Below are 57,671 nucleotides of genomic sequence, written 5' to 3'. Positions count from 1 at the left end.
GGCAATCGTTTGCACGTCTTCGTGGCCCATTCCTGCCATCGGTTCATCAAGCAGCAATACTTTCGGATCAAGTGCCAAAGTGGTGGCGATTTCAAGCGCGCGCTTACGGCCATAAGGCAGATCGGCGGCCAGTGCATGACGGGCATCGACCAGACCCACGCGTTCGATTAGCTCGATCGCCTTGGAATTGAGCTGATCGAGTACGGATAAGGACCGCCAGAACTGCGTTGCCAGACCGCTTGGGCGTTGAAGCGCGACCTTCACATTTTCTAGCACCGTCAGATGCGGGAATGTGGCGGAAATCTGGAACGAGCGCACCAGTCCCATCCGCGCTACCTTTGCGGGATTAGCTTTGGTGATGGTCTCTCCCAGAAGCGTAATTTCGCCGCTTGTCGGCTGAAGGAACTTGGTGAGCAGGTTAAAAACAGTGGTCTTGCCTGCACCGTTAGGCCCTATCAGCGCATGAACGCGGGCATGTTCCACATCGAGGTCGACATTCTTGACCGCATGGAAGCCACCAAAGGACTTGCCCAGCCCGCGTGTCGAAAGTGCGCTGCTGGAAGATGCCTGTTCCGGGGCGGTATATGTGCTCATTGCCTCTCTCGCCGGTTCTGGGTGTGAACAGGCACTCCCAGTGGTTCATCAAAAATGGCGCCGCGTACACCAGATGAGGTCACGGCGCTTTATCGCTGGAATATTTTTATTTGACCAGCGGGCATCCGCCCTGATCGAGAGAGCGGAAGACCGTTTCGCCCGGCATGGTCTTCACGATCTTATAGTAGTCATAGGGGCTGCTGGACTCTTTGGGCTTCTTGACCTGTACGAGCAGCATGTCGTGCAAGACCCGTCCGTCTTCGCGAAGTAAAGTTTTGCCGAACAGGGGATCCTCGAAGGTTTCCCGCTGGCGTATGGCGCGCACAAGAGCTGCACCATCCTCCGGTGACCCTACCTTTGCTACCGCATCCAGATAAGCAAGCGTTGCCGAATACGCGCCAGCCTGGTTCATGGTCGGTTTACGGCCACGGTTCAGGGCCGCAAAGCGCTCGGCGAAGGCGCGTGTCTGGTCGTTGCGGTCCCAGTAAAAGCCGGTGGTCAGCAACAGTCCCTGTGCTGTTTCAAGACCTGTGGAATGGATGTCCGACAGGAACATCAGCATTCCGGCGAAGGTCTGGCCTCCGCTCATCATACCAAATTCTCTGGCCTGTTTCAGCGCGTTGATGGCGTCTCCGCCGGTGTTAGCCAGCGCAATCACGTCCGCTCCACTCGCCTGTGCCTGAAGCAGATAGGAAGAAAAGTCCACCGCATCCGTCGGGTGACGTACAGAACCCATAACCTTGCCGCCGCTCGCCTTTACAACGTTCGACGCATCGCGTTCGAGGGAATGGCCAAGTGCGAAGTCGACGGTAAGGAAATACCAGTTCTTCTTCCCTTCCTGTGTCAGCGCGTCAGCGGTGCCGTGAGCGAGCGCCCATGTGTCATAGGTCCAGTGAACAGAATTTGGTGTGCAGGCCGGGCCTGTCAGATCGGATGTGCCCGAAGCGGTCAGCAGGGCAACCTTGTTCTTTTCGTGCGTGAGAGGAGCCAGAGCGAGTGAAATGGCGCTCGTCGGCATGTCCACCAGCGCATGCACGCCTTCCGTATCGAACCATTTGCGTGCAATTGCCGAGGAGATGTCAGATTTGTTCTGCGCGTCAGCCGAAATAACCTCGACATTGAACCCCTGTGCCTCGGGCTTCTTCATGAAGTCTTCGACCGCCATGCGGGTGGCAATGACGGACCCTTCGCCCCCAATGTCGGAGAAGATGCCGCTCATATCGGCCAGCACCCCCAGTTTCACGTCAGTCTTTTGCTGTGCCATGGCAATATTCTGCAAGCTGGCCGCAGCCGCAAGTGCACAAAGTCCGATCACGATCCCCTTCATGAGCTCCTCCCAAAGCTTGTTATGCTGGCCGTTTGAAAAGGCTTGTACGAGCGAAGCCAGCTATCATTAATCCATATATAAGAATTTTTAATCCTTGTATATGGATAATTTACGGCAGCATAAAGTCTGTTTCAGAGGTGTGCGTGGGGGGGCAGGGGCCCCTGAGGAGCGGTTCGACGCCGCATGTGGCTGAACTGGCTCGGCTGACGAATGGCACATCATTAGTAAGGATAGATATTCGGGCGGGCGATGGTGCGCCTGGGCTATGTCGCGCCTGATCGATAAGATCGCGGCGCGCAGGGCTGCACCAGAGCAAACGATGGCCGCCTCTGTTGCAAACTCGCAGAATACTGCTGACATCTTTCGCGGAGGTTTGGGCCTATGCACCCGAACTGTTTAGCGCCGATCCCAGATGCATCCCCATCAACTGGTTGAGATGGTCGGCCATTTCCTCCGAGCGATCCTTCATCCGGAATAAAGGACCAGCCACTGCAACAGCCAGAATACGCTGATCGATTCTCAGCGGAACAGCCACACCGCAAAGATCGGGATTATATGCCGAAGCGCTCGAGAACCAGCCTCTGTGCAGCGAGGTTCGAATACTGTTTTCGACAGCCTCGATGCTCATCGGAGTTCCTTCGCCGTAGCGCTCGAACACTGTTTTGCGCAGGGTAGAGTTCCGCTGGGTTTCAGTCATCTGACAAAGCAGCGCCTGCCCTGTCGCGGTCGCGTAGAGCGGGACACGGTTGCCCGCTTTAGCCGCGTAGCGTATGGAGGCTGCAGCTTCGATGACTTCGAGAAAGACCGCATACTGTCCGCTTGGCGCTGCAATCCAGACAGTTTCCCCCGTACGCTGTGCCAGATCGTTAAGCATCCCCAGCAGAACATCGGGAAGCGGCTCGGCCGCTGCTATTTCTTGCGCCAGGGCAAGCCAGCGCGAAGTCGGAAAGAAGCCCCCTCGCGCTCGGGGTTCGTAGAGAAATCCCCGTTCCACAAGTGTCGAAAGAAGATTGAATGTGCTCGACCTTGGCCAGCCGAAATGTTGCGAGACTACGGCCAGGGTTGCGGGCTTTTTATGCGCCGCAAAAAATTCAAGTATCTCGAGAACGTTCGCCGCCTGTTTTACGAGCAAGTTAGACCACTCTCTTGGAGCTTCCGGCGCACTCCTTTAATAATTGACGACACCAGCCGGACGGCATCGATAACCCACTTCGAGGGTACTTCAGGAAGGGGCGCTCGACAATCCGTGAGCGTGTGAAAACGGTACAACTCTTTGAAGTGGGGCTATTAATCCTGTGGATCGCAAGAGGTGACGCTGAAAAAAAGTGCGTGGTTCGCGATTGATTTCAAAGGATACCATAATTTTATCCATATATATGTACTAATAGTGCACTATTGTGTATATGGTCTGGATCGTAAATCGGGAGAACGCGTTATGGGACCATTGGACGGGCTACGCGTCGTCGACATGACGACGGTTTTGATGGGTCCTTATGCCACTCAGATTCTGGGCGATTACGGAGCGGACATCATCAAAGTGGAAGCACCGGAGGGCGATGTAATCCGCCAGATCGGACCAGCTCGACATGATGGGATGGGACCTGTTTTCATGAATTCCAACCGGTCGAAACGTTCGATCACGCTGGACCTCAAAACGCCCGGTGGGCGCGACGCTCTTTTACGTTTATGCACTCAAGCGGACGTGCTGATTTTCAACGTGCGTCTGAAGGCCATGGAAAGGCTTGGTCTTCTGTATGAAGACGTCGCTGCGGTCAATCCTCGTATCATTTATGTAGGACTTTACGGTTATGATCAGGCCGGACCTTACGCAGCTCGTCCGGCTTATGACGATCTGATACAGGGGGCGTCCACGCTTTCCTATCTCTTTACACGCGTGAACCACGGTGAGCCGGGTTATGTTCCTGCTGCGATTTCCGACCGGATCGTCGGTCTTTCGGCCATTAATGCCATTCTGGCGTCGGTTGTCGAGCGCAGCAGGACAGGGGAAGGGCAGCGTGTCGATATTCCCATGTTCGAAACGATGGTGAGCCTTTTGATGAGCGATCATCTTGGCGGTCTGACTTTCGATCCTCCGCTTGATAATGGCGGTTATGCGCGGCTTCTGTCGCACAATCGCCGTCCCCACAAGACAAGCGACGGGCATATCTGCGCTCTGGTTTATACCGATGCGCATTGGCAGCGTTTCTTCAAGGCGATCGGCCAGCCGCATATGGCGCAAACCAATCCAAGCTTCGCAACCTTCGTCTCGCGAATAAAGCATATCGATGAAGTTTACGGCTGGCTGTCGGAGGTGTTTCTGACCCGAAGCACCGGCGAATGGCTCGCTCTTCTCGAAGAAGCGGACGTGCCTGCAATGCCGATGCATGATTTCAGGTCCATTCTCGATGATACACATCTGGTTTCTACCGGGTTTTTCGAACGCGTCGATCATCCCAGCGAGGGAGCGATACGCTCCATGAGCGTCCCGGCTCGCTGGTCGCGCACACCGGCGTCCCCCGTTCTTCTCGCTCCGCGTCAGGGCCAGCATACGATTGAAATCCTAAAGGAAGCAGGCTTCAGCGATAGCGAGGTGAATGCGCTTATCGCTGACGGCGCCGCCATGGATGAACGGTAACGCCGTCTATGGCTGTCGACTGAACCCCGACGGAGTCGTTCACATCTTCAATTCGGCATATCCGGCAAGGAGCGGAACCAGATTATGGCGGGACTATATTTCGAAGATTTTGTTATCGGCCATGAGTTCGCCCATGAGTTGAGCAGAACCGTGACGGAAGCTGACAATATCACGTTCAGCCTGATGACCCTCAATCCGCAGCCCCTGCATATCGATGCTCATTTCGCGGCACAAACGGAGTGGGGGCAACCGCTGTTCAACAGTCTTTTTACGTTGGGGATCATGATCGGCATGAGCGTTTACGATACTACACTGGGCACGACGGTTGGTAATCTGGGCATGTCTGACGTCCGCTTTCCGCATCCGGTTTTCCACGGTGATACGTTGCGCAGCCATACCACGATCGTGTCCAAACGCGAAAGCCGGTCGCGGCCCGATGCCGGGCTGGTAGAGTTCGAGCATCGCTGCATGAATCAGGACGGGATTGTGGTCGCCGTTTGCCGGCGTATGGCGCTGATGCGCAGGAAGGATGCCACCTGATGCGTTCTCTGCTCTTCGTACCCGGAGACAGCATTCGTAAATATGAGAAAGCGCGTGGCAGCGATGCGGATGCGCTTATACTCGATCTGGAAGATTCGGTCGCTCAGGAAGCCAAAACAACTGCACGGCAAACGGTCGGCCAGATGTTAAGAACACCGGCGACGCCCCAGAAACGTTTCGTGCGTGTCAATGCGTTGGATACGGGCATAACCCTTAACGACCTCGCCAGTATTCTGCCTTTAGCACCGGACGGAATCGTCCTACCGAAATGCCGGTCGGGTACGGATATACATACGCTGTCCCTTTGGCTCGATGGGTTGGAGGCGGCGAACGGGTTGGTGCCGGGTTCCACCGAGATTATTGCCATCGCGACGGAGACGCCGGAATCCCTGTTTGGTCTGGGTAGTTATCGCGATGCCACGCCAAGGTTGCTTGGGCTGATGTGGGGTGCGGAAGATCTGGCGGCATGTCTCGGCGCGCTCACCAACAGCCGGGACGGCATTTATGAAGAACCGTTTCGTCTCGCACGTAATCTGTGTCTGATGGGTGCCGCCGCGGCCGGTGTCATGGCTATCGACGCGGTTTGTGCCGATATACGCAATCTCAATCGTGTTGAGGCTGAGGCGGCATCCGCACGCCGGGATGGCTTTTCAGCGAAGGCTATCATCCATCCATCACACATAGAGGTGGTCAATCGGGCCTTTCTGCCCGACGAAGAGGAAGTGGCGCAAGCGCGCCGCATCATCGCGGCTATCGAGGCCAGCCCAAATATTGGCACGGTCAGTCTGGATGGACAGATGATCGACAGACCCCATGAAAAGGCGGCCCGAAAGATATTGGCTGCAGTTGGGCAGTACGGTACGCGCTGAACTTTGCGGCGAAGCGAAACAAAGCCGGTATATGTACCGGCTTTGTTGTATTTTTCAGTATTCTGTAAGGTTGTCGATCGTACCGAATCTGTTTCGCGCGAAGCTTTTATCGGCAGGTAAAACCACCGTCGATGGGCAGAGCGACGCCGGTTACGAAGGAAGCATCGTCGGAAGCCAGCCACAGGGCCGCATGAGCTACTTCTTCCGCCTTGCAAAGGCGTCCTAGCGGCACGGCGGTCAGCATTTTCGCCAGATTGGCTGCAGCCTCCTCCGGGTCGCCGCGGCGGCTTGTGAAGCCGGGGCCCATCGGGGTGTCGGCAAGGCCGGGGCATACGACGTTGACGCGAATATTGTCGGGGGCGAAGGTCTGCGCCAGAGATTTGGTCAGGCCGACGACACCAAATTTTTGCAGGGAATAAATAGGCGCGAACATCGAACCCACCAGCCCTGAAACGGATGCGGTGAAGATCAGCGATCCGCCGCCGCGTTTGCGCATGTGCCCGACGACTTCGCCGGCCGCCACAACTGCCGATGTTACATTGAGCGATATCGATTTTTCGTACGCTTCGAGATCGAGATTTTCGATGCCGCCGGGGCCGGGCGTCCCGGCGTGAGCCCACATGACGTCTATTCCGCCCAGCTTTTCCGCCGCCACATGCACCGAACTTTTCGCCTCCGCTGTATCGGAAAGATCCGCAGCAACGGTTTCAAGCTCATAACCTTTCGACGCCATCTCATGGCTGAGTTTTTCGAGCGCTTCGGCATTGACATCGATCGCCGCTACCTTTGCGCCCTCGCGCAGGAAAAGCTCCACCCCAGCACGTCCCATCCCGGAAGCGGCGGCGGTGACCGCCACGAGTTTGTTCGCCAGACGCATATTCATTTCCTCTCGTTGGTATTTCAGTCTGCATAAGCGTCAGGAAAACGCCCCGTCGTGCTGATCACGGTGGTGCGCGTTTCCAGATAACTATCCAACGCCTCAATCCCGTTTTCCCGTCCCCATCCACTGGCTTTGAAGCCGCCATAAGGCGTTGTCCAGCGGATGTAACGATATGTGTTGACCCAGACCATGCCAGCGCGGATGCGTGAGGAGACACGGTGCGCGCGACCGACATCATTCGTCCACAAACCGGCCGTAAGCCCGTACGTGGTGTCGTTCGCTATGGCGACGGCTTCTTCTTCGCCGTCGAATGGAATGATGGTTGCGACCGGCCCGAAAATTTCTTCGCGCGCGATACGCATGTCGTTATTCGCATTGGCGAACACGGTGGGTTCCACGAAATAGCCGCCCGCCATGCCGTCGCGCTGGATACGACGTCCGCCGGTGATCAATTCCGCACCGTCTTTCCTGCCGATATCAATGAAGGCTAGTGTTTTTTCCAGCTGCTCGGTGTTGTTTTGCGGCCCCATATGCGTTGCCTGATCGAGCGGCATGCCGACCCGGACTTTGGCGGCGCGCTGCGCGAACGCTTCCACGACTTCATCGTAGATGGAGCGCTCGACAAGCACACGGGAACCGAGCGCACAGCTTTGTCCGGCAAGCGCCCATGCGGAACCGGTGGCGGCGTTCAGCGCCTGTTCGACATTCGCATCCGCGAAGATTATATGGGGAGCCTTGCCGCCGAGCTCGAACGAAAAGCGCTTGAGCGTATCCGCGCCGGTCTTGAGAATGGCTTTCGCCGTAGCGCCTTCGCCGGTGAAGGAAATCTTGTCGACGTCGGGGTGCGCGGTCAGTCTCTCGCCCGCGCCGTTGCGCCCGTAACCGGGCACGACATTGACGACACCAGCGGGAAAGCCGGCTTCGTGAAACAGCTTCGCCAGTTCAAGAGCAGTGACCGGCGTTTGCTCTGCTGGTTTGAGGACAACCGTACAGCCTGCTGCCAACGCCGGCGCGAGCTTCCAGCAGGCGATCATGAGCGGTGCGTTCCACGGTGTGATCGCGCCGACGACGCCAAGGGGTACACGCGAGGTAAAGGCGTGCACACTGTCATCAATGGGAATGGTGCGCCCATCGAGCTTGTCGGCGAGGGACGCGAACCAGCGATAAGTGTTATGATGCCCACCAACGTCCAGACGCGATTCACGGATTGCACGCCCGGAATCGCGCGTTTCCAGTTCAGCCAACGCAGCGGCGTGCGATTGATAAAGATTAGCAAACTTGTACAGCAGTGCAGCACGTTCCTGTGCCGTTGTTTTGCTCCACGGACCTTCGAAAGCCGTTCGTGCTGCGGCAACTGCGCAGTTGATATCCTTTACGCCGCCATAAGCCACACGCGCCCACGGTCTTCCCGTTGACGGATCTATGCTTTCCATCGTACCGCCGTCGATCGGAGCAACCCATTCACCGCCGATATAAAGGCTGTCATAGGCGCGAAGCGACGTCTGTGAAAGTCCCTGTGTGTTCGTATCGTTTGTCATAAACCTGTACCTTTTGTACATAACCGTGGACATTTAGATGTCTAATTGGAAACATGTCAATAGTTACCGGGCTGACTGGTCGGGAATTGTTCAGCGTTCCGCGCCCGCTTGCCATTGTTCGAAAGCAAACTGTGTTTTCGCACCTACCCCCAGCCGGGGCTCGGGAGGGGGCCAGTTGGGGCCTTTCATTTTCAGGCGATCACTGAGAAGCTGTGATTGGGCGTTTTGCGCCAGATCGGCGAGCAGTTTTCCTTGGATTGATCCCCTGATGACGCCCGCTCCGCCACAGCCGACGGATGAAAAGACGCCGGGTCGTGCCTCACCGAAATAGAAATTGCCATTATGCGTAACGGCAGTGAGGCCACCCCAAACGAACTCGAACGCATGATTTCGCATGTGTGGAAACCGGTTCCGGTACAGTTTCGTAAGCATGGCGCGAACGGCTTCAGGCTCCAGTTCCTTTTCATATGAATCACCGCTTCTAATCAGCAAGCGACCATTGGTCTTTCTCATTGTGGTTCCCATGCGATGGGCGGGGAGAATGCCCCATTTGCGTTCTTCGCCCAGCAGTGCTGCTTCGCTTTCATCCAACTCCGGGGTAAACGCACCATAGGTATAGATGCCGATCATCCTGTTGCTGGCGATGCCGAAGGCACGGGCGTGCAGATTGTTGTTTATGAATACGCGATCTCCGATGAACTCGCCACGATTGGTCTGAATGTGGAACGGCTTCTGGTCACTCAAAGCATGGACCGCGGTTTGCTCCAGCAGCGTTATTGTCGGCGGCAGCGTGTCCGCCAGTCCGCGATGTAGAGCCGCCGGCTGTACAAGCGCGCGCGTGAGTGACTTAACACCGCAGCGGTAATAGTTCGTACCGATCAATTGCGACAGCGCGTCCTGACTGTATTCTCTGGGTTCAATCCCCATTTCAGAGAGGTCCGCCTTGTCGCGCGCGCGATTTTCTCGACAGCCGGTGTCGCGGCGGCGGTGACGGCTAGCGGCGTGTCGTCCCAATCGCAATCGATCGCATGGGCCTGCACCTGCGAGCGCAGCAGATCGAAACCAGCCTGAACGATTGCCATTTGCCGGTTGGCCCAATCATCGGCGAATTCAGCGGCATTCGCACTCGGCTCGCCGGGATTGATCGAAAGATAACCGGAATTTCGCCCGGAAGCGCCTTCACCGATTGTCGATGCTTCTATCAGCAGCGTTTTTCGTGTGGTGCCAGATGGGCAAGACGGCGCGCTGTGGCCAGACCCGTAAAGCCGGCACCGATAACAATGTTGTGGAACCGTTTCTCCGTGGGCAGGCTGGTTTTGGGCGAACGTCGCGGCAAGAGCGCGTTCCATCCAGAGCCGGATTTATATCTGGGAGCGGCGTGCATGTGTTATCTCCAGTATTTATAACCCGATATCGCCCGGCCCGCGTATCCGGGCTGAAAGCAGGTCAATCCAGAATGTTGCGGATCGCCTGCATGAAAATCCGCGCGCCGATGCCGATAAGTTCATCGGGAAAGTTGTAATCCGGATTATGCAGTCTCGGATGGTCTTCACCGGCCGCAGCAGGAACATGGCCGATGGCGCGACGTTACGGAAAAGACCGAAATCCTCACCCGGTCGAATGGGAAGAATGTCGTCCCGCGAGCCATGCTTCACACCTTGCTGGTCGAACGCGCGACGCAGTTCCAGTACTGCTTCGGGATCGTTGAAGCATTGGTGGAAAATCTGATGATAACTGATCGACAGGGTCAGTGAAGCGGCTTCTGCCTCCTGACGAACGAGGTTTTCCGCCTCTGTCGTGAGATCGGCCATACGATCATCGGTGAGTGTTCGCAGAGTTACCCAGATGTCTCCGTAGCCGGGGCTGACGCCGAAATTCTCATTGCCGATTACGGCGTGGGTGATAGTAGCCTGAAGAAAATTATCGTCGACGACGATGCCGTTGCCGAGTGCGGACAGGCGCTAAAGAAGGTTTGCGATTGCCAGTGTCGGCGCGATCCCTTCCTCGGGCGAAGCGGCGTGCGCAGTCTTTCCCGAAAAGGTGATTTTCATGCCGCGCGTGGAGCTATTGACGGAGCCTTCCTTCAACGCAACAAATCCGAACGGAAGACCCGGAAAATTATGCTGTGAGAGGACCAGATCGGGCTTGAGCGCAACAAATTTCGGATCTTTCAGCACTGCGGCGGCTCCAGTGCCATTTTCTTCGGAAGGCTGAAACAATAGTACCACGCGGCCACGTCGGGGACGGCTTTGTTTCAGTCCGAGCGCGAGCGCTAGAAGCGTCGCGCTGTGGCCGTCATGGCCGCACAGATGCCCCTTGCCGGGGCTTTCCGAACGATAGGACAGGCCCGAAATTTCGTGGATCGGCAAGCCGTCGAGTTCTGAACGGATCATGACCGTAGGGCCGGCTTCCTTGCCGCTATAAACTGCCGCGACGCCCGTTCCTCCGAACTCGCTGACAATGTGATCGGGTCGGGTCTTGCGGAGTTCCGCAATGATGGTGCGCGCTGTCTCGAATTCTTCGCCCGAAACTTCCGGGCGACTATGTAGCCGATGCCGGATACCCACTACAGTGTCGAGTTCAGCTTTTGTAAGAAACATCTTGTCATCCCCTCAGCTCCGGCGAGAAATTCAACATGCGGGTTTCGATGGTGCACGGCCTGCGGGTGGGTGGGAGAAGATTCTATCAAGTAATCATATTTATGAATTAATAATACACGTTTGTGAATAATTTCTGTTTGAGAGGCGCGGTGTCAATTTCCCTCCGCACAAATTGCACGCTTCGCTCGGAAGATATCTTCCCATGTAAAGCGGTTAGGTGGGACCGAAGAGAGGGATTTACAGCGTGAAGGAGGCTTTTACCATTGATTATGGGATTGTCGCTTCCCGAATGAATGCGCTTCCCGCCGTATCAGGGATGGTTGTCGGTGTGCTTGACACGGTATCCATATATGTGTTTATTTAATTCAATATACGGAACTTAATGTCATGGTGAATGTCGCTGCACTCCTTTTGCTTTCCCGGGTAACCACACGCGTTGGCATGGCTGCGTCGAGAACCGACGAGCTTTAAGTGAATAGGAAACGTCACCAGATCAGTATCCATCCCAATATTCCATCGTCGTATCGAGGCGACTTGCAGTGAGAAGCATCTGTAACTGATTGGACAATAATAATAAGAGGCGGAAAGAATGAAGCGACGTGAATTTAACAAGCTGATGCTGACTGGATTGGCTGCATCGGCCTTTAGTCTTATCAAAAATGATGGTGCATTCGCGCAGACGCCGAATGGCGGGTTGATCAGTCTCGTGGAGCCCGAACCGCCAACATTGATTTTGCCTCTCAACACACAGCAGCCGACGATCGTTGTCGCGAGCAAGATCTATGAAGGTCTGCTTGATTATGATTTCGATCTCAATCCGCGTCCGCAACTGGCCAAGAGCTGGGAAATCTCAGAGGACGGGCTTACCTATACATTCCATCTTGTGGAAAATGCGAAATGGCATGATGGCACGCCATTTACGGCCGCAGACGTTGTATTTTCCTGTGATGTAATGTTGAAAGAGGTTCATCCCAGCGCACGCGTGGCCTTCGCACGATGCGAAACCATCACGGCAATCGATGAACATACCGTCGTTTTCAAGCTCAAGGAGCCTTTCGCGGCCTTTCTATATGCCTTCGAGACAGGGCAAGCTCCAATCGCTCCCAAGCATATTTATGAAGGCGGTGATTTTGCCGCAAATCCGGCAAACAGTAAGCCGATTGGTACCGGCCCGTTCAAGTTTAATGAATGGGTTAGAGGCTCTCATATTCATCTCGTCGCCAACCCGGACTATTATCAGGAAGGCAAGCCCGGTCTGACAGAAATCTATTTCCGCATTGTTCCGGATGCGGCTTCGCGTTCCGTTGCCATGGAGACGGGAGAAGCGCAACTCGCGCAGTGGAACGATGTCGAAACTTTTGACGTAGAGCGTCTTGCGGCCTTGCCCCATTTGGCGTTTACCACGAAAGGTTACGAGTTCTTTTCGCCACTTCTCTGGTATGAGGTCAATCTGCGTCGCGAACCGTTCAAGGATGTGCGCTTCCGCAAGGCTATGATGCATCTGCTGGATCGGCAATTCATCGTGGATCGCATCATGTACGGGCTGGCTGCGCCTGCAACAGGGCCCATCTCCTCTACGACGCGGTTTTTCCAGCCAGATTTGCCTGCCTATTCCTTCGATGCAGCCAAGGCGAACGCCATTCTTGATGAAATGGGCCTGACGAAAGGCGCGGATGGAAAGCGTGTGGCGATTAACTTCCTTGTTGCACCTTACGGTGAAATGTGGGCGCGTTTGGCCGAGTATTTCCGACAGGCCATGGCGGCAGGCGGTATCGAGGTTAATCTGGTTTCGACCGATGTCGCAGGCTGGGGGCAGTCGGTGGCGAACTGGGATTACGACGTGACAACCAACCTGCTTTACCAGAACGCCGATCCAGCAATCGGTGTGGCCCGTACCTATCTCAGCACGAATATTCAAAAGGGTGTGCTGTTTACCAATACGCAGGGTTATCAGAACCCGGAAATCGACAGGCTTTTCAATGAAGCGGCAGTTGCGACTTCGGATGAGGTACGGCGCACGCTTTACTCGGAAGCGCAGCGCATTCTCGTTGACGAAGTGCCGGTACTTTGGATGACAGAACAGCGTTATCCAACACTCCACGACAACCGCATCACCGACCTCATAATGGGCGGAACCGGCGTCAATGGCAATTTTGCAAGCGCGCGATACGCATGATGTGGTTCGTTCAGCGGGCATTTGGAAAGGTGGCTGGAATCGTTTTTACGATTCTGGTCATCGCAACCATCAATTTTGCGCTGGTTCATTCGGCACCGGGCGATCCGGCGCTGGTCGTGGCTGGTCAATCCGGTGCGACCGATGAAAAATTCATAGAGCAGGTCCGTAAAGAATATGGGCTGGATCAGCCCTATTTCGTGCAGCTCGGTACATATCTGGGTAAAATCATACGCTTCGATCTCGGCTATTCACATCGTCAGCGCATGGCGGTCGGTGATCTCATCATGGGGCGTCTGGGGCCAACCTTGCTGCTGACCCTGTCGGCGTTTTTCCTGTCGCTCATAGGTGGGGTCCTGTTTGGCGCTATTGCGGCGCGCAGACATGGAAAATGGTCGGATCTCGGTATTTCCTTGATTTCACTGCTGCTTTACGCCACGCCGATATTTTGGCTGGGTCTCATGCTCATTCTGGTCTTTTCGATCAAGCTCGAGTGGCTTCCGGCCTTCGGCTATACCAATATCCGCTCCGCAAGCTATGGCACCTTTGAATATATGCTGGATGTGCTCAAGCATCTGATTCTTCCGACCGTTACGCTTTCCGCAATATATATGGCAGTCTATACCCGTCTGATGCGCTCTTCCCTGATCGAAGTCTCGCATGAGGATCATGTCCGCACCGCACGGGCAAAAGGACTGACGGAAGGAAAAATTCTTCGGCGCCATATGCTTCGCAATGCGGCTGTACCCGTCGTAACATTTGCTGGTCTACAGGCCGGAGCACTAATCGGCGGTTCGGTGGTGGTAGAAACCGTCTTTTCGTGGCCGGGTCTCGGTAGATTGACGTTCGACGCCGTCACTGCCCGCGACTACCCGGTTCTTCTGGGTTTGTTCCTTGTAATGTCGATTCTGGTGATTGCGGTCAATCTCTTGACAGACCTGCTGCATCGTCTGATCGATCCACGCATTGCCGCGCATTAATATCTGTATTTCTGGTTGCCACGGGAGAGAAAAATGAACGATACGCTACGCACTTTCCTGCGGCACCCAGCTGGGATGGTAGGAGTGATCCTTCTGGGATTGGTTTGCCTGATGGCGATTATTGCCCCGCTTCTTTATCCTGCTTCGCCTTGGGAAATGACGGGAATTCCTTTCAGCAGGCCCGGTGAAAACGGAATGTTACTCGGGGCGGATACGCTTGGACGCGACGTGGCGGCGGGCATCGTCTATGGCGCACGTGTTTCCTTACTGATCGGTCTCGCATCCACTTTGACGGCCTTGTGCATCGGTGTATTGCTAGGCTGCATCGCAGGCTATGCAGGCGGATGGGTGGACGCAGCCATAATTCGCTTCACTGAAATTTTTCAGACCGTACCGAGTTTCGTTCTCGCCATTCTATTCGTCGCGATTCTCACGCCTTCCATCGTCACGATTATTCTTGCAATCGGCCTTGTAAGCTGGCCTCCGTTGTCTCGCCTGACGCGCGCGCAGGTGAAAACCATCGCGCAGCGAGAATTCATTCAGGCGGCAAAGTGTCAGGGACAGTCCACGGCCTCGATCGTGGCCCGTCATGTTTTGCCGAATGCCATATCGCCGATCATCGTCGCGGGATCCCTGACGGTGGCTGCAGCCATTCTCATCGAGGCGGCCTTGTCGTTCATGGGGCTAGGCGATCCCAACTATATGAGTTGGGGCTATATGATTGGTGCGGGGCGCACGGTTATCAGGCAAGCTTGGTGGATGAGCCTTTTTCCGGGCCTTGCGATCCTGCTGACGGTCGTTGCGATCAACTTTGTCGGTGAAGCGTTGAATGACGCTCTCAATCCAAGGATTTCAAGAGCATGACCGGACATCTGCTTGACATTGAAAACCTTGTTGTCGGTTTGCCCGACGGTGGCGATCGTACACGCGCGGTCGAGGGCATAAGCCTGACCGTTAATCCCGATGAAATCGTTTGTCTGGTCGGTGAAAGCGGTTCAGGCAAGTCGATGACTGCCCACTCGATTCTAGGGCTGCTTCCGCCGAAGGTCCAGGTGCTGGACGGGTCTGTCCGGTTTGGCGGTCGTGATCTGCTGCAGCTTTCGCCCAAAGATATGCGCGCGCTACGCGGCGGTGAAATCGCCATGATTTTTCAGGAGCCGCTGACGGCGCTGAACCCACTTGCAAAAGTAGGGGATCAGGTTGGTGAAGCCATACGCACGCATGATTCTGCGGCCAGTGCGCGTTCGGTTGCAGCGCGCGTGCAGGGTCTGTTTACGCAGGTGGGGCTGCCGGAGCCACTGACGCTGGCAGAAGCCTATCCGTTCCAGCTTTCAGGCGGGCAAAGACAACGCGTGATGATTGCGATGGCGCTTGCCAACAATCCGCGCCTGCTTATCGCCGACGAACCGACCACAGCTCTGGACGTCACGACACAACGGCAAATCCTCGACTTGATCTGCGAATTGCGGGCGAAGCGCGGTATGGGCGTTCTTTTCATCACGCATGATATTGGGGTGGTCGCCGATATCGCTGATCGCGTTGTTGTGCTGCGGCATGGTCAGGTGGTGGAGGAGGGCCTAGCTGAAGACGTTCTGAATACGCCGCGTGAAAGCTACACGCGCGAACTTTTGGATGCTGTCCCGGGCAGAGGCGCCGTACGCAACTTGCACAAGCAAGGTGGGGCGCTGCTAGAGATCAAAAGTCTCCAGAAGGTTTTCCACAGCAGGCAGGGCCTTATCGCACCGGCGCGTCGCGTCGTTGCCGCCGAAAATATCGATCTCGCTTTGAACCGCGGTGATACGCTGGCTGTGGTTGGGGAAAGCGGTTCAGGAAAATCTACGCTTGCCCGGATGATTCTTCGCCTGATCGAGCCTGACGCCGGCGAGATTTTATTTGAGGGCACATCGGTGCGGGCCATGGGCCGCGAGGCCTTGCGCCAGTTTCGTCGTCGGGTGCAGATCGTCTTTCAGGACCCCTATGCATCTCTTGATCCTCGTTTGAAAGTGGGCGAAAGCATCGTACGCGGGCCGATGGCCTTCGGTGCATCGCGTGCGGATGCACAAGCTATTGCACGTAAGTGGCTTGAAAGAGTTGGATTGGGAGGCAATGCGATTGATCGGTTTCCGCATGAGTTTTCAGGCGGTCAACGGCAGCGTGTCTGTATCGCGCGCGCACTCGCGCTCGACCCCATTTGCCTCATCGCAGATGAAGCCGTTTCAGCGCTCGACGTTTCCGTGCAGTCTCAGGTTCTTGAACTGCTGGCGGAACTGAAGACGGAGATGGGGTTGAGTATGCTTTTCATCACGCATGATCTGCGAGTTGCGCGCGAAATCGCCGACAGGATCGTGGTCATGCAACACGGCCGCGTGGTGGAAGAGGCTGCAGCATCCACATTGTTCGACAAGCCGACAGCCGAATATACACGCCGTTTGCTGGATGCAGTGCCAGGCCGGGAATTTTTTATTGCACACGAGAAGACGATCATCGGGACGCACGTTTGAATTATGTCGCGGGCTCCATGGGATATGATGCAGCATGACCCATGCCAGGACGGCAAGTAACAGAAGCTGAATAGAGGAGCATCAATCATGCGCGACGAACCTTGGTCCTGGACGGCAGCCGATATCGCGCAGTCGATAAGAAAGCGGCGTATTTCCAGCGTCGAGGCGACCAAAAGTGCGCTTGCGCGTATGGCCGCGGTCAATGCGCGGCTTAATGCCGTGGTCGATACGCTTGAGGAAGAAGCGATGGACGCTGCGCGTGCAGCTGACGCAGCACTTGCGCGTGGTGAGAAAACAGGACCGCTACATGGTGTTCCGGTTACGGTCAAGATCAACGCGGATTATGCGGGGCGCGCAACCACGAACGGTGTCAGGGCGTTTGCTGATCTCATAGCACCTGAAGACGGTTCCGTGGTGAGAAATCTTCGCGCTTCGGGTGCTGTGATCATCGGCCGTACCAACACCCCATGTTTTTCCATGCGCTGGTTCACGGAAAACGATCTGCATGGCGCAACGCTGAACCCTCACGATCGGAACCTCACGCCCGGCGGTTCGTCAGGTGGCGCGGGCGCGGCGGTTACCGCAGGCATCGGCGCAATTGCACATGGCAACGACATCGGCGGGTCGGTACGGTATCCGGCGTATTGCTGTGGCGTTTATGGGCTGCGGCCCACTTCCGGTCTGCTGCCCGCCTTCAACCCGACGCAATTTTCCGAGCGCATGATCTCCTCGCAGATGATGGCAGTGCAAGGCCCGCTTGCCCGGTCTGTCGAGGATATGCAATTGGCCATGCAGGCTATGTCCCGTCATGATCCGCGCGATATCTGGCAGGTGCCGATGCCCGAATCTGTCTTGTCACGCGGGATGATACGGTGCCGGGTCGCCCTTTTTGTCGATCACAACGAGTGTGGCATCGATCCCGAAGTCTCTGCGGCTATTCACGGCGCGGCCGCTATATTGCGGGATGAGGGTTTTTCGGTTGAAGAAATACCGATCCCGTCCATCACGGAAGCTGCCGATCTTTGGCGAGTCGTGATGGTAAACGAGATGCGTTCCGGCCTTGGCGGCCAGATCGGGGAGCACGGCGATGCAGCCATTAAATATGCCTATGAGGCGCTGTCGCACGGTGTGCTGGATCTCGACAGGACGGAATTTCTCAAGACACTCGCAAAACGCAGCGCGCTCCTGCGCCAGTGGCAGCTTTTGTTCGCTACGCATCCATTGGTCTTGACGGCTGTAAGCTGGAAAAAGCCTTATCCAATTGGGCATGACCTCAATAATGCTTCGTTTTTCGAAACTTATTATAAAGAGGTTTCGCCAACCACAATGGCGCCTATCCTTGGCCTGCCGGGCATGTCTGTCCCGGTCAAACTTGGCGATGGGATGCCTATAGGTGTTCAACTGCTGGCCAATCGCTTCGGAGAGCGTGAACTCTTTTCTGCCGCTCGTGTGATCGAACGCGCTAACGGTACTTTGCCGCCAGTCATTTATAACGATGATGGTGAATGAGCGGATTTTTTGTGCGAAATTCTTCATTTCGAAATAATTAGCCGGTATCCGGTTGGCCTGATCTGGATAAAGAATGAAAATTACGCCGCGTTATCCGCCAGATGAAACAGGGCGCGATAGATTGACGATATCGTCAATGTCGGCCTGCGGCGGGCGAACCGTCGAAGGACGAGCGGATCATGGCTATGTGTTTTTCCAGCAAACCCACAGCAACTTTTGCAGCGGTGCGCGGGCCGGCCGTTGAAATGTCGATGAAAATTCTGACATCCGGACATACCCATCCTCAGCTTCTCGCACGGTGAACCTGCTCGATTAACCTTGACAGCAGTGCAGCCAACCATTTCGCCTCGTCCTGAGAAACTATGTAGCGCCAACCAGTCGACGTACCTCTACCATTCGTCAGGCATCGAAACCGGAGCGCTGCCGCAATCTCTAACTGTAGTGTACCCTCGGTTGTGAAGCGCACAATCTCACGGCCATCGTAGTGGGAGAGGGGCAAGCCGGCCTGCACATAGGCATAGATGATCGCAGCCGGGCGAGAGTGGAACGACCGTGTCACTTTCCCGACAACCCTGTAGACATCGTGATCACGTCCACCTGGATGCACTAGACGCGTTGGTGCCTCTGAATTGGTAGCACCTACACCGGCACTGAACCTGCCTAGAATCCAGCCCCAGATGGATGAAGCCTCATATCCGTCGCCGCTGACTTTTGTTTCTATCAGTCTGTCGGCTGGCGCCCCATCCGGCAGCGGCAGGGTGTCTCGAACGGACCATTCCAAGGCCTGAGCGAGGTCTGCCACGTCGATGCCTGTTGCACCGAGTAGTGGAGGTACCAGCCTTGAGCGTCAAAGCAACGGAAGGCGCGCCCACCGAGGAGTTGGACGGTCGTTTTAAAATCGGCCTCAAGACGTGCAGGAACTGCACTGGAGACAACTATAATATGATCCGATCCGACGCGCGAATCGATAGTGTGGAGGTCAACAATAATCAAGCTGGCAGGGTTTTCTCAAAACATTAATTTTTCTCTTGCCTCCTCCGTAGAATCTTGTAAAACGATTTACGTAAAACGATTTACGTGAATTCTGCTGGAGGAGGCGGATGACATGGCCGTTTCGATCAAGGATGTCGCCAAGAGAGCAGGCGTCTCCCCTGGAACAGTATCAAACGTCTTCAGCGGAAACAGAGCGGTTAAAGCCGAACTGATCGAGCGTGTGCGCGCTGCTGCTGCGGAGCTTGGATATGAAACGGATCGCGCGGCCTCTCAGTTGCGGGCAAGGAAAGCACGTGTAGTGGCCGCCCTTGTTCCTGATCTCAACAATCCTTTCTTCACAACCCTTATTGCCTCGATAGAGGAGCAGGCACGCCATGAAGGCTTCGACATCATCGTTGCCAGTTCTCATGGCAAGCCTGATGAAGAGGCGAGGCGACTTTCGGCTTTGCTAGCTTGGCGCCCCGGCGGTGTGGTGATCGTTCCGTGCAGCGACGAATTCACGAGCCGTAAAATTTTTGCCGACGCACAGGTTCCCTTCGTCGTCGCGGATCGGGTTCCTTCGTTGTTTCAGGGTGACGCCGTGACGATGGACAATGTCGATGCCGGTACCAAGGCCGCGCAACATCTTGTCGCCCTTGGACATCGCCAGTTTGTCGTCGCCGCTTCGACATTGAAACTTCAAAACATCAGAGAGCGGTGCGCGGGCATAGAAACTGTGCTGGCGAATGAAGGGCTTGCGCCGCCCAAGCTGATTGAGGTGGGCCTCGATTTTGATACGGCAACACAGCGTCTTGCAGGCTTCATGGATGGAGAGCGCCAGGCTACCGCATTTATTGCGCTCACCAATTTTGCGACGCTGGGTATTCTCGCATGTGCTAACAAAAGCGGTCTTTTCGTACCGCGGGATATCTCGGTAGTGGGATTCGATGACTATTCGTGGATGCATGCGTCGACGCCGCCACTGACGGCCATTCGTCAGCCGGTAAATCGCATGGGTGAGGCTATATGGAAGCGTCTCTGCGGACATCTCGACGGTCGTTCGAAACCGGCTTCACGCGAAAAACTGACATGTGAACTCGTTGTAAGGGGGTCTACGGCACCGCCTTGCACAGTTTGAAACAGTACCCATAGCCGGTAACCGTCGGGATGATGACGAGAACGATGTGGTGGAGCCTCTTCACCGCACAGGAAAGCCTTTGCCGACATTTGGGCGCAGTTGGCAAAAGCGTGAAAACGCGCCTTCAACGGAGGAGAATGACATGCAGCCTAAAAGACTGATGAGCTCGATAGCCGTCATGGCACTGCTTAGTGCATCCACAGCCATCGCACAGGAGATCGACTGGAAAAGCCAGCTTGCTGACCATAGTGGCAAGACGCTGCGCGTCATGACGGTCACGGATCCCTTCATCGACTCGATGAATACCGTTAAGGACGGCTTTACGAAACTCACCGGCGCCAATGTTGAGATCGACGGCTACGGCTATGATGCGTTGCATGAAAAGGAGCTTCTCGCCTGTTCCCAGAATGATGGCAGCTATGATGTCTTGCTTATTGACGGTATCTGGATCGGTGAATTCGCCGAAGCGGGTTGTCTCGACAGCGCAGAGGACATGATTGCCGATAACGCCGAGGTCGCAGCTTGGGATGACTTTACTCCCTCTGCCGCGGCAATGGCAAGTTGGGAAGGCCAGCGCATGTGCATGCCGGTCGGCATCTACTACGAACTGATGTATTATCGCACAGATCTCTTCGAGAAGGCCGGTATCAAAGTGCCGGAAACTTTCGAGGAACTCAAGAAGGCGGCTGCTACATTCACGAACAACTCAGAGTTCCCAGGCGTCTATGGTTACGCCATGAACAACAAGCGTGGTGCGGCGGCAGGGCAGCAATGGTTCGAGTGGATCTATAGCGCCGGTGGCAAACCATGGGTGTCCAACGACATCGGTTCAACTGAACCCTACAAGGACCAGACGCCGACATTAAACTCGCAGGAGTCTGTCGACTTGGTACAATTCTTCCGGGATATGGTGGCATTCGGCCCACCCGGCGTGGAATCTTTCGCCTGGGACGAGCGCGCCAACGCTTTCGCAGCTGGGAAGCTGGCAATGATCAATGACTGGTCTGTACGCGCTCAAATTGCCAACGATCCGAAGCAAAGCCAAATTGCTGGCAAGTTCAAAGCGGCGTTGATGCCGCACAAGGATGGTGGCGAGACGATAACACGGATCGGTGGCTGGATCGCCTGCGTCAACACGCATGGTGCCCAGAAGGAAGCAGCCTGGGATTACCTGAAATGGTTTGCAAGCAAATCTGTGCACCGTGATTTTGTTCTCGCAGGGGGGCCGCCGAGCAGGATTTCTGCGATGCAGGACAAGGACGCTCAAGCCAAATTTCCGTGGACCGAAGTGCTTCTGGAAGCTCAGAAGGACGCCTGGGTGGAGGTTCGTCCACGCCACCCGCTCGCGTTCCAGCTTATCGATACTGTCGGCGCACAGGTCAATAAGGCAATCATTGGCGAAAAGAGCGCCAAGGATGCCATGGATGGCGCACAGGAAGATGTAACGAAGCTTTTGAAGCAGAACGGCCTGCTTTGATGCTCTTTGTCGAGGGAGACCTAGTCTCCCTCGACTCCCGATTTGCGGAGGATTTCCCTGATGGCTCACGCCGTTTCGATGACGCGCGCGCCGAAGGCGGCGAAGACACGCTCCTTTTTGCATGGCGATCGGTTTCAGATGACAGCGTTTATCGCGCCGACCTGCATCTTTCTTGCCCTGCTGACTATTTGGCCTTTTATCTATTCGGTCTATCTCAGCCTGCATGCAGTGAAACTAACGGCGATGAAACGGGCCGTCTTTGTCGGCCTGGACAATTATGTAAATCTGCTGACTGATCAGTTGTTTCTTCGTGCCATGCTGAACACGGGTCTGCTTGCGGTGACTTCGATCACTTGCGAGATCGTTATTGCGTTCGTGATCGCGAAAGCCTTCGTCAATCTCAGCCATCTGAAGTGGGTGAACGGGCTGCGCTCGATGTTCATGATACCCATGATGGTGACACCACTGATTGTCGGGATGATCTTCTCTTACGTATTCAATCCAGTGCTCGGTATCGCCAACTATCTGCTCGGTGGCGTTGGTCTTGGACCAATTCCCTGGTTTGGCAGTACCACCGCGGCGATGATCTCCATCTTGTTGATCAATATCTGGCAATGGACGCCGTTCATGATGCTGCTGATAATGGCCGGTCTTCTTTCTATTCGAGCAGATCTCTATGAAGCCGCGCGTGTCGATGGGGCGAGGTGGCATCATGTCCTGCGCTTTCTGGAAATCCCGTCGATTAAAGGCATTGTGTTGCTTGGCATCATTCTGCGTATCATTGATACCTTGCGCTTCTTCGACGTCGTTTATGTGACGACCCGAGGCGGTCCGGGCGACTCGACCATGGTCCTCACGCTCTTTGCTTATCAGCAGAACTTCCAGTTCTTTCAGGCGGGCGTCGGCTCGGCGGCGGCGGTGATCATTCTGGTCATATCCATCGTCATTACCACTTTTGCCGTGAAGCTTCTCAGGAGGATCGAAGATGAATAACGCCTTTCGCCTCCGCGATATCATTCCGCTGATATTGGTTCTGGCCTTTGTCTTCATTTCGGTTGCACCTCTGCTGTGGCTGATGCTTGCGGCATTCAAACCAACAGTCGACATCATTGCCATCCCTCCCGTCTGGGTGCCGGACTTCACCTATCTCAAGAACTTCCACGATGTTCTGACACAGTTCTGGCCGTTTATCGTCAACTCACTGATAGCGACGATCGGGGCGACAGTCCTGGCGCTGGTTTTGGCCGTGCCCACTGCCTTCGCACTTGTCAATCATCGGTTCAAGGGTAGACAGGCGCTGGCCGATTGGATTCTTTCCACACGCATGATGCCGCCAATTGCTGCTGCGGTGCCGCTATTCGTGATCTTTCGTGGCGCTGGACTTCTTGATTCATTGCCCGGTCTTATCATCGCTTATGCGGGATTCAACCTTCCATTCGCTGTTTGGATGACCATGTCTTTTGTTCGTCGCGTGCCAAAGGAGCTCATCGAGGCTGCGCGACTGGAAGGCTGTACCTGGTGGCAGGTTCTAAAGGACGTCGTACTTCCATTGAGTAAAAGCGGCTTGGCAGCTGTCGCGACTTTTGTCTTCATCTTCGCGTGGAATGAATTCATGCTGGCATTGTTCCTGACAACGCGAGAAGCCAAGACTTTTCCCGTTGTTATCTCGTCTTTTGTCGGAACGGGCCGCGTTTACTGGGAATACATTGCTGCAGCCTCGGTCATTCAGTGCCTGCCGCCCGTACTCTTCACTTTCTTCATGCAGAAACACATCGTCTCCGGCGTCACGATGGGCGCTGTGAAAGATTGACAACAACGCTTTAAAGGGAGCTCAAAATGATACCACGACGGGGAGAAAACAAAACCGCGCTGGTTACAGGCGCGTCTCGCGGGATCGGGCGTGCAATCGCCGAGCGTTTGGCTGCGGAAGGTTACAGGGTATTCGCAAATGACCTTGAGGGGCGCAAGGCTGATCTCGCCGACCTGGCTACACCTGTACGAGATGCTGGCGGACTATGTGAGATAGTTTATAGCGATGTCAGCGATCCGAACTCGGTCGAATTGATGGCACGAGATATTTTGACTGCCAGCGGCCATCTTGATCTTTTGGTCAACAATGCCGGCGTGCGTTCCGTCCATCAGGCGAACGAAATTGAGCCCGACGAATGGGACCGGATGTTTGCGGTTAACGCCAAGGGTACGTTCCTTGTCACCAAGGCCTTTCTTCCTCAATTTCAGGAAAGGAAAACTGGCCGTATCGTCAATATTGCGTCCATTGGCGGAAAACGCGGCGGGCCAGGTGAATCGCATTATTGTGCTTCCAAGGCTGCGGTTATCAATTTTACACAAGCGCTTGCTGTGGAAGTCGCAAAGATGGGGATCACGGTCAACGCCGTATGTCCCGGTGTCATTCATACAGAGATGGGGCGAACGCATCTTGAAGACCCCGAAACGCTGAGAAAGGTTCTCGAAAAAACCGCAATGGGTCGTGTGGGCTATCCGCATGATGTCGTCGGTGCTGTCGCATTTTTTGCGTCTGATGATGCGGCCTTCATCACCGGTCAATCGCTTAACGTCGACGGTGGGATCATCTTCGATTGATGCGATATCCAAGCATTGTGCGGCTCCGGCCTGCTTTGATCGAGAGGAAGAAATAGAATGGGTGAAATAGCGCTCCAGAACGTCGAAAAGCGCTTCGGTGATCTCGATGTCATCCGTAATGTCAGTCTCACGGTGAAAGACGGTGAGTTTGTGGTGTTCGTCGGGCCGTCAGGTTGCGGCAAATCTTCGTTGCTACGGCTGATAACCGGTCTTGAGGATGTCTCGCACGGTCAGGTTTTCATCGATGGCCGCGACGTAACGAAATTGGCTCCAGCCGAACGGCACCTGGCCATGGTGTTTCAATCCTACGCACTGTTTCCACACCTGACCGTCGCTGACAATATAGGGTTTGGCCTGCGCGTATCCGGTCGTCCGAAAATCGAAATTCGGGAACGGGTTTTAAAGATGGCCCGCGCGCTGGAACTCGAACCCTATCTTGACCGGTTCCCGCGGCAATTATCTGGCGGCCAGCGCCAGCGTGTTGCCATTGGCCGGGCGATCGTGCGTGAGCCGTCAGCATTTCTGTTCGATGAGCCTTTGTCGAACCTGGACGCCTCGCTGCGCGTGCAGATGCGTCTGGAGTTGATCCGTCTTCATGATGAATTGAAGACGACGATGATCTATGTGACCCATGATCAGGTTGAAGCCATGACAATGGCCGATCGTATCGTGATTATCAATGCAGGCCGTGTCGAACAATTTGACACGCCGATCACCTTATATGATGCACCTGCCAACCGTTTCGTCGCTGGTTTCATCGGCTCGCCAAAGATGAATTTCATCGATGCAAAGGCGAGCGGCCCTCACCAAATCGAGACTTCTGCTGGTAACATCAATATCAGCAATCTCAAGTCTGCGCTTCCTGAAGGCAAGCTCACATTCGGTATCCGCCCCGAACATCTGCGCTACGACCATAGTAGGGGTTTGTGGAAAGGCACGATTCTGGTGGAGGAGCAGCTTGGAAGCGATGCATATTTCACAGTCGATGTGGAAGGGTTGGGGATCGTGACGGTGCGTGCTGTCGGTGAACGTGGTTATCGCCGTGGTGACACCATCTTCCTAACACCTGATGTTGAACGCTCTCATATTTTCGATGCGGAAGGCCAGGCATTGAAATGACCGGGTTTACATAACTCGGCACACGTGCCGCCGCTACTTTGGCTTAAGAGTCAATATTGACTGATTTCGCAGATACTTCACGGAGTACTGATTATGTATATGGAAAAACTTAGACTTGATGGAAGGGTCGCGGTTGTCACTGGTGGTAGCCGAGGAATTGGTCTTGCTATTGCGCAAGCGTTGGCGGAGGCAGGTGCGCGGCTTGTCTTACTGGATCGCCATGAAGCTTCCCTAGAGGAAGGCAAGGCCGGCCTGATGAGCAATGGTTTCGATGTTGGAATATGTGTCACTGACGTCACAGATTCTGTTGCGGTGCAACGAGCCGCTGATGCTATTGCCGAACAGTATGGTGCTGTGGATATTCTTATTGCCAATGCGGGAATAGGACGTCCTCCAGTGGCTGCTGAAGACGTTGAAGACGCCGATTGGCTTGCGGTCAACGATGTCAATCTGAATGGCGTTTTCTGGTGCAACCGCGCTTTCGGTCGTCACATGCTTGCCAACGGCAACGGCGCGATTGTCAATATCGGATCGATGTCCGGCCTCATTGTCAACCGGCCTCAGGGACAGTCACACTACAATGCTTCCAAGGCTGCCGTACATCATCTGACCCACTCGCTTGCCGCCGAATGGGCGGGGCGCGGTGTACGTGTGAATGCAGTGGCTCCGACCTATATTGAAACGCCGCTTATCGCCCATGCCGAAGCAAGCGGGCTTGCGGCCAACTGGCGTGCCGATACACCCATGGGGCGGTTTGGTCAGGCGCACGAGGTGGCAAGTGTTGTCCATTTTCTCGCTTCCGACGCGGCGAGCTTGATGACAGGGGCGGTCGTTCCGGTCGATGGCGGCTTTACTTGCTGGTGAGCGTTTCGCTTTACGCCCTTTGATCTCAATGCTGGTATCACGGCCGATATCACGCGTACTGATCCAATATTCGGCCCTTCAGCAACACGGTCAGCCCTAATCTGTATCTAACAATATGAAGAGAAAACGATGAAGCACGGAATTTACTACTCTTACTGGGAACAGGAGTGGAGCGCAAAGTTCGGCCCCTATGTCGAGAAAGTTGCAAAGCTTGGATTCGATATTATCGAAGTCGCAGCGCACCACATCAACGAGTATAGTGATGCAGAGCTTGCCGTCATCAGGCAAACGGCAAGGGATAATAATATTATTCTTACAGCTGGTATTGGTCCTTCCAAGACGAAGAACCTTTCTTCGCCAGACAGTGCTGTGCGTCAGGCAGGTAGGTCATTCTTTGAGCAGACTCTCACAAATGTGGCCAAGCTGGATATTAAAATAATCGGCGGTGCACTCCATTCTTATTGGCCTGTTGACTATTCACAACCCGTCGACAAGCAAGGGGACAGAGCGCGTGGCGTCGAAGGGATTCATGATATAGCAGATTTTGCCAGTGATCTGGATATCGACCTTTGTATAGAGGTACTTAACCGCTTCGAGAACCATGTCATCAATACGGCTGCCGAGGGCGTGGCTTTCGTTCAGGACGTTGGAAAGCCGAATGTTAAAGTCATGCTTGATACGTTTCACATGAATATCGAGGAAGATAGTCTTGGTGATGCGATCAGAACAGCTGGTCCTTTGCTCGGTCATTTCCATACAGGTGAAAGCAATCGTCGTGTACCTGGCAAAGGTCGAATTCCCTGGCACGAGATTGGCCTTGCTCTTCGCGAAATCAACTATACAGGCGCGGTCGTTATGGAGCCGTTTGTAAAGACCGGAGGTACGATCGGGTCCGACATCAGAGTCTGGCGCGACCTCAGCGCGGGTGCCGATGAAGCGAAAATGGATGAAGATGCCAAGAATGCACTTTCATTTTCCAGATTTGTCCTAGGAGGCTGATCTGAGAAAAGCGGTCGCAACGCCACTATTTTTCAGCGAGAACTTTCAGCAAGCTGGCATAATGGGGCACCAATGCAAGGTCTGATATACGAGAACATGCTGTGAACACGTACACACAAGATGGAGCTTCCATGAGTAGTTTGGAAAATAACGCCAGAAGGATCGCGGATGTGGCTTTGCAGCGGTTCGCCGACAAGCAAAAGAAACGTATTCTTGTTGCGATCGCCGGTGCGCCGGGTTCAGGAAAGTCGACCTTGGCGGAGCGTGCCGTCGAAATTTTGAATGAAGAAGGCGTGGTTAACGCGGCTCTCTTCCCTATGGACGGCTACCACTATGATGATATGGTGTTGGAAAAACTAGGTCGCCGAGAAAACAAGGGCGCCGCCGATACTTTCGATGTTCATGGTCTACGGCACATGCTGCTGCGCCTGAAAAAGAATGAGGACGATGTCATAGCCATCCCGGTGTTTGACCGTTCGATTGAGATTTCTCGCGCCGGCGGCAGGCTTATTGCGCAAAAAAATGATATTGTTATCTGCGAGGGGAACTACCTCCTTGTGAAGCAAGCACCCTGGAATCGGCTCCAGCCCATCTTTGATCTTACTATATTTATCGATGTCGACGAAGAAGAACTGCGCCGTCGACTTCAACAGCGCTGGCGTCGTCACGGCCTTGATGGTGTCGAAATAAACAGGAAGGTCGAAAAAAACGACTTGCCCAACGGGCTTTTCGTCATATCCAACAGCCTTGATCTAGAAATTCGAATAATCAATTCACAGCGCAGTAAAGAGCTACCTTGAGTTCTTTTAGAACTGATTGCGGTTACTTAAAGGATGAGGCGAATCTTTGAAACATGGTAGAAGTCTATTGGATTGCCGTGCGCTAGGTCGTATGGACGAATTTGATCAGGCATAGGCCGACGGCAAAGCTTACGATAGACCGATAATTTGCTGGGTTTTCTCGCATCGCAGGGCAACACGTTTGAAGCGCTTCCATACTGAGCTCCAGAGACCAAAGCGCTAAGGACGATCCCACGATTTGCAGCGCCGTAAGAACCAAGCCTATCCGTAATCATGTAAACGCTAACACAGATTACGATCAAGTTAAGGTTCCACTGCCGTTCAGAATTATACTTGAAAGGCATCGGCTCGATCCAAAGTCTCAACAAACCTTAACATTACAAACCGACGCTGTAGGAAATCTCAAATACAAAGGGCACTCCTGCACCAACACCTATAAACGGTTGTTTTTATTTCTACTATTGCCTATACCGGCACAGAAGTCGGGGCATGTCGCCGATCATGTGGTTTGTGATAATTGTCTCTCAACTTCGTCGCGCAGCGGCATGGCTGGCTGAGCACCACGTGACATGCAGGCAAGAGATCCAGCGACCGCTGCCATTCTTAGCGCCTTGGCAAACGGCAAGTTCTCAGCAAGTGCAACGGCCAGATAACCGACGAATGTGTCGCCCGCGCCTACCGTGTCTACAGGTTCTATTGGCAAGCCCATCGCGGTAAAGATCTGCCCTTCAGCAACTGCGGCCACCCCTTCAGCTCCCAGCGTGACGACAACCGTTTGCCCACGGCGGGCGTGGACGTCCAGCAAAGCTTGAGTCCGATCTTCCTTCGTCGCAATTCTTTGACCAAGCAGTTGCTCGAATTCGGTCTCGTTAGCGACGATAATGTCGACCAGTTCCGCCAGACTTGCGATCTCAGATGTCGCAGGCGCGATGTTGAGTATGGTACGTATCCCCTTGCGTCTGGCCGCATTGATCGCAGCCGCTATTGTTGCTCCTGGTACTTCCATTTGCAAAACGAGGGGGTCACCGTCCGACATGCCCTCAAGCGCTGTGCGCACATGCTCTTCGCCCACCGCTGCATTGGCACCGGGCACGACCGCGATCGTATTTTCGCCGTTCTCCGCCACATATATCAGCGCGGTGCCTGTATGCTCAGTGGATGTGCTGACGCCCTTAAGATTGACGCCCGCCTGACGAAGGATTTGCAGCGCCTCTTGAGCAAATGAATCACTGCCGACGGCACCCACCATACGCACGTCTGCGCCGGCCCTTCGTGCGGCAAGTGCCTGATTGGCACCCTTGCCGCCAGGCGAGGTGGTGAAGCTGCTTCCTGATACGGTCTCGCCGGGGCCGGGAAGGCGCTCTACCAGCGCGACGAGATCCATATTGATTGAACCAAGAACAGTAATCATTGCACACCTTTTGTTTGCCTTGCAAACTATATGGTTTCAAGGCCTCTGGATCGGGAAGGGCAGCGTCGCGCACAACAGTGCTTGACGAGGCCGATTAAGTGGATATATAGGTGGTCTTACCACAGAAGGGAAGTGAAATGACGCTCGCAAAGCCAGTTCGTCGCGCCATGCCTGAGGCAGGAGCCCACACGCGTGTGGTTGAGTTTCTCAGGGATCAGCTTCTTTCAGGAGAGCTTAAGGCTGGCGACCTTCTTCTTCCCGAACGCGAGCTGGCTCTTCATCTCAATGTCAGTCGCCCAATCATTCGCGAAGCGCTGCGATCGCTGGCGATGGTGGGGGCCGTGGAAATTCGTCACGGTGTCGGAACAGTGGTCAAGCGTCCGGATGTAACGGCACTTGGCGATGTTTTCAGCTTCATGCTGGCGCATCAGGCGGATATCATCGGCGATATCATGGAAGCCCGTAAAGCCATCGAACATCATGCCGTGCGCCTGGCCTGCCAGCGTGCGACGGAAACCGATTTCGCAAGAATGACCGATGCGCTGGGTATGATCATCGATACCATGGATGATCCCGACCGCGGAGGAACTGCAGATTTTAAGTTTCACGAGGCCATCGTTGAGGCGTCTCATTCACCGACGCTCGTCACGCTTTATGCCTCGATCTCGCAACTGATGATGCGCTCGCATCTGGAGCGTCGTGAAAAGATCATCAAGATCGAAGGCATCGAGGAGTTTCTCGTCAATCATCATCGACTGATCCTCGACGCGCTTATCGATCGCGACAGAACGGCGGCGGATCACCTTCTGGAAAAGCATTTCGAGATTGGTGCGGATTTTCGTCGCCGGGCAAGCTTGAGACTGCCCTGATCGCACATTCGCATTCCAGAACACTTTGCCAGAACACTTTAGATTGTAAGAAGGATAGGCCTGAAATGAAAATCGTAATCGGCAGCGACCATGCAGGGTTCCCCCTCAAGGCGGATTTGATCGCTCACATACAGGCATTGGGCCATAGTATCGAGGATATAGGCAGTTTCGATCTCCAGCCGGTCGATTTCCCGGATATTGCCGGTACCTTGTGCTCCAAGGTTCGTGATGGCGCAGCCGAGCGTGGAATTCTTGTCTGTGGCACCGGTGTTGGTGCGGCGATTGCCGCAAACAAGGTCCGAGGAATCCGCGCGGCCGTTTGTCACGATGTCCATTCCGCCCATCAGAGTGTCGAGCATGACGACGTCAATGTCATGTGCATCGGTGCGCAGATCGTCGGACCGTGGCTCGCAAAGGATCTCATCGCAGCATATCTGACGGCTGAATTTGACCGCAATGAAGATTTCGTCCGGCGCGTTGAAAAGCTGGCAGCGATGGAAAACAACGCCTGAGGAGGATCAGCGATACGGGTAGGGGAGGAGACCTTGCAATGAACCTTAAATATCTGCAGCAAAATGCAGGCGCTTGCCTCATAAGGTGTATCTCCCCGGATGCTCTTGGTTTGGGGAGACCCCAATGACACTGGATTTCTCGATTGTGTTGTCGCGATGGGACATGCTGGTGGATGGGCTCGGGCTGACCGCCAGACTGGCGCTTATCACCACGTTTACCGGCTTTTTCATCGGGACGCTTGTCGCTATTGCAAGGCGGTCAGGGGGGCGGGTTCTTCGCGGTCTGGCCTCGACATATGTCGAATCCATCCGTAATACGCCCTTCATCGTCCAAATATTCGTGATCTATTTCGGGCTCTCGAGCCTCGGTTTTTCCTTCACGGCCATCATGGTGGCGGTGATTGCACTGACGGTGAATGTCGGCGCTTACACGGCAGAGATCATGCGCGCTGGCTTCGATTCGATCCAGAAGGGCCAGTGGGAAGCCGGAGAGTGCCTGGGCCTGTCACCGGTGCAATTATACTGGCATGTCGGCCTGCGTCCGGCGATGGAGCGGGTTTACCCGGCGCTGACGAGCCAGTTCATCCTTTTGATGCTGGCCTCATCCGTAACGTCGCAGATATCGACCGAGGAACTGACGGCTGCCGGAAGCTTCATCCAGTCCGAAACCTATCGTCCATTCGAAACCTATATCGTTGTAGCGCTTCTCTATCTGGGCTTGTCGATTGTCATGCGTATCGGATTCTGGGCCGCGGGCATGGCGCTGTTTCCACGTCGCCGCCGTCTCGGCACGCCCTTGTGAGGAGATAGACGATAATGACCGCGCTCAATTTCAATCATATCGAGTTTCTGCTGGTCGGCGCGTGGTGGACGGTCGTTCTGTCAGCCATGGCCTTTATCGGCGGCGGTACGCTGGGGCTGATCGTTGCTCTGCTTAGAATATCGCCTTCAAGGACAATCCGGCTCGTTGCGGGTGGCTATGTCCAGTTGATTCAGGGAACGCCGCTTCTGGTGATCATGTTCCTGGGTTATTTCGGGCTTCCTGCTCTCGGATATACGATTTCACCGCTTCTGGCGGCGGGGCTGTCTCTGACAATTTATGTCAGTGCCTATCTGGGTGAGATATGGCGCGGGTGCCTTCAGGCGGTGCCGAAAGCCCAATGGGAAGCCGCTGAATGTCTGGCACTGTCAAAGTGGCAGCGCATGACGAAGGTCATATTTCCGCAGGCCATCAGGCTGGCCACACCGCCAACCGTTGGTTTTTCGGTCCAGATCGTGAAGAACACCTCACTGGCCTCGGTTGTGGGTTTCGTGGAACTCACCCGGGCCGGGCAGTTGATCAACAATTCGATTTTCGAGCCTTTCCTCATCTATCTCATCGTTGCCTGCATCTATTTCTGTCTTTGCTTCCCGTTGTCTGCCTTCAGCCAACGGCTGGAACACCGCGGCCCACGCGTTCGCGCGCTGGAAGCTGTACAGAACTGAACACGGAAAGAACCCGCCATGTCCATGATCGCTTTAAATGACGTCAAGAAGAGCTTTGGTAATGTTCCGGTACTCAAAGGCGTAAGTTTTGCCGTCGAAAAGGGTGAGGTGGCCGTGCTGATCGGAGCCAGCGGCTCGGGTAAGAGCACGGCTTTGCGCTGCATCGACCGGCTTGAAACCATCAACAGTGGGAGCATCGAGGTGGCCGGTCATCGCGTGGATGATCCCAAGCTTGATCTCAAGAAGCTCAGGCTCGATGTCGGTATCGTGTTCCAGAGCTACAATCTGTTCCCGCATCTGACTATTGGCGAAAATGTCATGCTTGCGCCACGCTCGGTCAAGAATGTCGCCAAGGCGGAGGCGAAGGAACTCGCACGCTCCGTGCTTGATCGTGTGGGGCTGGGAGACAAGGCTGACAATTATCCCGAACAGCTTTCCGGCGGCCAGCAACAGCGCGCGGCAATTGCGCGATCCCTGGCCATGGAGCCGAAGGTCATGCTGTTTGATGAGGTAACCTCGGCGCTTGATCCAAAACTCACCGGAGAGGTCCTCAAGGTTATCGAGCAACTCGCGCTAAGCGGCATGACGATGATCATGGTGACCCATGAGATGGGCTTTGCCCGAAAAGTCGCCAACAAGGTCATCTTCATGCATCGCGGTCTCGTCCACGAGGAGGGCGGTCCGGAGATACTGACCGTCCCAGCAACAGTCGAGCTGCAAGATTTTCTTAGCCACGATCTCTAGTCACATATTTCATAGGAGGAGATGAAAATGAAATTCACTAAAACGCTTTCATTGATTGGTATTGCCGGTGCCATATTCGCCGCTTCTATCGCGACGACGTCGGCAGATACGCTGGAAAGTATTACCGCAGCAGGCAAGATCAGGATTGCGACGGATCTTGCAATTCCGCCTTCGGGAATGCTCGACGCCAATCTGAAGCCGATTGGCTCCGACGTCGAGACCGCCGAGCTTCTTGCAAAGGATTGGGGGTTGCAGCTTGAATTCGTGCAGACGACGGGTGCTACACGGATTCCAAATCTTCAGACAAACAAGGCTGATATTGCGATTTCGACGCTCTCGGTGACGCCGGAACGTGCGCAAGTTATCGATTTCTCAACGCCCTATGCTGGACTTGAATCGGTCGTCGCGGCGCCTGCGGCCTCACCGATAAAGGACTGGGCCGATCTTAAAGGCAAGGTAATCTCGGTCACGCGCGGCACCACGCAAGATAGTGCATTGACGAAAATAGCCTCGGAAAAAGGCTTTAGCGTTGCACGCTATGAGGATGACGCGACCCTGGTCACGGCTGCTGTGTCCGGGCAGGCGGCTGCGGTTGCGACATCCGCCACGCTTGTGAAACAGATCAAGGCGAAAGACCCGAAGAAGGCTTTTGAGCCGAAAGTGACCATTCAGGTGTTTAACCTCGCCATCGGTGTGCGCAAGAATGAAGATGCCCTGCTTGCGAAGCTGAATGACTGGGTGAAGACCAATCTGAAAAATGGCAAGCTGAATGATATCTACCAGAAATACCATGGCACGCCATTGCCAAAGGAAATCATCGACGTCCAGTAATCCGAATACCATTTGAGCAAGGGGGCTTTCGCAATTCCCTTGCTCTTCTGGCGCGGCATGTCCGCATCAATCCTTCCCTCGCATCAAACTACGCAGATACAAGGTCACGTTTCCCATGAAAGTACACAACACCCCCGCAATCAGTGGCCCGGTAACATTCATAGGCGCTGGAATTATGGGACTTCCCATGGTCCGCAATCTTATCAAGGGCGGTGTATCCGTGCGGGTTTTCGATTTGCGAGAGGAGGTTCGCGATGCTCTGAGCGCTGAGGGGATCGAAGTTGCGGCAACATTGGGCGAAGCCGCTAACCGGCAGGGTACTGTCATTACGATGCTGCCCGACACGCCGGATGTTCGTTCCGTTGTTCTTGGTGCCGGCGGTCTTGCGGAACTGCTCCCGGAGGGATCGCTCTTCATTGATATGAGTTCGATCGCTCCCGCAGCAGAGCAGGAAATGGGCGTAGCCCTTGCCGCGCGTGACATCCAGATGGTTGATGCGCCGGTCAGCGGCGGTGTCGTGGGCGCGGTCAATGGTACATTGTCCATTATGGTCGGTGGTAGCGATGACGCTTTCGCGCTTGCCAAACCTTATCTCACTTGCATGGGGTCCAGCGTCCTGCATGCCGGTGCGCTTGGCAGCGGTCAGGTCTTTAAAATGTGCAACCAGTTGATGGTTGCCTCACATATTCAGGCGATGTGCGAAGCCTTTTCCCTTGCGCGTGCGCATGGAGCAGATCTGTCACTCATGAGCGAAGTCCTGCGTGGCGGTGCTGCCGGATCATGGATGCTCGACAATCTCGGTCCCAAGGTTCTGGCCAAGGACGACAGTGCCGGGTTCCGCATTGATTTGCAGCTCAAGGACCTCAAGCTCGCAAATGAAGCAGCCTTTCACAAGGGCGTGCCGTTGCCGGGTCTTGCCTTGGCCACAACACTTTATCTCGAAGCGAGAGCTCATGGCGAGGGCACCAACGGCAATCAGGCGCTGTTTCGAACCTTCGACCGGATGGCCAATCAATTGTGAAGTGCGTGTCAAATGTTGTGACAGGTCGCACCACACCGGGTTCGCCGGAGGCTATTTTGTTTCAATTACGTGGCTACGGTTGGTGTGTCCAGCTTACTCCTCCTTGTGCCCCCGTCTTGGGGGGCGTTGAGGAATTTCCCAGCAGCAAATACCGATTACGTTATTGAGCGATCTTCTGTAATCGACGAGGAGCGTTTTCTGGGTAGCGTGAAGTAACCATGGGTATGCTCCACACGAACGCCTGCTCGTTTATCGGTTCGGTCCCGAATTATTAGGTTCTGCTGCACTATAAAGGGCTTTGTCGCAAAAATTCATTATATGGGGCATCGTTTAACTGAGGCGGCAGTTGTGCCGCGTATGCTTCGAAATGGTGTTTGATGGAGTGTGTTATCTGAGCTGCAAAGACAATTTGCTGTTTGCGCCCCGTGTGTATGAGCTCAATCCCAGCGTGGTAATTCGCTTCGGTCTGTCTTGGCTGGCCAGTGCCTTGCGCAGAAGGCGTTTGGCGGTGGTCAAATCGCGTTCCTTGCTGAAACAGAACTCAACCGTATCGGTATTGCTATCGATGGCACGATATAATTACAGCTACTCACCTTAACCTTGATGTAGGTTGCATCAAGGTTCCATTTGCGTGTGACCTGACGCTTGTTCCGATTGATATGTTCAGGCGGTTTTGGATTGAGACATATGACCCAGCGATTTACCGTTGAATGATCAAGATCGATACCGCGCTCCGCCGTTAATTTACTGCAGATTACGAAGGCTCAAATGGTAAGCCAGGTTACTATCGCAAACACAGAAGAATGGCAGAATTATCAGGATGACGTCCTTTGAGCATCAAGAATACTCTGCTGATTAAAAGTTAAAATCCTAATATCCAATGCATTGGTAAAACGTTTGCAGCAGAACCGTCCGTAATCATAGCGTGCACTTACCCCGCGCCGGCGCGCTTGAAGCGTTTAACTATCTTTATTTCGGCATGATGGATGGGCTGACGGATTTATATAATTTTGTCGGTTTCAAGAATTCTCTTACCCTAACCATAGTCGAAGCGTAAACGATACCTACGGTGAGATGCAGATTTTAGACCTGATCGGGGGAGATGGAAGATATCGGCTATATCGACGATTATCTCTGCTCCGGCGGGCGCCCTTATCCACTCAGGGACCTCAACAGGGATATGTACGCCTATACCGATGCGGGTGTGTTGCGCATCACTAGGGTCAGGACTCGTTAAATCCAAGCCAGAAGATCACGGCTGCAGCGAAGCATATGCTTGAGAAGAATGCGTGGGCGCATGGGTCGTATCGTGTATGAATTCTCCTCCAGTCCTTAAGCTTGCCGAACATGTTTTCGATTTTGTGGCGCTTTTTATAGAGCACCGGGTCATACGGGATGGCGAGTTTGCGGTTTGCCCGAGATGGAATGCACGCGGTAATCTTACGGGCTGCCAAGGCGTCTCGAAACCAGTCGGCGTCATACCCCTTGTCAGCCAACAAGGATTTGGCCTTGGGAAACGCGGGAAGCATCTTTGCCGCTCCTTTATAATCGCTCATCTGCCCTTCGCTCAGAAGCAGGATGAGTGGTCGACCGTGATCATCGCAGACGGCATGCAGCTTAGAGTTCAGCCCGCCTTTGGTCCGCCCAATACGTCTGGGAACATCCCCTTTTTTAGCAGACTGGCTGCGGTACGGTGGGCTTTCAAGTGGGTGGCGTCGATCATCAGTTGTTCGAGCTTACCGCGTTTGGCGGTCAGTTCGGCAAGAATGCGGTTGAACACGCCCAGCCTACTCCACCGGATGAAACGGTTATAGATCGTCTTGTGTGGACCGTATTCTCTCGGTGCGTCACGCCAACGCAGCCCATTGCGCAAAACAAAGATGATGCCACTCAAAATTAGACGGTCATCAACGCGCGGAATGCCGTGCGACAGCGGAAAATACGGTTCGATGCCGCGCATCTGCACCTCTGAAAACAACAGTAACTCACTCATCGCGGAACTCCTTTCGATCCAAATGAATCAAAGCCTCCGCAGAGGTGCAAGTTATTTAATAGGTCCTGACCCTAGAGCACGTCCATTGAACGCGGAATCGGGTTGAGGATTCCCCTGGCTTCCGAATTCTGATTCTATCGCTTCGACTGGTGATTTGGTCGGAGGCAATATGACCCGAGCTTTCAGTGATGATTTGCGTAGCCGCGTTCTGGCTGCGTCACGCGATGGCATGTCGGCGAGATCGGCGGCAGCCAGATTTGGAATTGGCATTTCAACGGCCATCGCCTGGATTGCCAGCGCACGGGCGGCCCAGTTGACGCCTGCCAAGCAGGGCCGACGCGGTGGTTCACGCCTCGATGCTCACGAGGACTTCATCATCCGCATAATCGAAGAGGAAAAGGATATCACGCTCAACGAGATGGTTCTGCGATTGCGCGAGGACAGAGCCGTATCGATCGGCCGCAGCGCGCTTGACGTCTGGCTGCGAAAGCGCGGTTGGACTTTCAAAAAAAGACCGCGCATGCACTGGAGCAGGAGCGTCCTGACCTGCTGAAACGTCGTCAGGATTGGTTCGACGACCAACTCGATCTCGATCCGGCGCGGCTCGTCTTCATCGATGAAACCGGCCTGAGCACGAAGATGTCCCGGCTTCGTGGACGGGCCCCTTGCGGAGATAGATGCCGCTCACCGGTCCCGCACGGCCATTGGAAGACGACGACGTTTACCGGAGCCCTCAGGCTATCTGGAATGACCGCACCCATGGTTTTGGACGGCGCGATGAACGGGGTAGCATTCCAGGCCTATGTCCAGCAGGTTCTCATTCCAACCTTGGTGCCGGGCGACATCGTCATCATGGATAATCTGCCTGCACACAAAGCGGAAGGAGTACGTCACGCAATCGAAGACGCCGGATGCCGGTTGCTTTACCTTCCTCCATACAGTCCCGACTTCAACCCAATCGAGAAGGCATTCGCGAAGCTCAAGGCCGTCTTGCGCGCAAAAGCCGAGCGAACGGTCGACGGCTTATGGAATACCGTTGGCCAAATCGTTACGCTGTTCGAACCACAAGAATGCGCCAACTACTTCAAATCGTGCGGATATGACCCCCAGTAAAGCGGACGCGCTCTAGGGTCAGGACCTATACCGCTCTCTGATATTTCTCTATAGATATCGTGTTTCTATGGGTTTATGGATGAGGAGATATTTCACGCCATCTTTTCTGGCTTTAGGATGATGCATGGGCGGCGATCGAACCGCATTTGCCGCGAGGCAAGCTGGGTAAGCCAAGGTCGATGACCGCAGCGTGATCTCGGGCATTCTGCATGTGCTAAAGACGGGATGCCGTTGGCGTGATGTTCCTGCCGCCTATGGGCCCCACCACGATCTATAACCGCTACAATCGCTGGTCCCGCCGCAGGATCTGGCAACGCCTGTTCGAGAAGATCGCGGCATCGGGGGCAGTTCCAAAGGAACTGTCGATTGATAGCAGCCACGTCAAAGCTCATCGTTCGGCTGCCGGCTCAAAAAGGGGAGTATGAAGAAGCAATTGGTCGATTGCGGGGTGGCAGGACGTGCAATATCCACTGCCTGGCCGACGATCGCGGCAGACCGGTCGCCATTACCCTAACACCGGGAAACATCGCAGACATCAGCATCGCCATGCCGCTCCTTGGAACAGTCGCACCGCCAAGGCGGGTGCTCGCTGACAAAGCCTATGACGCTGATAGCTTACGCAACTGGCTAACAGCAAGGAACATCAAGGCCATCATCCCCTATACTGCTGCAAGGCGGACACCATACCCTCTCGATCGACGCATCTATCGTCGTATAAATATCATTGAGCGTCTCTTCGGGCGTCTCAAAAACTGGCGACGTATCGCAACCAGATAGACCGAAACGCTCAAAACTACCTTGCTACAATCGCTCTGGTCGCTGCCGTCGCTGAATGGATCAAATGTGTCCACAACCTAAGCTCAACTTTGTACATTAAGCAGCGAAGCAAAGCGCCTCGGCCATTCGTTTGATGCGCCCTGGCGGTATTTTATGTATGTCGCGGTGAAACGTGGACTGTCGATAAATATCCTGCTCCCATAAAACCATACGAACTGCCCCGATTGCATCAGCGAATGTGTTTGGGTGGTGTTCCACGTCGATACCAAAGTGCTGTTCCCGACGTGATGTCGAGAACTTTGTTGGTTTGCCTAGCATATCACGAGGATACTGCAATCTGCTCCCATTGGGTCTTTGGGTCCTTAAGAAGAGCCTTTAGTTTTGGCAATGGCTGCCCCTTTTGCGCTGGCCGTCCAAGTGTGCGCTCATGCCTTTGAGCCGGTGCTGCAAAAAGATTAGCATCGAGGCGCAACCGAGTGATAAGCCTAGCCCTGTCTGGAAGTGCTGCGGCCAGTGTATGAACTGCAAAGCTGCTATCGACGACAAAAATAATCTGGCGACCTGGCAGCCAACGACATATCTGGAGCAGGCCTTGCCTTGCCTTGCCCAATCGGTCAGCATCTTGTGCCTTCGGAGCATCTTTTGGCTATATCGTTCTGAAGGACACAGGATTGTCAGCACAGACATCGCTTTGATGCATTTGGCCTAGGGCACCGGAGAAAGAACCATAAAGCTCAGCCACCGCAATCCGCTGGCCGTGACGAAATGACCGTGGCTGGAACGTATAGGGTCTCGGTATATACCTCGAGCAGCAATGCGCTGACCCCACCGTCGTTCAATCGTGTCGTCCATACCAATGACAACCGGGCCTTCAGGCACAAGCCGTGCCACAACAATAGATAACAGATGCTTTGCCAACAAACGTGGGTTCCAGCGAGCTCGGTTGAGAAACTGGTGATAAGTGGCAAAGTTGGTCATATCGGCTCGACCAGTGATCCGCAGGCATGACGTTACCGTTCGTTTCCCTGGTGCGAGAAGCGCTCCCATAACAAGGACGAGCACGTGGTTTCATGTTGGGGCTGTGAACCCAAAACGAAAAGGTTCAAGCCATTGGTGAAGACGATGAGGAACCGCATCCCCGGCCTCATTATAGCATTCATCTGCTTTGGTCATGCATCAGTTCGAATCCGATCAGACGAATAACGCAAGATCACAAACTGCGGCGAATTGATTCACCAAAGACGCTCAATGCGGCACTTAAATCGATGCCAATTTTGTACAAAGTCGAGCTAACAGCCTGACTCAAAATTCTAGCTTTGCTATACGTCTTATCATTCGCCTGATGGATGCTTTGAACATCCATGCCTCTGCGGAGGCAGTTGAAGTCTCCCAATCTTTTGCCAGCCGGACGGCACCGGTTGAGCCATGGGAAGGTTCGTTCGACGATCCAGCGCCTGGGCAGAATTACAAAGCCTTTGGCTTGATCGGAACGCTTGACGGTTTCGGTTCCCAGCGCCTCGATATGCGCCACAGCCGTTGCGAGCTTTTCACCAGCATATCCGCCATCCGCAAAGAGTTTCGTTACGGAGGGATGGTTTTGGCAGACGCGCGCTATCAGATCTGGCGCGCCGTCACGGTCCTGAACATCCGCACCATGTACAATGCTTTCCAGCTTGTTGCCGGTCATGTCGGTCACGATATGACGCTAGGCTCAGGACTGATTGGTCATAGCCAGAAGATGACGGTAGCGGCGAGTGCGATGGCGTTGAAGAAGGCCATTGGTCATCTGTCGTAGCGCGTAGCGACGCGCCTGCAGTCCTTGAGCTGCCCGAACATGATTTCGATCCGGTTGCGCCTTTTGTAGCGGCGCTTGTCGTATTTGACGGCCTTGTTCGGTGATTTGCGACCCGGAATGCAGGGCGTTATCCCCTTCGCCTGCAAAGCGTCACGAATCCAGTCGGCATCATAGTCACGGTCGGCCAGCAGCCATTTGGCCGTGGGGAGTTCATCAAGCAAGGCGGCAGCACCGGTGTAATCGCTGACCTGGCCCGCTGTTATAAAGAAGCTGGCCGGACGACCATTCGCATCCGTTACAGCATGAAGCTTGGTGTTCATGCCGCCTTTCGTGCGGCCGATCAGGCGGCCCGTACCCCCTTTTTTACTCGCAGGCTGGAAGCCGTGCGATGAGCCTTGAGATAGGTCGCGTCGATCATGATCGTCTTTCGCTCTGCAGCTTCAGGCACAGCCAAGGCCTTCCATCATCTGGATGAAGACGCCCTTGTCACCCCAGCGTTTCCAGCGGTTATAAAGCGTCTTTGCAGGGCCGTATTCCTTCGGCGCATCACATCTCCTGAGCCCGTTGCGGTTGACGAAGTGATGCCGCTCAGGACACGTCGATCGTCAACGCCCTGACGGCCATGGCTCTTGGGAAAATAGGGCTGAAGACAAGCCATCTGCTCATCCGTCAGCCAAAACAATTTGCTCATGATGAAGGCTCCTTCGCCGCCGCCTGAATCACATAGCTATCACTTCAAATCAATGCGTCCTGAGCCTAAAGTAGGGGATCAGATTGAACGGCTAACTATGACTTTACCGTCATGGATGCGACCCCGGCGACCCGCCGTATAATTCTCCAGCCATATCGTGTGGTTGCCCAACGTCTACGACGGACATCACCCGCCAGCAATTCAATATGTTAGCACTCGTTAGATGTAAGCTTGCTCTCAATCCTGTGCTTGGGCCTTTCAGCTTCAGCCGAATGTTCGGTCGAAACGGGATTCCGTCACAATCGCTGAAATCAAACTATAATTTATGAAATGTGCTGATATATGAATTATACATCTCTACCAAGTGAGAGAGGTAATGACATCGGAAGACTGCAGAGGCATTTGATCAATGCACGATAAGAAACAGTTCATAGCCCGCTCGGTTCTCGATACCAATCTTCTGCCTTTACGTGACCGCGTACCTTTGTGGCGCGACAGCGCAACATCGGTTTGGGACGTCTCTAGACTGACTGATGAGACGTTTTATGCCAGTGTTGATGCGTTTCATGCTGGTGATCTCATGTTTGGAACGGTCAAGAGTTCGGGGCAAGTTACAGAGCGTGTCAATGCAAGGATCGCTGTCGACAGTCTCGATTATTACATGCTGCAGTTTTACGTCAGTGGAAAGCGAAGCGCACGATCCCGAGGACGCGAACAGATAGCACAGCAAGGCGACTTGCTGGTTGTCGATATGACCCAGCCACTCAAGACTGCTTCAACCGAATATCAAAGTTTTGATCTGGTCTTGCCACGTCGCCTGTTCGATCCCTTATTGCGTGAACCCGATGCCTTTGGGGGCTTGCGGATTGATGCTGATTTGCCCCTAGTAGGCCTTTTACGCAGTCATATTCGGGCACTTTTTGCCGCGGGTCCGAAAATGACGTATGCCGAAGCAATCGCCATGCAGGAGCCGACCCTGGCATTAGCTGCGGCTGCGCTGAACGGTACGATTACAGAGGAGTATGCGCCACGTGTCAGAAAAGCTGCGTGGCTGGCGGTTCGGCGATATATTGAAGACGGGCTCGTTGACTTTAATATGACAGCTGACAGTGTTGCGCGGCATTTCGGTTTTTCGCGCGCAACGCTCTACCGCATCATGGAGCCTGTTCAGGGCTTTGCAAACTATCTGCGCCAGCGCCGATTAATGCGCAGTCGGCAGGATTTGGCTAATCCAAAACTTAGTCATCTTTCCATCGGCGAGATTGCATACAGATGGGGTTTTGATCCGACTCCGTTCAGCAGACTATTTTCCCGGGAGTTCGGTCAATCACCGCGAGACTACCGAGCAGTATCTCTGGGAAAAGCAGGAAAGCGATACGAATCAGCTTCCGAGATCGAATGGAGTCGTTGGCTAGCTGCGATGTGACACATTATTATAGGTCGGCGTCTCTGCGACAGTTTGCTCCGAGTGAGACGCATTGTAAAGCAATCGACCGGTTGGTGAGACGCGCAGTATAATCTATTGATATTATTGCATTTACATCGCCTATGGTTGTTGACAACCCCGGCATGAAAATCATCATCTATCAGAATGATAATGTGGTGTGGCGTACTTTGGTCGTCATCGCAGTTGCGGCTGTACGCTCACCCAGCAATTCGCTGTCATCAAGGTAGTACGTGTATGCGCCTGATGTGCGCGGCGTGATGCTTTGTAAGGGTGCATGATGAGCCAACAAAAGGTCAAAACACGGGGCGGTATGGGGATCGTCAACAGGCGGCGGGCTTGCTTGTATATATCCACAGCCTTGGTTTTTTTTCTAACTCTTGGAGGAGCCACAAAGCCAGGATTGGCAAAGAGCGTCACTGCAGAAGGCGATGTAAGTCCCTTCCCTTCGCCAAACCCTCTCCCAGAGTGGATTTTGAATGGTGAGCTTATAATAGGCGAACTTCGCGGAGGTATTCTGACCATTGCCGACGGCGGCTCTGTCCGGAATGAATACGCTGCTATCTCCATGGGCGCCGACGGTACTGTCAATGTATCAGGTATAGGCTCAACATGGAGAAATAATTCCAATCTTTATGTGGGTTATACGGGCAGGGGAACGCTGAATATCGTCGATGGTGGGAGTGTCGAGAGTTTCTTTGGCACGATAGGGTTCAGTTCAGAATCCAAAGGTACTGTCAATGTGACGGGAGCAGGCGCATTATGGGAAAATACTGGCGGCCTAACATTTGGCTATTTCGGGCACGGCACACTGACGATTAGCGATGGCGGAAGTGTTGAAAACTCAGACGGTTATCTCGGCCACCATCCACGCTCCCAAGGTACTGTCAGCGTGTCAGGGGCAGGCTCAACGTGGAACAATAACGGTAACCTCTTTGTCGGTTATGAAGGTACCGGCACACTGACGATTAGCGATGGCGGAAGTGTTGAAAACTCAGACGGTTATCTCGGACGCAATCCACGCTCCCAAGGTACTGTCAGCGTGTCAGGGGCGGGCTCAACGTGGAACAATACCGGCACCCTCTTTGTCGGTTATGAAGGTACCGGCACACTGACGATTAGCGATGGCGGAAGTGTTGAGGCCTCTGTCGGCTATATCGGTGACGTCTCAAGTCCCAATGGCACTGTCAGCGTGTCAGGGGCAGGCGCAACGTGGAGCAATAAGGGTAGCCTCTCTGTCGGCCATAAAGGCACCGGCACACTGACGATTAGCGATGGCGGAAGTGTTGAGGCCTCTGTCGGCTATATCGGCGACGTCTCAGATTCCAATGGCACTGTCAGCGTGTCAGGGGCAGGCGCAACGTGGAACAATACCGACACCCTGTTTGTTGGCCATTACGGCACAGGCACTCTGACCATTAGCGACGGCGGAAGTGTTGAAAACTCAGACGGTTATCTCGGCCGCAATCCAGACTCTAAAGGTATTGTCAGCGTGTCAGGGCGAGGCGCAAAATGGAACAATACCGGCACCCTCTTTGTTGGCCATTACGGCACCAGCACCCTGACCATTAGCAATGGCGGAAGTGTTGCGAACTCAGTCGGCACGATTGGTAACAACCCAGGCTCCAAAGGTACTGTCAATGTGTCGGGAGCAGGTGCAATATGGAAAAATACTGGTAGCCTTACAGTTGGCCATCACGGCACCGGCACTCTGATCATTAGCGATGGCGGAGGTGTTGAAAATTCAGATGGCAAGATCGGCTTCAACCCAAATTCCAAAAGTGCTGTCAGCGTGTCAGGGGCAGGCGCAACATGGAAAAATACCGGTGACCTCATTGTTGGTGAAAGTGGATCGGGCTCGCTGGACATTCTCGATGGCGCAAGTGTTGAAAATAAAGGTGGCATTATTGCATGGGCAGCTGACGTCGAAGGAACTGTCATTGTCTCCGGAGCTGATGCAACATGGAAAAATACTGGCAATCTCACGGTCGGGAGTGATGGCACAGGAACGCTGACCGTTGCCAACGGTGGTATGGTTTTGGCAGGCAACGGAGGTGGAGGAACCGTTTATCTTGGATATACTGGTTTCGGAAGCGGCACTCTCAATATCGGCACGACTATGGGTGAACCGGCCGCGGCTGCCGGTATTGTGAAGGCGGAAGATATCGTTTTTGGGGCAGGTATTGCCGCACTCACTTTTAATCATAGTGGCATAACTACTTTTTCTACTAATCTAAAGAGCAATGCCGCAAGCACGCATATTGTTAATCACATTGCTGGTATAACGACACTCACTGGGGACAGTTCGCGCTTTTCGGGTACAACCACGGTATCGGGTGGCAAGCTACTGGTAGGCGATGCCTCGGGAAATGGCGTTCTTGGCGGGGCTGTCAATGTCGCTGTAGATGGGACGTTGGGCGGCGGGGGTGCGTTGACGGGTGCCGTCACCGTTGACGGTACGCTATCGGCCGGTAATAGTCCCGGTACACTGACCTTCCGCAATGACCTGACCCTTAAAACAGGATCGACTACCGTATTCGAGTTCAACAGCCCGGGCGTTGTCGGTGGTTCGAAGAACGACCTATTGGTCGTCAATGGCGCTCTCACACTTGACGGAACGCTGGATGCCCATGTTGCGGCAGCGGGCTATTATCGTTTGTTCGACTATGATGGCACTCTGTCCGGCTCATTCGCGGATGGAAAGCTAACCGGTATCGGTGGGTTTGCCGCCGTAAATCCTAACAATCCAGACGTCCGCTATGACATTCCGGGTCAGGTCAATCTGTCGGTTATGGGAGCCAACCAGACCATGCAGTTCTGGGACGGCACAGGAACAACGGCCACTGGCACGGCTGATGGGGGTGACGGCACATGGCAGTCCTTTGCGACCAACTGGACTGATGCAACTGGCAGTGCCAATACCGGCTGGGGCGGTTCGGTTGGTGTGTTTGCAGGCACTGCCGGAACGGTCAATGTTCAGGCCACACAGGTCTTCGATACACTACACTTCTCAACCGATGGCTACCAGATCGAAGGCGATGGTCTTGCCATCGGTGTTGCCGCAGGCGGCTCATTCAATATCGACAGTGGCGTCACGACAAGCATTTCTTCAGTTATCGAAGATGGCGCTGGTAATCATGTCCGCAAGGCTGGCGGTGGCAATCTGATCCTCTCGGGCAATAACACCTATACAGGTGGCACTCATCTTCTAGCTGGCATCCTCTCGGTGGCTTCCGATCAAAACCTCGGCGCTGCATCGGGCGACTTGACCTTTGCCGGCGGTACATTGGCAACGATGTCGAACTTCAACAGTGCTCGTCTTATTGATCTGCATAGCGAAGGCGGCCGGTTTGATGTCGCTGATGCAACAACTCTTGGCTTGTCGGGTGCAATCACCGGTGATGGCAACCTTATCAAGCAGGGGGAGGGTACGCTTGTCCTGACGGGGACCAATGCTTACGGCAATACACTCGTTGAAGCCGGTAAGCTGACCGGCAGCGCCGGTTCGATCTCGGGCGACATCGCCAATGCCGACACGGTCGTCTTCGATCAGGCAGGTGACGCCAGCTTTGCGGGGGATATCTCCGGACTTGGCATGACCGACGGACATATGATCAAGGACGGCGGAGGTAGGCTGATTTTGGGAGGCCGCTCGCTTCTCGACTGGACGGTTGCCGATGGCGTCCTTGTGACCGAAGCCGTTCGCTTTGGCGGCGATGTTGGAATCGACGGCATAGGTGCGGCGTTCAGCTTCACTGATAGCGGCAATGCCGTCTACAGCGGCTTGATCTCTGGCACAGGAAACTTCTCTCTTGATGGAGTTGGTACGGTTCTCCTGACTGGTGACAGTTCAGGCTTTACGGGCCTGACCAGCATCAATGCCGGAACCCTGCTGGTGGGTGATGCTTCAGGCAATGGTATTCTCGGCGGCTCGCTCGATGTGCGCGCTGGCGGTACACTTGGGGGGGCAGGAGCGGTCGGATCAGGGGCGGGCTCGGTGGTCAGGGTTGCCTCTGATGGTACACTCTCGCCCGGCAATTCAATTGGTACATTGACGGTTGATGGCGACCTCGTCTTCGAGGCTGGCTCGCATTTCGTCGTCGAAGTTAATCCGCAAGGCGGCGACAGCGATCTTGTATCGGTTGCCGGAAATGCCACGCTCAATGGCGGCGCGGTTGCTCACATAGGTGCCAATGGCGCATACGATATCCGATCGACCTATACGATCCTTTCTGCCAACGGCAGCCTCTCGGGTGCATTTGACGATGTCACCTCCGACTTCGCCTTCTTAAATCCCAGGCTGCTCTATGGTTATGGAGCGGGAACTGTTGCCCTCGACCTGGTACGTAATGATCGCGACTTCGCATCCGTTGCATCAACGCGTAATCAGATCGCAACCGCAATCGGGATCGAGAGTATTGGTTTTGGTGCGGTTCATACAGTCTTTGACGCGATCGCCCAATTGCCGGACGATGGCGACGTGATCCGCGCCAGCTTCGACACCTTGTCAGGGGAGATCCACGCCTCAACCAAGGCGGCCCTGATCGAGGACAGTCGCTTCATCCGCAATGCCGCGAACGAACGTCTGCGTGCAGCGTTCGGTGAGGCTGGCGCCTCTGTTACTCCAGTTCTGGCCTATGGCTCGGGTGATACGCCGGTTCAGGTTGCTGCTGATCATGGCGGTCCGGTCTTCTGGAGCCATGGTTTCGCCTCTTGGGGTTCGACCGACGGCGATGACAATGCGGCCTCAAAAAATCGCAATACCCGTGGTCTGTTAATCGGTGCTGACACCATGGTCAGTGACTGGCGTTTTGGCCTGCTGGCCGGTTACAGTCATTCCAGTTTCAAGGTGAGGGATCGCTCATCGTCAGGATCAAGCGAGAACTATCACCTTGGTCTTTATGGTGCCACCCGTTGGGGCAATATCGCTTTGCGTACAGGCGCGGCCTATAGCTGGCATGATATCGACACCAGCCGCGGCATAAGCATTCCAGGGTTCACCGACAATCTGAGCGCCGACTACCGGGGTCGAACCTTCCAGGCTTTCGGGGAACTAGGTTATGGCATGGAAATGGGAGATGGTCTGCGGTTCGAGCCGTTTGCCAATCTTGCTCATGTCAGCCTGCATACCGATGGCTTTCATGAAACCGGTGGCGAGGCAGCGCTGAGCGGACGCAGCGCCACGACAGACGTAACCTTCACCACGCTTGGCCTTCGGGGCGAGCAGGCGGTCAAGCTTGGCCCAATGGATACAACTTTCAAGGGCACGATAGCCTGGCGCCATGCCTATCGTGATACGCCGCCGGAAAGCACGCACGCCTTGTCTGTGGGCAATGCCTTCACTATCGCTGGCGTTCCGATCGCAGGTGAAAGTGCTATCATTGAAGCGGGGCTTGATCTCAACCTCACGCCAAACGCTACCTTTGGCTTCTCCTATGCTGGACAGTTCGCAGGTTCAACACGCGATCATGGGGTCAAAGCAAACTTCAACATGAGGTTTTGAAATTACCGCAACAGAAAACTGAATTTCTTCGAAGAATTCGGTGGGATCGTGTTGCGCAAAATTTATCGTAGTAGCTAATCACAGTGGATAGAAGATGCGAGACCAATCTAATTGTAGCTCGTGCAGGAACGTATCGTTCCTGCACGAGCTTGCCAACCTGATCGGCCGATACTGCGAAAATTACTTTGATATCGAGATTAAAAGCGTTGCAGGCACGGCGCGCGAAGCTATCTCGCAACTTCGCGCTGACCCACCCAATACCCTTTCTCGCGCAAACCGGACCCAACAACTTGCTGTGGCCCTGCCAGAGAGTCGTCCAGGTGCAGAGCAAGAATGCATGGTATGGGCCAGCCTTGCAGAGGAACATTCCTTTTATGCCTAAGCGGCCTCGTACGCCAGGTTCACGATTATATTCTTCTATGGCTGACAGTCGATCGTCGAGTTAGGGCTCGGCCTCACGTTGCTCGGAGCTATATTGAGCCTCCCACCCGTCAAAGGCCTACGGTTTATGCCAATTGGCGACGAGCCTTGATCCGCCTGTCGATCTGTTCGTTGGACAAGACGTCTACGCGGGTGAAACGGACAGGATAAGCAGGACCAAAGCCGATATTGTTCGAACAGAATCTGACCTGGATATCTGAAAACTGAAAGCAGTGAAGCTTATTGGGGGCAGAGCGCAAAAAACAAATCCAATGGCGAGTCAGAAACTCCCGCGACATCGTTGGATGGCATGTTTTCCTACTTGAGCAATCTGCGAATATTGTGTGGCGCTCAGCGGATGGGTGTCTCCGCGAAACGGTAGCGGCTTGCTGAGGGCCCTGCTGCCCGTCGTAATGAACGGGATCGACCGCGACGTCCTCATATCAATCATAACGGCCTGCCTAGGGTCAGGACTCGTTAAATCCAAGCCAGAAGATCACGGCTGCAGCGAAGCATATGCTTGAGAAGAATGCGTGGGCGCATGGGTCGTATCGTGTATGAATTCTCCTCCAGTCCTTAAGCTTGCCGAACATGTTTTCGATTTTGTGGCGCTTTTTATAGAGCACCGGGTCATACGGGATGGCGAGTTTGCGGTTTGCCCGAGATGGAATGCACGCGGTAATCTTACGGGCTGCCAAGGCGTCTCGAAACCAGTCGGCGTCATACCCCTTGTCAGCCAACAAGGATTTGGCCTTGGGAAACGCGGGAAGCATCTTTGCCGCTCCTTTATAATCGCTCATCTGCCCTTCGCTCAGAAGCAGGATGAGTGGTCGACCGTGATCATCGCAGACGGCATGCAGCTTAGAGTTCAGCCCGCCTTTGGTCCGCCCAATACGTCTGGGAACATCCCCTTTTTTAGCAGACTGGCTGCGGTACGGTGGGCTTTCAAGTGGGTGGCGTCGATCATCAGTTGTTCGAGCTTACCGCGTTTGGCGGTCAGTTCGGCAAGAATGCGGTTGAACACGCCCAGCCTACTCCACCGGATGAAACGGTTATAGATCGTCTTGTGTGGACCGTATTCTCTCGGTGCGTCACGCCAACGCAGCCCATTGCGCAAAACAAAGATGATGCCACTCAAAATTAGACGGTCATCAACGCGCGGAATGCCGTGCGACAGCGGAAAATACGGTTCGATGCCGCGCATCTGCACCTCTGAAAACAACAGTAACTCACTCATCGCGGAACTCCTTTCGATCCAAATGAATCAAAGCCTCCGCAGAGGTGCAAGTTATTTAATAGGTCCTGACCCTAGTAGGCTGAATACTAGTCGAGGGAATTTACGGTTGACGTAAGACATGAAGAACCTCATATGGTACGATTAGTACCTATTTTATAGGTACGATATGTACTTATTGTCAATCAAGAGGAATTACGTGGCGATATGACTACGCGAAGCTTCAGCCGCCGTTCGATCGGTCCGCGTCGAAATCCCGATACAGCGGCCGCTATCCTTGATGCTGCAGCCGACCTGTTGCGCCGTGATGGTCTGAAGGGCCTAACCACTGATGCCGTTGCCCGCGAGGCACGCGCCAGCAAAGCCACCCTCTACAGGTGGTGGCCGAACAGAGGAACTCTTTTGCTGGCCGTCTATCAACGATTGAAGGATGGGCATCTCGACGCAGACACGGGCAGCTTGACGGGGGACTTGCGTCAGACACTCCGCAATCTCTTTGCCTTCTGGCGAGGAGAAGGGCACGTGTTCGCGCTTATCATTGCCGAAGCGCAGCATGATTCGGCAGTTGCAGAAGTGTTGGCTGACTACCGGCAAGAACGGATCACTGCATGGGAGCAGGTATTGCACCGGGCATCGGGCCGGGGTGAGATCATACTGGCTACAAATCTGAATGCGTTGGCCGAATCCATTCTTGCCCATGCTTGGCTTTATCTGATGACAGGGCGTCTCGATGCCGATCCAGATATGCTTGCCGATCGGATCCTGAAACCTTTTCAGCTAGACTAGGCTATAGCGACGATTTAACTATTTGAGCCATATGGCGATAGCTGCAAGCTTGACGAAGCCCATGAAGTTTGTGAGCAGCTTGTCATACGGTGTCGCGACACGCTTGAACTGTTTGGGTTTGTTGAAGAAGCGCTCGACGTGATTGCGCTCTTGGTAAAGTATTGCGTCGTAGAGACGCTGGACTTTGCGATTGTGTTTCGGCGGGATGACGACTTTAGTTCCTGTATTGGCGATCCTTTCGCACAGATGCTCGGCATCATAGCCCTTGTCGGCAAGGACAGCCTCGACTTGAAAACCGTCGACAAGATCATGGGCAAAGGCGATGTCATTGCGCTGTCCCGGACTGACAATCAGGCGGATCGAAAGGCCAAGCGCCTCCGTCGCGGCATGGATTTTCGTTGTCAGTCCGCCACGAAACCGACCTAGGCCTTAGGCATCCGCCCCTTTTAACTGGCGCGCGCCAGCGGCATGATGATGTGCCCGCACGATGGTGCTGTCGATCATCAGCCATTCCAGACCGGCTGCTCTGGCAAGTACCGATAGCATCTCGTCGACTACGCCAATCTCGATCCAGCGGTAATAGCGCCGCTTCACCGAACGATAGTCGCCCAGCCGTTCAGGCAAATCACGCCAGCGACCGCCTGAATGGGCCATCCACAACAGTGCATCCAGAAACAAACGGTTGTTGGTCTGCGGACCGCGTTTGACCTTCGCGCCAACCGGCACGAAACTCCTGGTCCGTTCCCACTGATCTTCACAAAGTGCATCACAATCCATCACCGAACTCCAAAAGCCAGTGTTGGATCTAATTTGACACGCGTTGGGAATCCTAATTCGTTAAATCGTCACTAAACTCTAGATGCTTGAGCGGGTGCCCCCTCGTCCAGTGTGGAGTAGAATATAAAACTCCGGGCTTAAGCACTACGTATGCTGCTGCCTTGGCTCGTAGAGGATGCCGATCACAGGTCGGTAAATTAAAGAAGCCTCAATAAGCGGCAATGTTGCGAATGTTCCGGTTGGCCGCTATGAGATTGCAGTAATTGGCAAAGGTTGGATAGTCTATGCCCGCAAAGCTCCCTGTCACGCAAGCCGCTGATCGAGATGACGAAGGCACTGATTTTGGCCGCTACCGGATTTTTCCGCGTCTGCGTATTCTCATGCGTGACGGAATCAAGATTGAGATTAGCCCGCGGGCGATCGACATTTTATGGCTTCTGGTGAAGGCAAAAGGGGAGTTGGTCACAAAGGACTATCTCCTCGAAACTGTCTGGTCTGGAGTGGTCGTTGAAGAAAATAACCTGCAAGCGCAAATGTCGGCCATAAGGCGTGCGCTTGGTTCCGATAGGGACATGGTAAGAACCGAGTTTGGTCTCGGATATAGGCTCGCCTCGAAACAGAACCAAGAGGCCGTCTCAGAGCCGGTTCTGGGTAAGGTGACCGCCAGAGCGTTTCCTATACCGCTAACGCCTCTGCTCGGCCGAGAAGCGGAATTGTTAGAAATAGAAGAATTATTCGGTGCGTCTCGCCTTCTAACCATTGTTGGCTCTGGGGGCGTTGGAAAGACCAGATCTGCCATCGAGTTTGCTGAGCGCCTGGCTGAAAGAGATAGTATTGATGTGCGCGTGGTGGAGATGGCCAAAGTCTCAGATGCTCAACTCGTCGAGCCGTCGCTTGCAAACGCGTTGATGATCCCGAGTTTGGGGATGCAACACATTAGGCAGGTTTTTGGTGGTAGCCGGTCAGCGCAGCTCACACTGATTATCGACAATTGTGAACATTTGTCAGATGTGATCGCACAAGCGATAGAGACACTTCTAACAAATTCTTCACAGATCAAGGTTTTGACAACGAGCCAAGAGCCATTGGGAATCAGTGGGGAGCAAGTGTATCGACTTGGTCCGCTGGCGGTGCCGCCCAAAAATATAATGGATATCAAGACGGCTCTGAAATATCCGGCCTTCGAGCTTTTTGTGGAACGGGCATCAGCCAAGACCCAGACAAACGAAATCAATGTCGCATTGGTCAACGAAATCTGTCATCGGCTCGACGGATTGCCGTTGGCCTTGGAGTTGGCAGCGGCGCGCGTCTCAACAATTGGCCTGAGCGGTGTTCTGGCAGCGCTGAATGATCGCTTCAACCTGCTAACGGCGGGCCGAAAAACAGCTCTTGCCAAGCACAGAACGCTACGGGCGACCGTTGATTGGAGCTACCATCTGCTTGATCCAGATGAGCAGTTGATGCTTAGACGCATATCGGTGTTCTCCTCTCCATTTGATGTGGGAGCCGTCCGTGCGGTGGCAATCCCTGAGAAGAGTGATCCCTGGTATGCGGTTGATATTTTGGGGCGTCTCGTAAGCAAATCCCTTTTGCTGCTGGATCTAAGCCACACCAGACCCCAGTATCGATTTCTAGAATCCATTCGATTCTATGCGTTGGAGAAGCTTGCGGACGACCCAGATTTAAATTGCGTCATGCAACGATATGCGTTTCACATCTTGACTGCGGCTCGCCATGCAACTCACGACTGGAAAACGCTTTCCACGGATGAGTGGCAAGCCACCCACGCTGGTATTATCGACGACATCCGCGGCGTCCTTGACTGGTCATTTTCTACGAATGGTGACATGCAGGTTGGGATCAGTATTCTGGCCTGTGCGACACCGTACTGGGTGCAGCTATCGCTTCATGATGAATGTCGAAATCGTATTTCGGACGCACTGGAGCGTTTTGCGAACTCGATGGCAGCTAGTGACGAAATGTCTTTGCAAGCTGCATTGGGTACCGCACTTAGCTGGGCTGTTGGTCCCGTCGCAGAGGCGGATAGTGCGTGGCAAAGGGCACTTTTTCTCGCGCAGCTCCATGGAGTTTCTGAGATCGAACTTCAGGCAAGATATGGCCTATGGCTCGTAAGTCTTAGATCCGGTCGTTTTCATGACTCATTAAATCATGCAACCGAAATGTTGCGGTGTTCTCTACGCGCTGGTGATGCTGAAGCGGCGGCAGTAGCCGAACGAATTGCCGGTGTGTCGCAACATTTCTCAGGCAATCACGATCTTGCACGTGAGCTTATCGAGCGAAGCATTCACTGGTTTCAGGTGAACTTGCCGCAACAGAGGTTTCGGTTCGGGCTCGACCAAAGTGTTGCCGGAAAATCGTTTCTCGCTCGTACGCTATGGGTTTTGGGTCGCGTCAACGAAGCAAAAGACCTTGCAGGTCTTGCGGTATCCGAAGCGATAATGCTCGACCACGCCAATACGCTATGCTGTGCGCTTGCAGAAGGAGAGAGTACCGTTTTCGGCCTTGAGGGCGACGTCGAAGCAGTGCGAGGCGCAGTCACCCGCCTACGGCATGCCGCACGTCAACACGGCTTGGGATTCTGGGATACCTACGCGAGTGTTTTTGATGCCTGGGCGACCATGGAAAGCGGAAAAGTCGTTTCCTCGTCTGAACTATCATCGGTTGTCGAAGCGGTATTCAATGCCGGTTTTCATCCCAAGTACACCATTCTGTTTAGCGACATGCTTGTCGCCACACAACGGAATATGTGCGATAGCACTCCACTTTTGCCGGTATTGCATATTCTCGTGGAAGAAAGAGATAGCGAACCGTGCTGGGCCGATGTCGAGTTCCGCCGTGCTACGATCCTGCTTGCTAATGTACGAGGGGAAAAAAATGTAGACCTCTGGGGCGCGCTGGAGAAAGCCCGTGCGGAGAATGCTTTGTCATGGGCACTTAAGATCGGCATCGACCTTGCATTTAGTAAGGGCTCCGACGGGTTGCTTCAGAAGACGGTCGGTGTGCTTGCCGATCTGATCGAAGTAATTCCTGAACACTCCGGCGGCAGAAACCTCAAAATTGCACGTTCGATCTGTACCCCCCACACACTGCGGCAATCCGATAAAGTTTGATCGATACGAGGAAAGCGCAAATCCTTGCATCGTTCATATTTTCAGACGTCTGAAAATCCTCACCAAAGTCTCTGACGATCCCGTGTATTACGGTTCTACGTCACAGAAGCGGTTTAAGCGGCCAACCCTGGTGCGCTAAGGAGGAGGAGTAAGGCTTTGGCTGAACTTGTCGCGGTGTATGCCGTCCCACACACACCGAGCTTTGTCGCCGACGCGCAGCTCAACGGTGAGAAGTCGGAGGCCGTGCGTTATTTTTCGGAAATACGCGCTCATTTTGAGGCTTCGAAACCGGATGTGATTGTTACGGTCAACAACGATCACTTCAACACGTTTTTCTTCGACAACTGGCCGACATTTGCCATCGGTACTGCTGAGGCGACGGCTGGACCAAACGATCAGACTCCTGGCATGCCTTGGTACGATGTTCGCGTGGAAGCTGCGGCTGGGAAACATCTTTTGTCGAGCATGGTTGCTGCTGGCTTCGATTTCTCTTCTACAGTCGATTTCCAAATCGATCACGGTGCGCTCGTGCCGCTCCACTTCTTAACCCCAGATATGCATCTGCCGATCGTACCCATCTTCATAAACTGCGTCGTTCCACCATTGCCAGTCGCGTCAAGATGCCTTGCTCTGGGTCGTTCGATTGGAGAGGCGATACGGTCTTGGGATAGCGATGCCCGCGTTGCAGTCGTCACTAGCGGATCTCTAAGCCTGGAAATCGGGGGGCCAAGAGTCATGGTTGACAAGACTTTTGGTGTTCCCGATCCCTCTTGGGCTGCGTGGATTCTTCAGGAAATCAAGACCGGCCTTTATGATGATCTTGTCTCACAGGCGACTGAGGACCGTATGCTCGAAGCGGGCAATGTCGCTGGCGAACTTCTCAATTGGATTATCGCTTTAGGTCTCGTCGGGAATCAAACCCCGGCAATACTGATAGATCAGCCGCAATTGGGCAACGCCTTCGCCGCCTGGGACGTAAGGAGTGCTCAATGAATATTTACCTCATTCACACCCTTTGTCGCCGCGTTCTACACGACAAGGAGTTTCGCAAGCTTATCCTGACGTCACCAGAGTCTGCCGTGCAGACTATGCCTTTCACCGAGGCAGAACGGGAAGCGCTGCTGTCTGGCGATGTCGGCCGTTTGAACCGGGCGGGCGCATCTGGCTTCCTGCTGCTGATCCTGTCCCGGTTCGAGGTGTTCGGTTTGGCGTTGCCGATTTTCAACCGACGAATGCGCACAGGAAAACCGGAATAGCTGTTTCGATTGGGTTAAGGAATTCTCAAACATAGACGGGGTGGGGCAGCTTCTCATTGAGGGGAGCTGGAGCGAGACCTGTCGTCTGTAAGGTCATTAGGGAGGACGCAATGAGTGAAGATACAGTTCAAGAGATAGGTCCAATTCAACGACGAACACTCGGCAGCAGTTTTATCGGCTGGATGTTCGACGGATTTGAAACCAGCACCTTGATCTTGGTTGGCGGTATTGCAGCGATGTCGCTGCTCAACAATCCGACACCCGACGAAGTCAGGGTTGCCGTTGGATATGCGATCGGTGCGACCCTACTGGGGTGGGCCGTCGGCGGCACGATCGGCAGTATTATGGCAGATCGGGTCGGCCGCAAGCTTATGCTCATGATTTCAATTGCTGGATACTCTGTGCTGACGGCGCTGACTGCATTCAGCCCCACCTGGACAATTCTCATCATACTGCGCTTCCTTACGGGCGTCTTTTTGGGATCAGAGTGGAGTACCGGAACTGCGCTGGTGGCTGAAACCTGGCCAGACCGGGCACGTGCTAAAGCCCTTGGCATCATGCAGTCCGGCTATGGTTTTGGTTTTTTTCTCGCTGCCGGTCTATGGCTGTTTATCCAGCCAAGCTTTGGGGCGGACGGATGGCGTTTGATGTTCCTCATTGGCGTGCTGCCTGCATTCGTCCTTTTATATATCCGCCGGAAGGTTCCGGAATCGAAGGTTTGGCTGGACGCGGTCAAAGAACCTGCGCCTGATGATACGATTAAAGTTCAAAAGGGATCCCGCTTGGCGATGCTGTTCGGCGATCCGGAAGGACTGAAACGTGCGATCGCCACCTTGGTGATGGCAGGTGTAACAGTGTCTGTATTCTACGGAATATCCGCACTCATCGGCCCCCACATTGGCGGTCTTGCGGTAAAAGAGGGGCTGAATGCAAGTTCCTGGGCGGCCATTAGCGCGCTCGTGTACAATGGTGGTGCTATTGTCGGCTACATCAGTGCAGGCTTCATCGCTGATCGCATCGGTCGTAAGCCCTACATGTTCGCTATGTTTGGCGGTGCGATTTGTGCAGGTATAATCCAGGCCTATGTGCCTGAGACTCTGACGTGGTCGCTGGTGTCGGTCTTCATTCTGGGCATGTTTACGCTCGGTGTTTTCTCCTGGATGCCGATCTATCTGCCCGAACTTTTCAAGACGAAGGTCCGGTCAACCGCATCAGGCATCGTCTTCAATCTCGCCCGATTGGTCTCATTCCCTCTTCCGATCATGACCGCCTTCCTGTTTTCGACTTTGGGAGGCTTTCATATGACAGTTCTCTCAATGGTCTTTCTTTATGTCGTGGCGATTTTTGCACTCTGGTTCCTGCCGGAAACCCGCGGCAAACCTCTTCCCAAATGACAATCGAAAATTCCAAAAAGGAGACGTGAAATGAACCTCGAAATAGAAGGCAAGGTAGCTATCGTAACGGGAGCAAGCGCCGGTATCGGCTTTGCCGTTGCGGAAGAGCTTCTCACCAATGGCGCGCGCGTACTTGTTGTCGCGCGAGATGAGGGGCGGCTGGCCAATGCTGTCAACAAGCTCGCAATAGCGGCCGCTGGTCGTTCCGGCGACGTCGTGGCCCTGGCTGCAGATGTCTCAAAGCCGGAATCAGCTCAGTTAATTGTCGAGCGTGCTATCGAAACATTTGGCGGTATCGATATTCTGGTCAATAATGCTGGACGCGCCCATGCTGGTGGCCTGATGGCGTCTACGGATCAGGATTGGGA

Annotated in this window: 44 protein-coding genes and 6 pseudogenes (2 of these 50 cut by a window edge); 34 read left to right on the top strand and 16 right to left on the bottom strand. The window is 54.3% G+C overall.

What is annotated here, in order from left to right; translation table 11 throughout:
* The 3 genes from AAIB41_RS16970 to AAIB41_RS16960 all read right to left on the bottom strand — a co-directional run.
* Positions 1-594: the 5' portion of an ABC transporter ATP-binding protein gene (locus AAIB41_RS16970; protein ID WP_343315175.1), read on the bottom strand. Its footprint begins 189 nt before the window's first position; the window shows 594 of its 783 coding nt (coding positions 1-594); the start codon lies at positions 592-594; its stop codon lies off the left edge, out of view.
* A gap of 106 nt (positions 595-700) precedes the next feature.
* The gene (locus tag AAIB41_RS16965; protein ID WP_343315174.1) at positions 701-1,921 is read right to left on the bottom strand and encodes an ABC transporter substrate-binding protein; all 1,221 of its coding nucleotides are present in this window, start codon (positions 1,919-1,921) and stop codon (positions 701-703) included.
* Positions 1,922-2,300: 379 nt separating this feature from the next.
* Positions 2,301-3,053, bottom strand: a complete 753-nt coding sequence (locus AAIB41_RS16960; RefSeq protein ID WP_343315173.1) for an IclR family transcriptional regulator — start codon at positions 3,051-3,053, stop codon at positions 2,301-2,303.
* Between the two features lie 303 nt (positions 3,054-3,356).
* Between AAIB41_RS16960 and AAIB41_RS16955 the strand changes: the two genes are divergently transcribed.
* From AAIB41_RS16955 to AAIB41_RS16945, 3 genes are all read left to right on the top strand, one after another.
* Entirely contained in the window at positions 3,357-4,556 is a 1,200-nt protein-coding gene (locus AAIB41_RS16955; RefSeq protein ID WP_343315172.1) for a CoA transferase, read from the top strand.
* A gap of 84 nt (positions 4,557-4,640) precedes the next feature.
* The gene (locus AAIB41_RS16950; RefSeq protein ID WP_343315171.1) at positions 4,641-5,096 is read left to right on the top strand and encodes a MaoC family dehydratase; all 456 of its coding nucleotides are present in this window, start codon (positions 4,641-4,643) and stop codon (positions 5,094-5,096) included.
* Positions 5,096-5,965 carry a CoA ester lyase gene (locus AAIB41_RS16945; protein WP_343315170.1) on the top strand — a complete coding sequence of 290 codons (870 nt, stop codon included), beginning with the start codon at positions 5,096-5,098 and terminating at the stop codon, positions 5,963-5,965. Before AAIB41_RS16950 ends, AAIB41_RS16945 begins: the two co-directional genes overlap by 1 nt.
* A gap of 106 nt (positions 5,966-6,071) precedes the next feature.
* Here the strand turns inward: AAIB41_RS16945 and AAIB41_RS16940 are convergent, their stop codons facing one another.
* From AAIB41_RS16940 to AAIB41_RS16920, 5 genes and pseudogenes are all read right to left on the bottom strand, one after another.
* Complete coding sequence (locus AAIB41_RS16940; RefSeq protein WP_343315169.1) at positions 6,072-6,842, bottom strand: SDR family NAD(P)-dependent oxidoreductase; 771 nt, start codon at positions 6,840-6,842, stop codon at positions 6,072-6,074.
* Between the two features lie 23 nt (positions 6,843-6,865).
* Positions 6,866-8,383: an aldehyde dehydrogenase gene (locus AAIB41_RS16935; protein WP_343315168.1), complete on the bottom strand. Its 1,518-nt coding sequence runs from the start codon at positions 8,381-8,383 to the stop codon at positions 6,866-6,868.
* 90 nt (positions 8,384-8,473) lie between these two features.
* On the bottom strand, positions 8,474-9,310 hold the full coding sequence (locus tag AAIB41_RS16930) for an FAD-binding oxidoreductase (RefSeq protein ID WP_343315167.1): 837 nt from the start codon (positions 9,308-9,310) through the stop codon (positions 8,474-8,476).
* Positions 9,262-9,732, bottom strand: a complete 471-nt coding sequence (locus AAIB41_RS16925; RefSeq protein ID WP_343315166.1) for an FAD-dependent oxidoreductase — start codon at positions 9,730-9,732, stop codon at positions 9,262-9,264. The genes AAIB41_RS16930 and AAIB41_RS16925 overlap by 49 nt, the downstream gene beginning before the upstream one ends.
* A gap of 97 nt (positions 9,733-9,829) precedes the next feature.
* Positions 9,830-10,983: pseudogene (locus AAIB41_RS16920) on the bottom strand (amidohydrolase).
* 589 nt (positions 10,984-11,572) lie between these two features.
* On the opposite strand from AAIB41_RS16920, the gene AAIB41_RS16915 reads away from it, so the two are divergent.
* The 14 genes from AAIB41_RS16915 (at position 11,573) to AAIB41_RS16850 (ending at position 28,116) form a co-directional block, all read left to right on the top strand.
* The gene (locus AAIB41_RS16915; protein ID WP_343315165.1) at positions 11,573-13,159 is read left to right on the top strand and encodes an ABC transporter substrate-binding protein; all 1,587 of its coding nucleotides are present in this window, start codon (positions 11,573-11,575) and stop codon (positions 13,157-13,159) included.
* Positions 13,156-14,136 carry an ABC transporter permease gene (locus AAIB41_RS16910; protein ID WP_343315164.1) on the top strand — a complete coding sequence of 327 codons (981 nt, stop codon included), beginning with the start codon at positions 13,156-13,158 and terminating at the stop codon, positions 14,134-14,136. The genes AAIB41_RS16915 and AAIB41_RS16910 overlap by 4 nt, the downstream gene beginning before the upstream one ends.
* Positions 14,137-14,169: 33 nt before the next feature.
* Entirely contained in the window at positions 14,170-15,000 is an 831-nt protein-coding gene (locus AAIB41_RS16905; RefSeq protein WP_343315163.1) for an ABC transporter permease, read from the top strand.
* Positions 14,997-16,637, top strand: a complete 1,641-nt coding sequence (locus tag AAIB41_RS16900) for an ABC transporter ATP-binding protein (RefSeq protein ID WP_343315162.1) — start codon at positions 14,997-14,999, stop codon at positions 16,635-16,637. The genes AAIB41_RS16905 and AAIB41_RS16900 overlap by 4 nt, the downstream gene beginning before the upstream one ends.
* An 87-nt stretch (positions 16,638-16,724) precedes the next feature.
* Positions 16,725-18,146, top strand: a complete 1,422-nt coding sequence (locus AAIB41_RS16895; RefSeq protein ID WP_343315160.1) for an amidase — start codon at positions 16,725-16,727, stop codon at positions 18,144-18,146.
* 1,105 nt (positions 18,147-19,251) lie between these two features.
* Positions 19,252-20,256: a LacI family DNA-binding transcriptional regulator gene (locus AAIB41_RS16890; protein ID WP_343315159.1), complete on the top strand. Its 1,005-nt coding sequence runs from the start codon at positions 19,252-19,254 to the stop codon at positions 20,254-20,256.
* Positions 20,257-20,398: 142 nt separating this feature from the next.
* Positions 20,399-21,733 (top strand): extracellular solute-binding protein, encoded by a 1,335-nt coding sequence (locus AAIB41_RS16885; protein WP_343315158.1) that lies wholly within the window; start codon positions 20,399-20,401, stop codon positions 21,731-21,733.
* Between the two features lie 60 nt (positions 21,734-21,793).
* Positions 21,794-22,726, top strand: a complete 933-nt coding sequence (locus AAIB41_RS16880) for a sugar ABC transporter permease (protein WP_343315157.1) — start codon at positions 21,794-21,796, stop codon at positions 22,724-22,726.
* Positions 22,719-23,543 carry a carbohydrate ABC transporter permease gene (locus AAIB41_RS16875; protein WP_343315156.1) on the top strand — a complete coding sequence of 275 codons (825 nt, stop codon included), beginning with the start codon at positions 22,719-22,721 and terminating at the stop codon, positions 23,541-23,543. Before AAIB41_RS16880 ends, AAIB41_RS16875 begins: the two co-directional genes overlap by 8 nt.
* A gap of 26 nt (positions 23,544-23,569) precedes the next feature.
* A complete protein-coding gene (locus AAIB41_RS16870; RefSeq protein WP_343315155.1) occupies positions 23,570-24,334 on the top strand; it encodes an SDR family NAD(P)-dependent oxidoreductase in 765 nt (254 codons plus the stop codon).
* Between the two features lie 57 nt (positions 24,335-24,391).
* The gene (locus AAIB41_RS16865; protein WP_343315154.1) at positions 24,392-25,453 is read left to right on the top strand and encodes an ABC transporter ATP-binding protein; all 1,062 of its coding nucleotides are present in this window, start codon (positions 24,392-24,394) and stop codon (positions 25,451-25,453) included.
* 93 nt (positions 25,454-25,546) lie between these two features.
* Positions 25,547-26,317 (top strand): SDR family NAD(P)-dependent oxidoreductase, encoded by a 771-nt coding sequence (locus tag AAIB41_RS16860; protein WP_343315153.1) that lies wholly within the window; start codon positions 25,547-25,549, stop codon positions 26,315-26,317.
* Positions 26,318-26,446: 129 nt separating this feature from the next.
* Positions 26,447-27,316: a sugar phosphate isomerase/epimerase family protein gene (locus AAIB41_RS16855; protein ID WP_343315152.1), complete on the top strand. Its 870-nt coding sequence runs from the start codon at positions 26,447-26,449 to the stop codon at positions 27,314-27,316.
* Positions 27,317-27,447: 131 nt separating this feature from the next.
* Positions 27,448-28,116, top strand: a complete 669-nt coding sequence (locus AAIB41_RS16850; RefSeq protein WP_343315151.1) for a nucleoside/nucleotide kinase family protein — start codon at positions 27,448-27,450, stop codon at positions 28,114-28,116.
* A 499-nt stretch (positions 28,117-28,615) separates the two neighbouring features.
* Here AAIB41_RS16850 and AAIB41_RS16845 read toward each other — a convergent pair whose 3' ends face one another.
* Positions 28,616-29,527, bottom strand: coding sequence for a ribokinase (locus AAIB41_RS16845; protein ID WP_343315150.1), 912 nt, complete (start codon positions 29,525-29,527; stop codon positions 28,616-28,618).
* 137 nt (positions 29,528-29,664) lie between these two features.
* Between AAIB41_RS16845 and AAIB41_RS16840 the strand changes: the two genes are divergently transcribed.
* The 7 genes from AAIB41_RS16840 (at position 29,665) to AAIB41_RS16810 (ending at position 34,989) form a co-directional block, all read left to right on the top strand.
* Entirely contained in the window at positions 29,665-30,396 is a 732-nt protein-coding gene (locus AAIB41_RS16840) for a FadR/GntR family transcriptional regulator (RefSeq protein WP_343315149.1), read from the top strand.
* Positions 30,397-30,461: 65 nt separating this feature from the next.
* Entirely contained in the window at positions 30,462-30,908 is a 447-nt protein-coding gene (gene rpiB / locus AAIB41_RS16835) for a ribose 5-phosphate isomerase B (protein WP_343315148.1), read from the top strand.
* A 124-nt stretch (positions 30,909-31,032) separates the two neighbouring features.
* On the top strand, positions 31,033-31,710 hold the full coding sequence (locus tag AAIB41_RS16830; RefSeq protein ID WP_343315147.1) for an amino acid ABC transporter permease: 678 nt from the start codon (positions 31,033-31,035) through the stop codon (positions 31,708-31,710).
* An 11-nt stretch (positions 31,711-31,721) separates the two neighbouring features.
* Complete coding sequence (locus AAIB41_RS16825) at positions 31,722-32,393, top strand: amino acid ABC transporter permease (RefSeq protein WP_343316110.1); 672 nt, start codon at positions 31,722-31,724, stop codon at positions 32,391-32,393.
* Positions 32,394-32,411: 18 nt separating this feature from the next.
* Positions 32,412-33,137, top strand: a complete 726-nt coding sequence (locus AAIB41_RS16820; RefSeq protein ID WP_343315146.1) for an amino acid ABC transporter ATP-binding protein — start codon at positions 32,412-32,414, stop codon at positions 33,135-33,137.
* A 27-nt stretch (positions 33,138-33,164) separates the two neighbouring features.
* Positions 33,165-33,968 (top strand): transporter substrate-binding domain-containing protein, encoded by an 804-nt coding sequence (locus AAIB41_RS16815; protein ID WP_343315145.1) that lies wholly within the window; start codon positions 33,165-33,167, stop codon positions 33,966-33,968.
* A 115-nt stretch (positions 33,969-34,083) separates the two neighbouring features.
* Positions 34,084-34,989 (top strand): NAD(P)-dependent oxidoreductase, encoded by a 906-nt coding sequence (locus AAIB41_RS16810; RefSeq protein ID WP_343315144.1) that lies wholly within the window; start codon positions 34,084-34,086, stop codon positions 34,987-34,989.
* Positions 34,990-35,469: 480 nt separating this feature from the next.
* Here the strand turns inward: AAIB41_RS16810 and AAIB41_RS16805 are convergent.
* Positions 35,470-35,827: pseudogene (locus AAIB41_RS16805) on the bottom strand (DDE-type integrase/transposase/recombinase); the annotation flags it as partial.
* Positions 35,828-36,212: 385 nt separating this feature from the next.
* Positions 36,213-36,982, bottom strand: a protein-coding gene (locus tag AAIB41_RS16800; RefSeq protein ID WP_343314169.1) for an IS5 family transposase whose coding sequence is annotated in 2 segments (ribosomal slippage) — positions 36,213-36,649 and positions 36,649-36,982 — 771 coding nt in all. Because the reading frame shifts where the segments join, the coding sequence is not laid out codon by codon here.
* A 169-nt stretch (positions 36,983-37,151) separates the two neighbouring features.
* On the opposite strand from AAIB41_RS16800, the gene AAIB41_RS16795 reads away from it, so the two are divergent.
* Both AAIB41_RS16795 and AAIB41_RS16790 read left to right on the top strand, forming a co-directional pair.
* A protein-coding gene (locus tag AAIB41_RS16795) for an IS630 family transposase (RefSeq protein ID WP_343313482.1) occupies positions 37,152-38,095 on the top strand; the annotation gives its coding sequence in 2 pieces (ribosomal slippage) (positions 37,152-37,476 and positions 37,476-38,095; 945 coding nt in all).
* 134 nt (positions 38,096-38,229) lie between these two features.
* Positions 38,230-38,931, top strand: a pseudogene (locus tag AAIB41_RS16790) (IS5 family transposase); the annotation flags it as partial.
* A gap of 646 nt (positions 38,932-39,577) precedes the next feature.
* On the opposite strand, the gene AAIB41_RS16785 reads toward AAIB41_RS16790, so the two are convergent.
* The 3 genes and pseudogenes from AAIB41_RS16785 to AAIB41_RS16775 form a co-directional block, all read right to left on the bottom strand.
* A complete protein-coding gene (locus AAIB41_RS16785) occupies positions 39,578-39,934 on the bottom strand; it encodes a transposase (protein ID WP_343315143.1) in 357 nt (118 codons plus the stop codon).
* A gap of 240 nt (positions 39,935-40,174) precedes the next feature.
* Positions 40,175-40,577, bottom strand: a pseudogene (locus AAIB41_RS16780) (transposase); the annotation flags it as partial.
* Between the two features lie 77 nt (positions 40,578-40,654).
* Positions 40,655-41,358 (bottom strand): annotated as a pseudogene (locus AAIB41_RS16775) (IS5 family transposase).
* A 409-nt stretch (positions 41,359-41,767) separates the two neighbouring features.
* On the opposite strand from AAIB41_RS16775, the gene AAIB41_RS16770 reads away from it, so the two are divergent.
* Both AAIB41_RS16770 and AAIB41_RS16765 read left to right on the top strand, forming a co-directional pair.
* Positions 41,768-42,784 carry a helix-turn-helix domain-containing protein gene (locus AAIB41_RS16770; protein ID WP_343315142.1) on the top strand — a complete coding sequence of 339 codons (1,017 nt, stop codon included), beginning with the start codon at positions 41,768-41,770 and terminating at the stop codon, positions 42,782-42,784.
* A gap of 493 nt (positions 42,785-43,277) precedes the next feature.
* The gene (locus AAIB41_RS16765) at positions 43,278-48,305 is read left to right on the top strand and encodes an autotransporter domain-containing protein (protein ID WP_343315141.1); all 5,028 of its coding nucleotides are present in this window, start codon (positions 43,278-43,280) and stop codon (positions 48,303-48,305) included.
* Between the two features lie 887 nt (positions 48,306-49,192).
* On the opposite strand, the gene AAIB41_RS16760 is transcribed toward AAIB41_RS16765, so the two are convergent.
* Positions 49,193-49,962 (bottom strand): IS5 family transposase gene (locus tag AAIB41_RS16760; RefSeq protein ID WP_343314169.1). Its coding sequence is split into 2 segments (ribosomal slippage): positions 49,193-49,629 and positions 49,629-49,962, totalling 771 coding nucleotides; the frame shifts between segments, so codons are not numbered across the junction.
* A 204-nt stretch (positions 49,963-50,166) separates the two neighbouring features.
* Here AAIB41_RS16760 and AAIB41_RS16755 point away from each other — a divergent pair.
* Complete coding sequence (locus AAIB41_RS16755; RefSeq protein ID WP_343315140.1) at positions 50,167-50,745, top strand: TetR/AcrR family transcriptional regulator C-terminal ligand-binding domain-containing protein; 579 nt, start codon at positions 50,167-50,169, stop codon at positions 50,743-50,745.
* Between the two features lie 18 nt (positions 50,746-50,763).
* On the opposite strand, the pseudogene AAIB41_RS16750 reads toward AAIB41_RS16755, so the two are convergent.
* Positions 50,764-51,522, bottom strand: a pseudogene (locus AAIB41_RS16750) (IS5 family transposase).
* Positions 51,523-51,806: 284 nt separating this feature from the next.
* Between AAIB41_RS16750 and AAIB41_RS16745 the strand changes: the two are divergent.
* From AAIB41_RS16745 to AAIB41_RS16725, 5 genes are all read left to right on the top strand, one after another.
* Positions 51,807-54,653, top strand: a complete 2,847-nt coding sequence (locus tag AAIB41_RS16745) for a winged helix-turn-helix domain-containing protein (protein WP_343315139.1) — start codon at positions 51,807-51,809, stop codon at positions 54,651-54,653.
* Between the two features lie 156 nt (positions 54,654-54,809).
* A complete protein-coding gene (locus AAIB41_RS16740) occupies positions 54,810-55,646 on the top strand; it encodes an extradiol ring-cleavage dioxygenase (RefSeq protein WP_343315138.1) in 837 nt (278 codons plus the stop codon).
* Complete coding sequence (locus tag AAIB41_RS16735; protein ID WP_343315137.1) at positions 55,643-55,909, top strand: hypothetical protein; 267 nt, start codon at positions 55,643-55,645, stop codon at positions 55,907-55,909. The genes AAIB41_RS16740 and AAIB41_RS16735 overlap by 4 nt, the downstream gene beginning before the upstream one ends.
* Positions 55,910-56,019: 110 nt before the next feature.
* Positions 56,020-57,303 carry an MFS transporter gene (locus tag AAIB41_RS16730; protein WP_343315136.1) on the top strand — a complete coding sequence of 428 codons (1,284 nt, stop codon included), beginning with the start codon at positions 56,020-56,022 and terminating at the stop codon, positions 57,301-57,303.
* A 30-nt stretch (positions 57,304-57,333) separates the two neighbouring features.
* Positions 57,334-57,671, top strand: the beginning of a protein-coding gene (locus AAIB41_RS16725; RefSeq protein ID WP_343315135.1) for an SDR family oxidoreductase. It continues 478 nt past the right edge of the window; only the first 338 of its 816 coding nucleotides appear in the window; its start codon is at positions 57,334-57,336; its stop codon lies beyond the right edge, outside the window.

It is taken from the genome of Brucella sp. BE17 (assembly GCF_039545455.1).
In the GTDB taxonomy this organism is placed as follows: domain Bacteria; phylum Pseudomonadota; class Alphaproteobacteria; order Rhizobiales; family Rhizobiaceae; genus Brucella.
Note: the sequence above shows the minus strand (reverse complement) of the source record. Positions and strands in the feature narration are given on the sequence as shown.

Bases quoted from the DNA above. Each gene is read 5' to 3' on its own strand.
- AAIB41_RS16965 (WP_343315174.1), bottom strand. From the start codon at position 1,921: ATGAAGGGGATCGTGATCGGACTTTGTGCACTTGCGGCTGCGGCCAGC.
- AAIB41_RS16955 (WP_343315172.1), top strand. From the start codon at position 3,357: ATGGGACCATTGGACGGGCTACGCGTCGTCGACATGACGACGGTTTTG.
- AAIB41_RS16950 (WP_343315171.1), top strand. From the start codon at position 4,641: ATGGCGGGACTATATTTCGAAGATTTTGTTATCGGCCATGAGTTCGCC.
- AAIB41_RS16945 (WP_343315170.1), top strand. From the start codon at position 5,096: ATGCGTTCTCTGCTCTTCGTACCCGGAGACAGCATTCGTAAATATGAG.
- AAIB41_RS16940 (WP_343315169.1), bottom strand. From the start codon at position 6,842: ATGCGTCTGGCGAACAAACTCGTGGCGGTCACCGCCGCCGCTTCCGGG.
- AAIB41_RS16935 (WP_343315168.1), bottom strand. From the start codon at position 8,383: ATGACAAACGATACGAACACACAGGGACTTTCACAGACGTCGCTTCGC.
- AAIB41_RS16930 (WP_343315167.1), bottom strand. From the start codon at position 9,310: ATGGGGATTGAACCCAGAGAATACAGTCAGGACGCGCTGTCGCAATTG.
- AAIB41_RS16925 (WP_343315166.1), bottom strand. From the start codon at position 9,732: ATGGAACGCGCTCTTGCCGCGACGTTCGCCCAAAACCAGCCTGCCCAC.
- AAIB41_RS16915 (WP_343315165.1), top strand. From the start codon at position 11,573: ATGAAGCGACGTGAATTTAACAAGCTGATGCTGACTGGATTGGCTGCA.
- AAIB41_RS16910 (WP_343315164.1), top strand. From the start codon at position 13,156: ATGATGTGGTTCGTTCAGCGGGCATTTGGAAAGGTGGCTGGAATCGTT.
- AAIB41_RS16905 (WP_343315163.1), top strand. From the start codon at position 14,170: ATGAACGATACGCTACGCACTTTCCTGCGGCACCCAGCTGGGATGGTA.
- AAIB41_RS16900 (WP_343315162.1), top strand. From the start codon at position 14,997: ATGACCGGACATCTGCTTGACATTGAAAACCTTGTTGTCGGTTTGCCC.
- AAIB41_RS16895 (WP_343315160.1), top strand. From the start codon at position 16,725: ATGCGCGACGAACCTTGGTCCTGGACGGCAGCCGATATCGCGCAGTCG.
- AAIB41_RS16890 (WP_343315159.1), top strand. From the start codon at position 19,252: ATGGCCGTTTCGATCAAGGATGTCGCCAAGAGAGCAGGCGTCTCCCCT.
- AAIB41_RS16885 (WP_343315158.1), top strand. From the start codon at position 20,399: ATGCAGCCTAAAAGACTGATGAGCTCGATAGCCGTCATGGCACTGCTT.
- AAIB41_RS16880 (WP_343315157.1), top strand. From the start codon at position 21,794: ATGGCTCACGCCGTTTCGATGACGCGCGCGCCGAAGGCGGCGAAGACA.
- AAIB41_RS16875 (WP_343315156.1), top strand. From the start codon at position 22,719: ATGAATAACGCCTTTCGCCTCCGCGATATCATTCCGCTGATATTGGTT.
- AAIB41_RS16870 (WP_343315155.1), top strand. From the start codon at position 23,570: ATGATACCACGACGGGGAGAAAACAAAACCGCGCTGGTTACAGGCGCG.
- AAIB41_RS16865 (WP_343315154.1), top strand. From the start codon at position 24,392: ATGGGTGAAATAGCGCTCCAGAACGTCGAAAAGCGCTTCGGTGATCTC.
- AAIB41_RS16860 (WP_343315153.1), top strand. From the start codon at position 25,547: ATGTATATGGAAAAACTTAGACTTGATGGAAGGGTCGCGGTTGTCACT.
- AAIB41_RS16855 (WP_343315152.1), top strand. From the start codon at position 26,447: ATGAAGCACGGAATTTACTACTCTTACTGGGAACAGGAGTGGAGCGCA.
- AAIB41_RS16850 (WP_343315151.1), top strand. From the start codon at position 27,448: ATGAGTAGTTTGGAAAATAACGCCAGAAGGATCGCGGATGTGGCTTTG.
- AAIB41_RS16845 (WP_343315150.1), bottom strand. From the start codon at position 29,527: ATGATTACTGTTCTTGGTTCAATCAATATGGATCTCGTCGCGCTGGTA.
- AAIB41_RS16840 (WP_343315149.1), top strand. From the start codon at position 29,665: ATGACGCTCGCAAAGCCAGTTCGTCGCGCCATGCCTGAGGCAGGAGCC.
- rpiB (WP_343315148.1), top strand. From the start codon at position 30,462: ATGAAAATCGTAATCGGCAGCGACCATGCAGGGTTCCCCCTCAAGGCG.
- AAIB41_RS16830 (WP_343315147.1), top strand. From the start codon at position 31,033: ATGACACTGGATTTCTCGATTGTGTTGTCGCGATGGGACATGCTGGTG.
- AAIB41_RS16820 (WP_343315146.1), top strand. From the start codon at position 32,412: ATGTCCATGATCGCTTTAAATGACGTCAAGAAGAGCTTTGGTAATGTT.
- AAIB41_RS16815 (WP_343315145.1), top strand. From the start codon at position 33,165: ATGAAATTCACTAAAACGCTTTCATTGATTGGTATTGCCGGTGCCATA.
- AAIB41_RS16810 (WP_343315144.1), top strand. From the start codon at position 34,084: ATGAAAGTACACAACACCCCCGCAATCAGTGGCCCGGTAACATTCATA.
- AAIB41_RS16770 (WP_343315142.1), top strand. From the start codon at position 41,768: ATGCACGATAAGAAACAGTTCATAGCCCGCTCGGTTCTCGATACCAAT.
- AAIB41_RS16755 (WP_343315140.1), top strand. From the start codon at position 50,167: ATGACTACGCGAAGCTTCAGCCGCCGTTCGATCGGTCCGCGTCGAAAT.
- AAIB41_RS16745 (WP_343315139.1), top strand. From the start codon at position 51,807: ATGCCCGCAAAGCTCCCTGTCACGCAAGCCGCTGATCGAGATGACGAA.
- AAIB41_RS16735 (WP_343315137.1), top strand. From the start codon at position 55,643: ATGAATATTTACCTCATTCACACCCTTTGTCGCCGCGTTCTACACGAC.
- AAIB41_RS16730 (WP_343315136.1), top strand. From the start codon at position 56,020: ATGAGTGAAGATACAGTTCAAGAGATAGGTCCAATTCAACGACGAACA.